This window comes from Streptomyces sp. NPDC001890, assembly GCF_042891445.1.
GTDB lineage: Bacteria > Actinomycetota > Actinomycetes > Streptomycetales > Streptomycetaceae > Streptomyces.
The window spans coordinates 1-57,671 of sequence record NZ_JBIATE010000003.1 but is presented as its reverse complement, the minus strand read 5'-3'; the positions used below and the strand labels follow the sequence as shown (position 1 = coordinate 57,671).

Annotated in this window: 48 protein-coding genes, 1 tRNA gene and 1 CRISPR repeat array (1 of these 50 running past the window's edge); of the genes, 26 read left to right on the top strand and 23 right to left on the bottom strand. The window is 71.0% G+C overall.

Annotated features, from left to right (window positions below):
- From casA to ACFYY1_RS11565, 5 genes are all read right to left on the bottom strand, one after another.
- On the bottom strand, positions 1 to 2,487 hold the 5' portion of the coding sequence (gene casA, locus ACFYY1_RS11585; RefSeq protein ID WP_388583583.1) for a type I-E CRISPR-associated protein Cse1/CasA. The gene continues 2,184 nt to the left of window position 1, outside the view; only the first 2,487 of its 4,671 coding nucleotides appear in the window; its start codon is at positions 2,485 to 2,487; the stop codon falls past the left edge of the window.
- A gap of 99 nt (positions 2,488 to 2,586) precedes the next feature.
- Positions 2,587 to 5,240: a CRISPR direct-repeat array (repeat unit 29 nt; unit sequence GGGACCAACCCCGCATGCGCGGGGACCAC).
- A 1,291-nt stretch (positions 5,241 to 6,531) separates the two neighbouring features.
- A tRNA-Ser gene (locus tag ACFYY1_RS11580) sits at positions 6,532 to 6,619 on the bottom strand.
- Between the two features lie 45 nt (positions 6,620 to 6,664).
- Positions 6,665 to 7,093 (bottom strand): tRNA adenosine(34) deaminase TadA, encoded by a 429-nt coding sequence (gene tadA / locus ACFYY1_RS11575; RefSeq protein ID WP_388584659.1) that lies wholly within the window; start codon positions 7,091 to 7,093, stop codon positions 6,665 to 6,667.
- Between the two features lie 57 nt (positions 7,094 to 7,150).
- Complete coding sequence (locus ACFYY1_RS11570) at positions 7,151 to 7,735, bottom strand: hypothetical protein (protein WP_388583581.1); 585 nt, start codon at positions 7,733 to 7,735, stop codon at positions 7,151 to 7,153.
- Between the two features lie 255 nt (positions 7,736 to 7,990).
- Complete coding sequence (locus ACFYY1_RS11565) at positions 7,991 to 8,227, bottom strand: hypothetical protein (RefSeq protein ID WP_388583579.1); 237 nt, start codon at positions 8,225 to 8,227, stop codon at positions 7,991 to 7,993.
- 103 nt (positions 8,228 to 8,330) lie between these two features.
- On the opposite strand from ACFYY1_RS11565, the gene upp reads away from it, so the two are divergent.
- The gene (upp, locus tag ACFYY1_RS11560) at positions 8,331 to 8,966 is read left to right on the top strand and encodes a uracil phosphoribosyltransferase (protein ID WP_266731152.1); all 636 of its coding nucleotides are present in this window, start codon (positions 8,331 to 8,333) and stop codon (positions 8,964 to 8,966) included.
- Between the two features lie 39 nt (positions 8,967 to 9,005).
- On the opposite strand, the gene ACFYY1_RS11555 is transcribed toward upp, so the two are convergent.
- The gene (locus ACFYY1_RS11555; protein ID WP_388584657.1) at positions 9,006 to 9,602 is read right to left on the bottom strand and encodes a LytR C-terminal domain-containing protein; all 597 of its coding nucleotides are present in this window, start codon (positions 9,600 to 9,602) and stop codon (positions 9,006 to 9,008) included.
- Between the two features lie 224 nt (positions 9,603 to 9,826).
- A complete protein-coding gene (locus ACFYY1_RS11550; RefSeq protein ID WP_072488263.1) occupies positions 9,827 to 10,123 on the bottom strand; it encodes a type II toxin-antitoxin system VapB family antitoxin in 297 nt (98 codons plus the stop codon).
- Positions 10,124 to 10,225: 102 nt separating this feature from the next.
- Between ACFYY1_RS11550 and ACFYY1_RS11545 the strand changes: the two genes are divergently transcribed.
- Complete coding sequence (locus ACFYY1_RS11545; protein ID WP_388583577.1) at positions 10,226 to 11,866, top strand: helicase HerA-like domain-containing protein; 1,641 nt, start codon at positions 10,226 to 10,228, stop codon at positions 11,864 to 11,866.
- A 16-nt stretch (positions 11,867 to 11,882) separates the two neighbouring features.
- Here ACFYY1_RS11545 and ACFYY1_RS11540 read toward each other — a convergent pair whose 3' ends face one another.
- Entirely contained in the window at positions 11,883 to 12,530 is a 648-nt protein-coding gene (locus ACFYY1_RS11540; RefSeq protein ID WP_388583575.1) for an HhH-GPD-type base excision DNA repair protein, read from the bottom strand.
- A gap of 216 nt (positions 12,531 to 12,746) precedes the next feature.
- Here ACFYY1_RS11540 and ACFYY1_RS11535 point away from each other — a divergent pair, with 216 nt between their 5' ends.
- Positions 12,747 to 13,565, top strand: coding sequence for a DUF4157 domain-containing protein (locus tag ACFYY1_RS11535; protein WP_388583573.1), 819 nt, complete (start codon positions 12,747 to 12,749; stop codon positions 13,563 to 13,565).
- Between the two features lie 75 nt (positions 13,566 to 13,640).
- Here ACFYY1_RS11535 and ACFYY1_RS11530 read toward each other — a convergent pair whose 3' ends face one another.
- On the bottom strand, positions 13,641 to 14,963 hold the full coding sequence (locus ACFYY1_RS11530) for a hypothetical protein (RefSeq protein WP_388583571.1): 1,323 nt from the start codon (positions 14,961 to 14,963) through the stop codon (positions 13,641 to 13,643).
- A gap of 210 nt (positions 14,964 to 15,173) precedes the next feature.
- On the opposite strand from ACFYY1_RS11530, the gene ACFYY1_RS11525 reads away from it, so the two are divergent.
- The 4 genes from ACFYY1_RS11525 to ACFYY1_RS11510 all read left to right on the top strand — a co-directional run bounded on the left by ACFYY1_RS11525 (position 15,174) and on the right by ACFYY1_RS11510 (position 21,177).
- Positions 15,174 to 15,800 (top strand): response regulator transcription factor, encoded by a 627-nt coding sequence (locus ACFYY1_RS11525; RefSeq protein WP_388583569.1) that lies wholly within the window; start codon positions 15,174 to 15,176, stop codon positions 15,798 to 15,800.
- Positions 15,801 to 15,978: 178 nt separating this feature from the next.
- On the top strand, positions 15,979 to 18,072 hold the full coding sequence (locus ACFYY1_RS11520; protein ID WP_388583568.1) for a VWA domain-containing protein: 2,094 nt from the start codon (positions 15,979 to 15,981) through the stop codon (positions 18,070 to 18,072).
- A gap of 163 nt (positions 18,073 to 18,235) precedes the next feature.
- A complete protein-coding gene (locus ACFYY1_RS11515; protein WP_388583566.1) occupies positions 18,236 to 19,147 on the top strand; it encodes a DUF4255 domain-containing protein in 912 nt (303 codons plus the stop codon).
- Positions 19,144 to 21,177 carry an ATP-binding protein gene (locus ACFYY1_RS11510; RefSeq protein WP_388583564.1) on the top strand — a complete coding sequence of 678 codons (2,034 nt, stop codon included), beginning with the start codon at positions 19,144 to 19,146 and terminating at the stop codon, positions 21,175 to 21,177. Before ACFYY1_RS11515 ends, ACFYY1_RS11510 begins: the two co-directional genes overlap by 4 nt.
- Positions 21,178 to 21,246: 69 nt before the next feature.
- Here the strand turns inward: ACFYY1_RS11510 and ACFYY1_RS11505 are convergent, their stop codons facing one another.
- Together ACFYY1_RS11505 and ACFYY1_RS11500 are read right to left on the bottom strand one after the other, a co-directional pair.
- On the bottom strand, positions 21,247 to 21,564 hold the full coding sequence (locus ACFYY1_RS11505) for a helix-turn-helix domain-containing protein (RefSeq protein WP_388583563.1): 318 nt from the start codon (positions 21,562 to 21,564) through the stop codon (positions 21,247 to 21,249).
- Entirely contained in the window at positions 21,561 to 21,926 is a 366-nt protein-coding gene (locus ACFYY1_RS11500; RefSeq protein ID WP_388583561.1) for a type II toxin-antitoxin system RelE/ParE family toxin, read from the bottom strand. Before ACFYY1_RS11500 ends, ACFYY1_RS11505 begins: the two co-directional genes overlap by 4 nt.
- 276 nt (positions 21,927 to 22,202) lie before the next feature.
- On the opposite strand from ACFYY1_RS11500, the gene ACFYY1_RS11495 reads away from it, so the two are divergent.
- From ACFYY1_RS11495 to ACFYY1_RS11485, 3 genes are all read left to right on the top strand, one after another.
- A complete protein-coding gene (locus ACFYY1_RS11495) occupies positions 22,203 to 23,015 on the top strand; it encodes an alpha/beta fold hydrolase (RefSeq protein WP_388583559.1) in 813 nt (270 codons plus the stop codon).
- Complete coding sequence (locus ACFYY1_RS11490; protein WP_388583557.1) at positions 23,012 to 24,283, top strand: cytochrome P450; 1,272 nt, start codon at positions 23,012 to 23,014, stop codon at positions 24,281 to 24,283. Before ACFYY1_RS11495 ends, ACFYY1_RS11490 begins: the two co-directional genes overlap by 4 nt.
- Positions 24,284 to 25,275: 992 nt before the next feature.
- Positions 25,276 to 25,854, top strand: a complete 579-nt coding sequence (locus ACFYY1_RS11485) for a hypothetical protein (RefSeq protein ID WP_388583555.1) — start codon at positions 25,276 to 25,278, stop codon at positions 25,852 to 25,854.
- Positions 25,855 to 25,860: 6 nt separating this feature from the next.
- On the opposite strand, the gene ACFYY1_RS11480 is transcribed toward ACFYY1_RS11485, so the two are convergent.
- Positions 25,861 to 29,229 carry a hypothetical protein gene (locus tag ACFYY1_RS11480; RefSeq protein ID WP_388583553.1) on the bottom strand — a complete coding sequence of 1,123 codons (3,369 nt, stop codon included), beginning with the start codon at positions 29,227 to 29,229 and terminating at the stop codon, positions 25,861 to 25,863.
- Positions 29,230 to 29,621: 392 nt separating this feature from the next.
- Between ACFYY1_RS11480 and ACFYY1_RS11475 the strand changes: the two genes are divergently transcribed.
- The 13 genes from ACFYY1_RS11475 (at position 29,622) to ACFYY1_RS11415 (ending at position 41,693) form a co-directional block, all read left to right on the top strand.
- Positions 29,622 to 31,172 (top strand): phage tail sheath family protein, encoded by a 1,551-nt coding sequence (locus ACFYY1_RS11475; RefSeq protein WP_388583552.1) that lies wholly within the window; start codon positions 29,622 to 29,624, stop codon positions 31,170 to 31,172.
- 61 nt (positions 31,173 to 31,233) lie between these two features.
- A complete protein-coding gene (locus tag ACFYY1_RS11470) occupies positions 31,234 to 31,677 on the top strand; it encodes a phage tail protein (RefSeq protein ID WP_072488539.1) in 444 nt (147 codons plus the stop codon).
- On the top strand, positions 31,677 to 32,120 hold the full coding sequence (locus tag ACFYY1_RS11465) for a hypothetical protein (RefSeq protein WP_388583550.1): 444 nt from the start codon (positions 31,677 to 31,679) through the stop codon (positions 32,118 to 32,120). The genes ACFYY1_RS11470 and ACFYY1_RS11465 overlap by 1 nt, the downstream gene beginning before the upstream one ends.
- Positions 32,117 to 32,260 carry a DUF6760 family protein gene (locus tag ACFYY1_RS11460; protein WP_093549683.1) on the top strand — a complete coding sequence of 48 codons (144 nt, stop codon included), beginning with the start codon at positions 32,117 to 32,119 and terminating at the stop codon, positions 32,258 to 32,260. The genes ACFYY1_RS11465 and ACFYY1_RS11460 overlap by 4 nt, the downstream gene beginning before the upstream one ends.
- Before the next feature lie 29 nt (positions 32,261 to 32,289).
- Positions 32,290 to 34,053, top strand: coding sequence for a hypothetical protein (locus tag ACFYY1_RS11455; protein WP_388583548.1), 1,764 nt, complete (start codon positions 32,290 to 32,292; stop codon positions 34,051 to 34,053).
- A gap of 61 nt (positions 34,054 to 34,114) precedes the next feature.
- Positions 34,115 to 34,552 carry a phage tail protein gene (locus tag ACFYY1_RS11450; protein WP_266731122.1) on the top strand — a complete coding sequence of 146 codons (438 nt, stop codon included), beginning with the start codon at positions 34,115 to 34,117 and terminating at the stop codon, positions 34,550 to 34,552.
- Between the two features lie 5 nt (positions 34,553 to 34,557).
- Positions 34,558 to 35,364, top strand: a complete 807-nt coding sequence (locus tag ACFYY1_RS11445; protein WP_388583546.1) for a peptidase M23 — start codon at positions 34,558 to 34,560, stop codon at positions 35,362 to 35,364.
- Positions 35,364 to 37,349 (top strand): VgrG-related protein, encoded by a 1,986-nt coding sequence (locus ACFYY1_RS11440; protein ID WP_388583544.1) that lies wholly within the window; start codon positions 35,364 to 35,366, stop codon positions 37,347 to 37,349. The genes ACFYY1_RS11445 and ACFYY1_RS11440 overlap by 1 nt, the downstream gene beginning before the upstream one ends.
- Positions 37,350 to 37,385: 36 nt before the next feature.
- Positions 37,386 to 37,679 carry a PAAR domain-containing protein gene (locus ACFYY1_RS11435; protein ID WP_388583542.1) on the top strand — a complete coding sequence of 98 codons (294 nt, stop codon included), beginning with the start codon at positions 37,386 to 37,388 and terminating at the stop codon, positions 37,677 to 37,679.
- Positions 37,680 to 37,685: 6 nt separating this feature from the next.
- On the top strand, positions 37,686 to 38,099 hold the full coding sequence (locus ACFYY1_RS11430; RefSeq protein WP_124720016.1) for a GPW/gp25 family protein: 414 nt from the start codon (positions 37,686 to 37,688) through the stop codon (positions 38,097 to 38,099).
- A complete protein-coding gene (locus ACFYY1_RS11425; protein WP_388583540.1) occupies positions 38,096 to 40,057 on the top strand; it encodes a putative baseplate assembly protein in 1,962 nt (653 codons plus the stop codon). Before ACFYY1_RS11430 ends, ACFYY1_RS11425 begins: the two co-directional genes overlap by 4 nt.
- A 5-nt stretch (positions 40,058 to 40,062) precedes the next feature.
- On the top strand, positions 40,063 to 40,596 hold the full coding sequence (locus ACFYY1_RS11420; protein WP_266731116.1) for a phage tail protein: 534 nt from the start codon (positions 40,063 to 40,065) through the stop codon (positions 40,594 to 40,596).
- 281 nt (positions 40,597 to 40,877) lie between these two features.
- Positions 40,878 to 41,693, top strand: coding sequence for a discoidin domain-containing protein (locus tag ACFYY1_RS11415; RefSeq protein WP_388583538.1), 816 nt, complete (start codon positions 40,878 to 40,880; stop codon positions 41,691 to 41,693).
- Between the two features lie 130 nt (positions 41,694 to 41,823).
- On the opposite strand, the gene ACFYY1_RS11410 is transcribed toward ACFYY1_RS11415, so the two are convergent.
- From ACFYY1_RS11410 to ACFYY1_RS11380, 7 genes are all read right to left on the bottom strand, one after another.
- Positions 41,824 to 43,182 (bottom strand): diaminopimelate decarboxylase, encoded by a 1,359-nt coding sequence (locus ACFYY1_RS11410; protein WP_388583536.1) that lies wholly within the window; start codon positions 43,180 to 43,182, stop codon positions 41,824 to 41,826.
- A 137-nt stretch (positions 43,183 to 43,319) separates the two neighbouring features.
- Complete coding sequence (locus tag ACFYY1_RS11405) at positions 43,320 to 45,065, bottom strand: PucR family transcriptional regulator (protein ID WP_388583535.1); 1,746 nt, start codon at positions 45,063 to 45,065, stop codon at positions 43,320 to 43,322.
- A 108-nt stretch (positions 45,066 to 45,173) separates the two neighbouring features.
- Positions 45,174 to 46,409 (bottom strand): cytochrome P450, encoded by a 1,236-nt coding sequence (locus ACFYY1_RS11400; RefSeq protein ID WP_388583533.1) that lies wholly within the window; start codon positions 46,407 to 46,409, stop codon positions 45,174 to 45,176.
- 36 nt (positions 46,410 to 46,445) lie between these two features.
- Positions 46,446 to 47,840: an NAD(P)/FAD-dependent oxidoreductase gene (locus tag ACFYY1_RS11395; RefSeq protein WP_388583532.1), complete on the bottom strand. Its 1,395-nt coding sequence runs from the start codon at positions 47,838 to 47,840 to the stop codon at positions 46,446 to 46,448.
- Positions 47,830 to 48,066: a ferredoxin gene (locus ACFYY1_RS11390; protein WP_388583530.1), complete on the bottom strand. Its 237-nt coding sequence runs from the start codon at positions 48,064 to 48,066 to the stop codon at positions 47,830 to 47,832. The genes ACFYY1_RS11395 and ACFYY1_RS11390 overlap by 11 nt, the downstream gene beginning before the upstream one ends.
- A 92-nt stretch (positions 48,067 to 48,158) precedes the next feature.
- Positions 48,159 to 48,854 carry a hypothetical protein gene (locus ACFYY1_RS11385; RefSeq protein ID WP_388583528.1) on the bottom strand — a complete coding sequence of 232 codons (696 nt, stop codon included), beginning with the start codon at positions 48,852 to 48,854 and terminating at the stop codon, positions 48,159 to 48,161.
- Between the two features lie 146 nt (positions 48,855 to 49,000).
- A complete protein-coding gene (locus ACFYY1_RS11380) occupies positions 49,001 to 49,573 on the bottom strand; it encodes a TetR/AcrR family transcriptional regulator (protein WP_388583526.1) in 573 nt (190 codons plus the stop codon).
- A 148-nt stretch (positions 49,574 to 49,721) separates the two neighbouring features.
- On the opposite strand from ACFYY1_RS11380, the gene ACFYY1_RS11375 reads away from it, so the two are divergent.
- Positions 49,722 to 51,287, top strand: a complete 1,566-nt coding sequence (locus ACFYY1_RS11375; RefSeq protein ID WP_388583524.1) for a carboxylesterase/lipase family protein — start codon at positions 49,722 to 49,724, stop codon at positions 51,285 to 51,287.
- 37 nt (positions 51,288 to 51,324) lie between these two features.
- On the opposite strand, the gene ACFYY1_RS11370 is transcribed toward ACFYY1_RS11375, so the two are convergent.
- Positions 51,325 to 52,551, bottom strand: a complete 1,227-nt coding sequence (locus ACFYY1_RS11370) for a mannosyltransferase family protein (protein WP_388583523.1) — start codon at positions 52,549 to 52,551, stop codon at positions 51,325 to 51,327.
- 159 nt (positions 52,552 to 52,710) lie between these two features.
- Here ACFYY1_RS11370 and ACFYY1_RS11365 point away from each other — a divergent pair, with 159 nt between their 5' ends.
- Entirely contained in the window at positions 52,711 to 53,061 is a 351-nt protein-coding gene (locus tag ACFYY1_RS11365; protein WP_388583521.1) for a hypothetical protein, read from the top strand.
- A 48-nt stretch (positions 53,062 to 53,109) separates the two neighbouring features.
- Here ACFYY1_RS11365 and ACFYY1_RS11360 read toward each other — a convergent pair whose 3' ends face one another.
- The 3 genes from ACFYY1_RS11360 to ACFYY1_RS11350 form a co-directional block, all read right to left on the bottom strand.
- Entirely contained in the window at positions 53,110 to 53,607 is a 498-nt protein-coding gene (locus ACFYY1_RS11360) for a SigE family RNA polymerase sigma factor (RefSeq protein ID WP_388583519.1), read from the bottom strand.
- 539 nt (positions 53,608 to 54,146) lie between these two features.
- On the bottom strand, positions 54,147 to 54,839 hold the full coding sequence (locus tag ACFYY1_RS11355) for a response regulator (protein ID WP_388583518.1): 693 nt from the start codon (positions 54,837 to 54,839) through the stop codon (positions 54,147 to 54,149).
- The gene (locus tag ACFYY1_RS11350) at positions 54,836 to 56,083 is read right to left on the bottom strand and encodes a sensor histidine kinase (RefSeq protein WP_388583516.1); all 1,248 of its coding nucleotides are present in this window, start codon (positions 56,081 to 56,083) and stop codon (positions 54,836 to 54,838) included. The genes ACFYY1_RS11355 and ACFYY1_RS11350 overlap by 4 nt, the downstream gene beginning before the upstream one ends.
- 140 nt (positions 56,084 to 56,223) lie before the next feature.
- Between ACFYY1_RS11350 and ACFYY1_RS11345 the strand changes: the two genes are divergently transcribed.
- Positions 56,224 to 57,429, top strand: coding sequence for a serine hydrolase domain-containing protein (locus tag ACFYY1_RS11345; protein WP_388583515.1), 1,206 nt, complete (start codon positions 56,224 to 56,226; stop codon positions 57,427 to 57,429).
- Positions 57,430 to 57,671: the final 242 nt, after the last annotated feature.

Below are 57,671 nucleotides of genomic sequence, written 5' to 3'. Positions count from 1 at the left end.
GTCCAGCCAGCCGATGACAGCCCGCCCGGCCCGCCGTACCGGAGCGAGCCGGAACGCGTCCGCGCGCACCCGTTTCTCCGCGAGCTGTTTCAGGTACTTCCGCCGGGCGTCGGCCAGCACGGGTGTCCAGTGGTCCGGCCCGACCGGTCGATCGTCGTAGGCGGCCTGCACCAGCGGGCTGATGTGGTCGGGCAGCACCAAAGGGGTGCCGTCGAGGTGCGGGCCCAGCACGGCGAGCGACCGGAGGAGGGTATGTGCCCCCTGGTACACGGCAAGGGAGCCGCGTACCGGTACCGGCAGGTCGGCGCCCCAGTCCTCCACTCCCGTCACCAGACAACGGGCCTTGGCCAGGAGCGGCGGACGCGTACGGGGATGGCGGTGCAGTCGCCCCATGCGTTGGAGCATCAGGTCCACGGGCGCCAGGTCCGTTACCAGGAGGTCGAAGTCGATGTCGAGCGACTGCTCGACGACCTGGCTGGCCACGACGATGTGCGGCCCGGCGGGCCGGTCGCCGCCGGGCCCGAACCGTTCGCGTAGATCCGTGTCCTTGCGGGCCCGGTCGGCGGCGAGGAACCGGGAATGGGCAACGGTCACGGCCTCCGAGCCGAAGCGCTCCCGCAGATACGCGGCGGCCTCCAGTACCCGGTCGACGGTGTTGCGTACGACCAGCGCGCAGCCACCGTCCCGCAGCTCGCGCTCCAACCGCGCCGCCAGCGCCGGAAGGCTGTCGTCGAGTCGTTCTACGGTCACTTCGGTGCGGCGCCCCGAGGCCGGCTCGGGCCGAGCGGTGTGGACGACGCCTCCGGGCGCCACGGCGGTGATCAACGGATAGGCGTCATCCGGGAGATGCAGCGCATCGGCCAGCTCGGCCGTCTCCTCCCCGGCATAGGCGGCGGCCAACTCCCGGCGTCTCAACGCCGGAAGGGTCGCGGAGAGCATCACCACCGGAACCCGGTAGGCGGCCAGCCACTCCAGTACCCGGTCGAGATAGGTGTTCATGTATGCGTCGTAGGCGTGTACTTCGTCGATCACGACGACCTTGCCCGCGACGGCCAGATGCCGGAGCGCCAGATGCCGGCTCTTCAGCCCCGCGAAGAGCACCTGGTCGATGGTGCCCACCGCGAAGGAGGCGAGCAGCGCCTTCTTGCGTCCGCGCAGCCACTGGTGGGCGTGCAGCTCGGCCGGGTGGGCGGGATCTGCCGTGCCAGGACTTGAGATCTCCTCGCAACCGTCCAGTTCGACGGCGGCGATCGTGCGGTTTCCCGCCTTCGTCATCCCGGCCCATACCTCGTTGAGCGCGGCCTTCGCATGGGCGAGGACGACGGACAGCGGCCCGTCCGAGGGCAGATGCTCCAGCCAGCTCAGCAGCCGGGGAAACATGGCGTCGCCGGTGGCCCGCGTCGGCAGCGCGACCAGACAGCCTCCCGCACCGGTGCGGGCCGCCAGGATCTCCGCCGCCGCGAACGCCGCCTCGGTCTTGCCCTCGCCCATCGGCGCCTCGATGATCAACAGCCCGGAGCCGGGCATGCTCCGAGCCATCCGTACGGCTTCTTCCTGTACGGGCCTGATGCGGGCGCCGTCCGGCAGGTCGAAACGGTCTCGGAACAGCTCCTCCGCGCTCTGCTCCGGCGCTTCCGGCCGCCACGGTCCGGGGAGATCCAGCCCTGCCCAGGCGGCATCGAGCCGCCGGGCCTCACCGTCCTTCCCTCCCGACGACGACCAGGACGAGGGGTCGTACGGGAACAGCTCGGAGGAGCTGGCGATCCAGTCGGAGACGATCACGATCGCCGTCAGCACGACCTGGACGGTCTGCGGCAGGCGCACGGACTGCCATTCCGCCAGCCGCCCCTCCACCCCGGCTCGCCGCGCGCAAGCGTCCAGCAGCTCGTACTGCACCGAGCGCCAGGCAGCCTCGCTCTCCCCCTGCGTCCGCAACAGCCGGGGGTGCAGCCCGAGATCGTGAATCTGCTGGTGATCCGGCGGCGTCCCGTGATGTCCGCCGGCCACGACGGCGAACTGCCCGGAGGCCCGCCCGCCCCAGCCGAACCGCTCGGCCAGCCACTCCTGCATGAGCAACTGCCCGGCCAGCCCGTGCGGGGCCATGCGACGGTCATCGCCGAACTGCTTCTGGTCCGGCATGTCGAGCCCGGCCCGCCGCATCCGGTGGGCGAGCCCCTCCACCTGACACGCGAAGGCGGGCGTCGCCTTGCCGATGTCGTGCACGCACGCGAGGTATACCGCGAGTCGTCGTGCATCTGCCGCACCTTGGGGGAGTTGCTCGGCGACGAGCGCCTTCACGTTCTCGGGCACCCACGAGTCCCACAACCGGCCGGCGACTGCGGCGCTGTCAGCCATGTGGCGCCACAAGGGGAGCCACTCCTCGGTCGCCCGGTCGTGCTTGCCCCAGGCTGTCCGCGCTGCGGGGGACAACTTGTTGTAAGCCGTGGGGACTTCGGGGTGGTCATGGCGCATGGGTGTATTTGACATGGGTGGGTGGTGTTCATGTGTCGGATTCTGAAAGAGATCTGTAGTGAGCGTTTTCGACTGAATGGAGTTAATAAGTGATCAGCTTTCTGGGTGATGGTTTCGGGCAACCCCGCATGCGCGGGGACCACCGGAGGTGAGTGACGGTGGCGCAGCGGCTGACGGGACCAACCCCGCATGCGCGGGGACCACCGCCTGTCCACGGAGCTGGAGGCGAGCGGGCCGGGACCAACCCCGCATGCGCGGGGACCACCTCGCCCGTGAACAGCGCGAGCATGAAGCCTCGGGACCAACCCCGCATGCGCGGGGACCACTACTCCCAGAACTGCTTGGCGAACACGTTGGCGGGACCAACCCCGCATGCGCGGGGACCACGAGTAGTTCAGGAGCGATTCGACGGCGGCGCGGGGACCAACCCCGCATGCGCGGGGACCACCTGAAGCCGGTCGGGTCCAAGACGCCCCGCAGGGGACCAACCCCGCATGCGCGGGGACCACCGCTACGAAGAGGGGACTGACGGGCGAGGACTGGGACCAACCCCGCATGCGCGGGGACCACCGCGTACGAGGGCGAGACCCGCCGCAGCGGCGGGGACCAACCCCGCATGCGCGGGGACCACCGCAGCTGCTGCAAGCCATGATCTCCCCTTCAGGGACCAACCCCGCATGCGCGGGGACCACAACTCGGTGTCGTTGTACGACACAAGGAAGCGGACCAACCCCGCATGCGCGGGGACCACAACTACCGGCACCTCGACAAGGGGCCCAAGCCGGGACCAACCCCGCATGCGCGGGGACCACACCGCCATGGGTGAGGCGGTCGGCCTGCTGTGGGGACCAACCCCGCATGCGCGGGGACCACACGACCTGTGCGCGGAACGGCCTCAGGAGGCTGGGACCAACCCCGCATGCGCGGGGACCACAAGGACCCGGACGTGGAGGACGGCGAGGTCTGGGGACCAACCCCGCATGCGCGGGGACCACAGCGGGCAGGTTTCGCAGATGCTGGCCGCGTCGGGACCAACCCCGCATGCGCGGGGACCACCCTGGCCTCGGGGGCCGCGGGTACAGGATGGAGGGACCAACCCCGCATGCGCGGGGACCACCGACGTGGCGGAGGTCGTGGGGATCACGCGCGGGGACCAACCCCGCATGCGCGGGGACCACAGCACAGGCTGGTCGGCCGGGGAGTCGATCAGGGGACCAACCCCGCATGCGCGGGGACCACGGCGTACGGCATGGGGTCATCCTCCCGGTTGGGGGACCAACCCCGCATGCGCGGGGACCACATCGCCCACGAGATCCGCATCCGGCAGGAGCTGGGACCAACCCCGCATGCGCGGGGACCACCGTGCCCCCTCGGGCCAACTGTCCGGGTCACCGGGGGACCAACCCCGCATGCGCGGGGACCACATCTACTCGAAAGCGGCAAATTCGTTCGGCGAGGGACCAACCCCGCATGCGCGGGGACCACTGCTCTATCGGGCGAGGTAATCGAGCGCGCGGGGGACCAACCCCGCATGCGCGGGGACCACTGCTCTATCGGGCGAGGTAATCGAGCGCGCGGGGGACCAACCCCGCATGCGCGGGGACCACCACTGGCCTGGTCGATGAGCTGGTCCACGGCGGGGACCAACCCCGCATGCGCGGGGACCACCGGTCGTCGCGGATCGTGAACGCGTCGGGGACGGGACCAACCCCGCATGCGCGGGGACCACTACCTGCCGGTGTCGGCCGGTACCAGCATCCGGGGACCAACCCCGCATGCGCGGGGACCACCACATGGGGCTGGACCCGACCAACTACACCTGGGGACCAACCCCGCATGCGCGGGGACCACCAGCTTGGGCCGCGGCGTTCCCGGCCGCCGAGAGGACCAACCCCGCATGCGCGGGGACCACCCGAAGAAGAACGCCGTGGATGGCAACGCGCGGGGACCAACCCCGCATGCGCGGGGACCACGCGACGTCTTCATGATCTTCGACAAGCCGTTGGGGACCAACCCCGCATGCGCGGGGACCACACGCAGCGCGGGACCGGCGCCGCACCGGGCCGGGGACCAACCCCGCATGCGCGGGGACCACGGCCGTGACGCCGACGGGACGCCGCTCGCCCCGGGACCAACCCCGCATGCGCGGGGACCACCACCTGTCGGCCGAAGTTGCCGCGGCGCCAGTGGGACCAACCCCGCATGCGCGGGGACCACACGGCCGGCCCGGCTGCTGGCCCGCGCGACCGGGGACCAACCCCGCATGCGCGGGGACCACGAGGCGGGGCTCGCCAGGCGTGGTCTGGTCGAGGGACCAACCCCGCATGCGCGGGGACCACTAGAACGCGTTCATCCGGGCCGCCACACCACGGGGACCAACCCCGCATGCGCGGGGACCACACCACCACCGTTACCCCTGCGCAGCTACCGCGGGGACCAACCCCGCATGCGCGGGGACCACCTGGGGGACCAAGACGCAGGAGGCGTACGACGCGGGACCAACCCCGCATGCGCGGGGACCACTCCGGTGGTCTCTGTGTCCAGGGCCACCGGTTCGGGACCAACCCCGCATGCGCGGGGACCACCCCGCGCTGGGCGCCGTCCAGTACATGCGCAAGGGACCAACCCCGCATGCGCGGGGACCACCGCGCCGCGCACACCGACGCCCTCCGCGCCTGGGGACCAACCCCGCATGCGCGGGGACCACTGGCTCTGACCTGCGGTTTTGCTGATCGTCGGGGGACCAACCCCGCATGCGCGGGGACCACAGTTGCTGACCTGCTCGTTTATTCCGGGGTGGCCCTGTTTTCACTCACTTCTTGAGATTCGGGCATATCGCCGCGTATTTGTGTCTTCGATTTTCCGAGCAAGTTCAGGCTGGGGCGCGCGAGACCAACGGCCAAAGCGTCGGCCATCGTGGACAGGGCGTCGCGGTCAAAAAGTGAGGCCCGCCCGCTCGGTGCCTTGCCTTCTCTGGCAGGGACGGTCCGGCTGTCGATGATTCCGCACTCCATGCAGTCGGACCGAGTGCCGGACGCGTTGGACTTCCACCATGTCACAAGCAAGCCCGAAGCATTGCGAACGACAGGGCTCGTGATCATTTCTGATCCCTGATCTCTCTGACCATATGCACGGCTCGTCGACGGACTGTCCCGCAGCACGGAACTGCTGGATTGCGTCCTGGTACACGGCAACGAGGACGGAAAGACGCCCATCCGGCCTACGCATGGCACTGCGGTCGACGGAAGCGCATGGACGGTGTTCGTCGGCCGGTCGGACGGTGCGGGTAGGTGGTTGAGCTGGGCGTACACGAATCGGGTGCGCAGGGCAGCTTCACCAGTGATCGTCCACTCGCGTGCCTTCTCACTGGCGAAGACCCCGTCCGAGCCTGGCCCGCTGGCAGCCCGGATGCGGATTCACCGTCCTGTCAGTGGGCCCGCCGCCAGTGCAGCCCGGCAGGCGTTCCTGGCCAGAGCATCAGGAGGGCACCGGCTGCTAGCCGCGCTCTCCGCGAGGGGTCACCAGTACCAGTACCAGTACCAGGATCACCGTAACTGCCCCTGCTGGGGTAGGTGAGGTGTGCGTTGCCGGAATCGGGAGCCATGTGGTGAGCAGAGAGTGAGCGAGATCGATGAGCGGGAGTGGCGGCATGAGGACTCCTGGGTGCGAGGGTGGTGCATGGCATGGGCCCGAGGCCCGCAAGGGCCTCGCGGGATGCCGTGCAACTGGTCAGCTGTCCGGCTACGCCCAGTAGAACGGGTGGCGCTGCCCAGGGGTTACGGGCCGTTGCAGAATTCTTGTTCTGCTGAGATGGGCTCGGATTCCCATTTCGTGACCGTGCACCGTGTTCTCCCCAGTTTCTTTGGGTCGGACATTCCCACCCCACCCTGCCGTGCTCAAGCCCCGCATGCGCGGGGACCAACGTGCACACTGTTCGCCCCAAGGGGCACCCCCGCACACGCGAGGATCAAGGAGGATCGGCGTCGCTTCGGCACGGTAGTCCTGGTGACGCGCGAACGCCCTCCCGTACTGCGTTTCCGCAGTTCGGGAGGGCGTCGATGGCGGTAGCGGAGGGATTTGAACCCTCGGTGAGTCTCCCCACACTCGCTTTCGAGGCGAGCTCCTTCGGCCGCTCGGACACGCTACCGAGAGAGAGCTTAGACCATGGCGGGCCGTGGAAAGAAATCGGTTCTCAGGGGGCGCGGAAGAAGGACGTCAGGACGCTCGCGCACTCCTGCTCCAGGACGCCGTGGATGACCTCGGGGCGGTGGTTCAGGCGGCGGTCGCGTACGACGTCCCAGAGGGAGCCCGCCGCGCCCGCCTTCTCGTCGCGGGCGCCGTAGACGACCCGGTCCACGCGGGACTGGACCAGGGCGCCGGCGCACATCGTGCAGGGTTCCAGGGTGACGACCAGGGTGCAGCCGGTCAGGCGCCACTGTCCGAGGGCGGCTGCCGCCCTGCGGACGGCGAGGACCTCGGCGTGGGCGGTCGGGTCGCCGGTGGCCTCGCGTTCGTTGTGGCCCGTGGCGAGCGGGGCGCCGTCCGGGCCGAGCACGACGGCGCCGACCGGCACATCGCCGGCCGCCGCCGCCAGCTCGGCCTCGGCCAGGGCACGGCGCATGTGCGCCCGCCACGGGTCTCTCACGGGGTCGTGCGGTGGTTCGCTCACCCGCGGACCCTAACGGACGGTCTCCAGGACCTCGGCCGCGCCCAGCGCGTCCGCGATCTCTGCCATGGCGTCCGTGCGCAGCATCAGGAGTTCGGCCTCGGGGAGTCCGAGGTCGGCCAGGATCCGGGTGTCGCCGAGCGGGCCCGCCGGTACGGCGTCGGCGTCGAAGCCGTCGTCATCGTTGTCGTCGGTGTCGGTGTCGGTGTCGGTGTCGGTGTTGTCGTTGTCGGGGGTGGTGTCCGGGTCGCCGTCCTCCGGGTCGTCGAGGCCGACGAGCTCTTCGAGGGCGGCGATCGTGTCCTCGGCCCCGGGTTCGCGGCCGAGCAGTTCGTCGGTGAGCAGGATCTCCCCGTACGAGGAGCGTGCTGCGGCGGTGGCGTCGGAGACGAAGATCCGGGGATCGTCCTCGCCGTCCACCCGGACGACGCCGAACCAGGCGTCCTCCTGTTCGATGAAGACGAGCACCGTGTCCTCGTCCACCGAGGCCTCACGGGCCAGATCCGTCAGGTCGGACAGGGTCTCCACATCGTCGAGCTCCGTGTCGCTCGCTTCCCACCCGTCTTCGGTGCGCGCGAGCAGTGCGGCGAAGTACACCGTGACTCTCCCACTGGTCTTAGGGGTGTCGGTCCGGCGGGAGGGCAGTCGGTGCTCCGGCTGTCCTGGGTCCCGCCCATCGGAATCGTGGCAGAAACAAGGGCTTCGCGAGAGGAGTTCGGCCGCTGAGTCGGCCATCAGTTCTGCCGGACGCCGCCACCAGGGGGATGCCGGGTGCTGTCTCCGGGAAATGCCGGGGGCTGTTGCCGGGGAATGCCGGGTGCCGTCCCCGGGGGTGTCGGGGGCGGCCGCGGGCTACCAGCGGAAGGTGCGCATGCGCATGGCCTGGCGCATCCGGGCCGCCCTGGCGCGGCGGGGCTGCACCCGGTCGCGGAGGGCCTTCGCCTCGTGGAGCTCGCGCAGGAACTGGGCGCGCCGCCTGCGGCGGGACGCGTCGGTCTCCTCCGGATCCTGCTGGATCCGTGCGTCCTGCTCGTCCCGCAGGCCCGGCGCGTCCCGCTGGTCCTGCTTCCGCTTTTCCCCGTCCGGCATCGGCTCATCACCCCAAGGCTGGGTCCGTATGCCCCCACCTTCCCCCCGAACATGCGGTTGATGCCAGCGCACGGGTGCGGGAGGCACGGTTACTGTTGAGCCCATGCGGATCCACGTCGTCGACCACCCACTGGTCGCGCACAAGCTCACCACCCTGCGCGACAAGCGCACCGACTCCCCGACCTTCCGGCGGCTCGCCGACGAGCTGGTCACCCTGCTCGCCTACGAGGCCACCCGGGACGTGCGCACCGAGCAGGTCGACATCGAGACCCCGGTCACACCGACGACCGGCGTGAAGCTGTCGCACCCGCGGCCGCTGGTCGTGCCGATCCTGCGGGCCGGCCTCGGCATGCTCGACGGCATGGTGCGGCTGCTGCCGACCGCCGAGGTGGGCTTCCTGGGCATGATCCGCAACGAGGAGACGCTCCAGGCGGAGACGTACGCCACCCGGATGCCGGAGGACCTCTCGGGCCGCCAGGTGTACGTCCTGGACCCGATGCTGGCCACCGGCGGCACGCTGGTCGCGGCCATCCAGGAGCTGATCAAGCGCGGCGCGGACGACGTCACCGCGGTCGTGCTGCTCGCGGCGCCCGAGGGCGTCGAGGTGATGGAGCGCGAGCTGGCCGGTACGCCGGTGACCGTGGTCACCGCCTCGGTCGACGAGCGGCTCAACGAGAACGGCTACATCGTCCCCGGCCTCGGCGACGCGGGTGACCGGATGTACGGCACGGCCGACTAGGGCCCTTCGTGCACGGCTGCCGGGGCTCCCCGGCAGCCGTCAGCAGGACGAGGGCGCGGGGGCCGGCTTCGTCAGGGCGGCCAGGGCCGCGGCCGCCGACTGCGGCGTGTTGAACGTCTTGAACTTCGTACCGAGAATCAGATCGACGTCCGCCGTCCTGCGGGCGTCGGTCTTCGGCGTGGCGCCCACCAGTTGCGTGCCGAGGACCGGGAACGGGCCGTTCGTGGCCGAGGGGGCGCCCAGCAGCACTCCGGGGCCCGGGACCTTCTTGTCGTACGCGGCGGGGGCGTTGCCCACCTTGCCGATGGTGAAGCCGCGCTTCTTGAGCTCTTCGGCCGCCTTCTTGGCGAGCCCGCTGCGCGGTGTCGCGTTGTAGACGTTGACGGTGATCTTCGCGGGCTTCGGCAGCGCCTTCGCGGGTGCGGACGGCTTGGCGGTGGGGCAGTCCGTCTTGTGGTCGGCGGCGCTGGCCTTCCGGTCGCCGCCGGTGAAGACGTCGATGAGCTGCATCGTGCCCCATCCGGCCAGCCCGAGGGCGACCACGGAGGCGGTGGCAGCGAGGATCAGTTTGCCGCGACGCCGGGGGCGGCGCATCCGCGGGTACTTGTCGCCCGTGATGCGGTACTTTCCGCCCATGCCGGGGGGAGTGAGCATGCTCATGGGCGCAGCGTAGTGCGGCCCGGTGATGATGCCTACTAAATGATCAATGGATCGCACCCGTCCGAGTGTGAAAGCACCCGAACGAACCCCGTAGCGGCCCGCGGGTCGTACCGGGACGGGACGGTCCGTGGACGGGACGGTCCCTGGGAGGGGTCGTCCCTGGGTGGGGCGGTCAGGTCCGTGGACGGGACCCGCTTCGGTCAGCCGAGTTCGAGCACGCGGGCGTGGAGTACCTGGCGCTGCTGAAGCGCGGCGCGGACCGCGCGGTGCAGTCCGTCCTCCAGGTAGAGGTCGCCCTGCCACTTCACGACGTGCGCGAACAGGTCACCGTAGAACGTCGAATCCTCGGCGAGGAGGGTTTCGAGGTCCAGGTTGCCCTTGGTGGTCACCAGCTGATCGAGGCGGACCGGGCGCGGCGCGACATCCGCCCACTGCCGGGTGCTTTCCCGGCCGTGGTCGGGATAAGGCCGCCCATTTCCGATGCGCTTGAAGATCACACGGAAAGCCTACCGGGCAAGAGCCTCCAGGCGCAGCCATGGGACGGTACTGCGATCCTGGTAAAAACGCCGCAAATCCAGGCATTCCGGAATGGGGTCCTGATGAGTGACAGCGAGAACACGGCCGAAAGTGCCGGTGTGCTGCCGGAGCCGGCCCGGGAGATCGCTGCCGGGTACGCCGTTTCCGGGCCCGCCCTCGGTCTTGGCGCTCTGCTCTGGGACGGAATCTGCCTGCCGGACGCGCAGATCCGGATCCCACTGGCGATGCTCAACCGGCACGGACTGGTCGCGGGCGCCACCGGAACCGGAAAGACCAAGACGCTCCAGCTGATCGCCGAGCAGCTCTCGGCGGGCGGTGTGCCGGTCTTCCTCGCCGACATCAAGGGCGACGTCTCGGGCATCGCCGCCCCCGGCGCCCCCGGTGACCGGGTCGCCGAACGGGCCGGGCAGGTGGGGCAGGTGTGGGAGGCCGAGGGCTTCCCGTGCGAGTTCTACGCGCTCGGCGGCATCGGCCCCGGCATTCCGTTGCGCGCCACGGTCACCAGCTTCGGCCCCGTACTCCTGTCCAAGGTGCTGGAGCTCAACCAGACGCAGGAGCAGTCGCTCGGCCTGATCTTCCATTACGCCGACTCCAAGGGGCTGGAGTTGATCGATCTCAAGGACCTGCGGGCTGTGGTCGCCTTCCTCGTCTCGGACACCGGAAAGGCCGAACTCAAGGGGATCGGGGGGCTGTCCACGGCCACCGCCGGGGTGATCCTGCGGTCGGTCACCGCCTTCGAGCAGCAGGGTGCGGGCGACTTCTTCGGTGAACCGGAGTTCGACACCGCCGAGTTGCTGCGCCGGGCGCCGGACGGGCGCGGGCTGGTCTCCGTACTGGAGCTGGCGGCGGTGCAGGACAAGCCCCGGCTCTTCTCCACCTTCCTGATGTGGCTGCTCGCCGACCTCTTCCACGATCTGCCGGAGGTCGGTGACCTCGAAAAGCCGAAGCTCGTCTTCTTCTTCGACGAGGCGCATCTGCTCTTCGACGGGGCCTCGAAGGCGTTCCTGGAGTCGATCACCCGGACGGTACGGCTGATCCGCTCCAAGGGCGTCGGCATCTTCTTCGTCACGCAGACGCCCCGCGACGTGCCGGCGGAGGTGCTGGCGCAGCTCGGGAACCGGGTGCAGCACGCGCTGCGCGCTTTTACCCCGGACGATGCGAAGGCGCTGCGCTCGACGGCGAGAACATTCCCTCGTTCGCCGTACGACCTGGAGGAGTTGTTGACGCGGCTGGGCATCGGCGAGGCCGTGATCACGGTGCTGAGCGAGAACGGTGCGCCGACGCCGGTCGCGGCGACCCGGCTGCGGGCACCGCGGTCGTTGATGGGGCCGTGGCCGGCGGCGGAGCTCGAAGCGGCGGTGAAGGGGTCGTCGCTGTACGGGAGGTATGCGCAGGCGGTGGACCGGGAGTCGGCGTACGAGAAGCTGAGCGCCGGTCAGGAGGCGGAAGCGGAAGCGGAGGCGGCGAAGGCGGCGGCCAGGGCCGCGGAGGCCGCGGATCGGGCCGCGGTGGAGGAGGCGGTCCGTGGTGAGGGGGCGCGCGGGGCCGGGAAGGCGGGCGGGGCGGCGGCCGAGGAGGATGCCTCGCTGGTCGAGCAGGTGGTGGCGAGCGGGATGTTCCGGTCGCTGGCCAGGTCCGTCGGTACGCAGCTGGGCCGGGAGATCTCGCGGTCGCTCTTCGGTACGGCCCGCCGCAGGCGGTAGGGGGAGGAGGCGGGGGCTACTTTTCGGCGGCGCGTTTGGCGGCCTTGGCCGCCTGCTTCGCATGCTGCTTGTACGCGCGGACCTCGGCGAGCGAATCCGGGCCGGTGATGTCGGCGACCGACCGGTGCGAGCCGGCCTCGCCGTACGGTCCCGCCGCCTCCCGCCAGCCCTTCGGCCGGACCCCGAACTGCTTGCCCAGCAACGCCAGGAAGATCTGGGCCTTCTGGGTACCGAACCCGGGCAGCGCGTTCAGCCGTTTCCGCAGCTCGGCACCGTCGGAGACATCGCTCCACACCGCGCCGGCGTCGCCGTCGTACTCCGCCACCAGGTACTGGCACAGCTGCTGGACCCGCTTGGCCATGGAACCGGGATAGCGGTGCAGGGCGGGCTTCGTGGTGAAGAGTTCGGCGAAGGCCTCCGGGTCGTGAGCGGCGATCTCATGGGCGTCCAGATCGTCGCCGCCCATCCGCTGCGCCAGCGAGTACGGGCCGGAGAAGGCCCACTCCATCGGCACCTGCTGGTCCAGCAGCATGCCCACCAGCGCGGCGAGCGGACTGCGCGCGAGGAGCTCGTCCGCCTTCGGCTCCTGGGCGATCCGGAGGGTGGTGATGCCCTGGTCCTTCTCACTGCCCTTGCCGCTCCTGGCCACGTTGCTCTTGGTCATGCCACCGATCATCCCGACGGCGGTGCGGCCCGGCCACTCCACTGCCCGCCGGTGCAGCCGTTTGCCGTACGGACGCAGCGGCTGCCCGAAGGGGCAGCACCGGCTGCCCCCGGCCGGCGGGGTCCGGGCTGGACGGGGCAGTGGGGCGTCGTGAAGGTGGAGTGGTGAGGCCATCACGACGCGCCATCGACCGGGGCGCGGTCAGGGGAGATGATGATGCACGCACCGGAATGGGACCAGGAACACGACCACGACCACGAGCGGGATCACGGGCACGGGCATGAGCACGACGAGCCGGTGCACGCCTCGCGGGCGTCCGAGGGCCGGGAGCCGGCGGACACCCCGCACCTCTACCGTGCGGCGGCCACCGGGCGGCCCGATGTGGTCGGGGCCGGCGGCATGAGCGTGCTCCAACGGGCGGTCGGCAACAGCGCCGTGGGGTCGATGCTCCAGCGCAAGGAGGAGGAAGAGCGCTCCCCCGTGCACGACGTGGTCTCGTCGGGCGGCGGGCGGCCGCTGGACACCGACACCCGCGCCGACCTGGAGGGGCGGATGGGGGCGGACTTCTCCGACGTACGCATTCACACGGACTCCGCCGCGCACGAGTCCGCGAAGGGCGTGGGCGCCCACGCGTACACCGTCGGGAACAACGTGGTCTTCCAGCGGGACGCCTACGACCCGTCCACGCCGCAGGGCCGCACCACGCTGGCCCATGAGCTGACCCATGTGATCCAGCAGCGCAACGGCCCGGTGGACGGTACGGAGGCGGCGGGCGGGATCCGGGTGAGCGACCCCTCCGACCGGTTCGAGCGGGAGGCCGTCGCGAATGCCGACCGGGTGCTGTCGGACCCGGCTCCGGCGCCGGCCCCCGCTTCGGATTCGGCTCCCGCTTCGGCCGCCGCCCCGGGGCCGGGGGCGTCCGTGCAGCGGGCCGCGACGGAGGACGAGGACGAGCAACCGGCCGATGTGCAGGGCTCGTTCGTGCAGCGTGCGAAGGAAGGGGCCGAGGAGGAGGAAGAGGCTCCGCCGGAGTGAGGGAGGGGCGGGGTGGTGCTCCGGTGGGCGGTGCTCCGGTGGGCGGCGCCGACTGATGTGGGCCGCCCGGCCCCGTCAGTCCGCCGTGTCCGTCTTCATCGTGCCGCCGAGGAACAGCGACTCCGAGCACCGCGCGGGCGTCGGCGCGTTCACCGGCTTGCCGATCTTCCGGCAGTCCACGGTCATCGTGACCTTGCCCCCGGCGGGCACCAGGATCGGCGTGACGAAGTGGTAGTCCGAGTCCCGGAAGTTCTCCAGCGCCAGTCGGAGCACGGGCGCGTCCCGGCCCGAGGAGACCACGAGCGTTCCCGCGTCGCCCTGCGGGTTCTGGACCACGATGTCGGTCAGCTGGAACGTGTGTCCGGCGGGCACCTGGAGGGCCGTCGAGCTGTTCGACCCGCCGCCCACCGAGTCCCTGACCTGCACCTGCGCACTGGTCGGGGCGGCGGCCGACGCGTCGGAGTCCGCACCGGGGCTCGGTGAGGGGCTGGGCTTCGGCGAGCCTCCGTTCGCCCCGGAGGAGTCGCCCCCGCCCGACGACGCACCGGCCGAGGACCCCTTCTCGGGCGCCTTGCTCTTGTCGGCCGCGGCGGCGGACCGTACCGCGTCCGGGGTGATCGCCTCGCGGGCCGCCGACTTCACGGCCGGGCGCAGCAGCGCGTACCAGAGCCCCACCAGCGCGATCAGCAGAACGGCCGCGGTGATCAGCGCCCGGGGGAGCCAGCGCGGCAGGATCGGTTCCTGCTGGTACGTGCCGTCCACGACCACGGGTGCGACCGGGGCCTCGCCCTCGGCCACCTCCGGGGTGGCGACCAGCTGGAAGGGATGCGTGACCGGGATGCCGCGCCACACGCGCTTGGCGGGCCGGATCCGTACCTTCCCGAACTCCGCCCGGCCGGGCGCGATCACCAGGGAGTCCGCCGCGAACGAGACCCGTGCCCGCTCGGTGCCCGACTGGGCGCCCAGCCGCACGGTGAGGGGGGCGTTCCCCCGGTTGTCGACGGCGAGCTGATGCCTGCCGCGCCAGGCGCCGTGCGAACTGCGTGGTACCAGTTCGGCGGTCGTCTCGGTGAAGGGGAGTACGGTCACCCGCCCTTCGGGCACCACCGTGTCGCCCTGCTCGCTGGTGGGCACCACCCGTATCCCGAAGGGCGTCTCGCCCGCCGGTACGGTCGAGTCCCGGGGCGGGCGCAGTACGAGGGAAACCGTCTGCGAGTCGCCCGGATAGAGGGAGAGCGTCGCCGGCTCGACCGTCGACCAGGCGGCACAGGCGCCGACCACCTCGAAGCGGTACTCCTCGACGGTGCTGCCGGAGTTGAGGATCCGCAGGGGGAGGGCCGTCTCCTCGCCCGGTGCGGCAGTGACGGACGAATCGTCGAGGCTTGCCGTGAGACTCATAGGCGGCACCGTAGGTTCGCCGTCGAACGCCGACATCGGCCGTGAAGGAACACTTCCGGGCAGATTCTGTGCCCGGATCGGCCTTTTTGTTTCCCTGTAGGGATACGCGGGCATCTTTTGACCGCCTCAGACGAGTGAGGCATACGAAAACAGCCGTGCTGGTTGTGATCGACGTGACGCCATCGGCTGTTGCCCAGGGGGAGCATTGCCATGGAGCGCATCACTGTTGCATTACGGGCCCAGGATCCGATCTCGCAAGCAGGCGTGGCCAGCCAGTTGCGGACCCGGCCCGAGGTCAGCGTGACGGAGTGGGGGGAGGGCGACGTCTCTCCCCGGATCGTGGTCGTCGTCGTGGACACGGTCGACGAGGCGGTGTTGACGATGCTGCGCCACATCCAGCGCACCAGCACCTCACGCACCGTTCTGGTCACCACGGACATCGACGAGCAGAAGCTGGTGAGCGCCGCGGAGTGCGGTGTCGCCGGTGTGGTCAGGCGCTCCGAGGCGACTCCGGAGCATCTGGTGCAGGTCATCGGGACGGTGGCGCGGGGCGAGGGCCATCTCCCGTCCGACCTGCTGGGACGGCTGCTGGAGGAGGTGGGCCGCCTCCAGGGTCAGGTGCTCGGCCCGCGCGGGCTGCACTTCACCGGTCTCGCGGCGCGCGAGGTGGATGTGCTGAGGCTGGTCGCGGAGGGGTACGACACCGCGGACATCGCGACGAAGCTGGCCTACTCCGAGCGCACCATAAAGAACGTGCTGCACTCGGTGATGACCAGGCTGCAGTTGCGGAACCGGTCGCATGCGGTGGCGTACGCGATGCGGCAGGGGCTGATCTGAGCAGCCGACCCGCCCCGCAGCTCCGGTAGATCTCCTCGGTGCGCCCGCTGCCCCCGCTGCCCTTTCGGGCAGCGGGGGCTTCCCGGGGGTGTGACTCCCGCACCGCTGCGCGTCCGCCGCCGGTACAGGACCCTGACGTCCGGTGTGCCGGATCGGGCGAGGGTGGGGGAGGACTTCCGTGCGCTGGTACCAGCCGCTTCGGCGGGCGCCGCGGTCGCGGCGGGACGGATCGGCCCGGTCCCGGCCGTCCGCCTCGCGCCGCACCCTCACCGCGCTCCGGATCCCGGCCCTCGCCCTGCTTCTCATGGCCGGCGGCATCGCCCCCGGCTCGGCCGTCACATCCGATGAACCGACGGTCGCGGTGCCCGAACCCTGGGTCACGCCCGCCGAGTTCACCGACGCGGTGGACCCGGGCGGCTCCACGGGCGTGGACAAGCAGGTGCGTACGCCGGCGATCCCGCCGAGGCCGGACGTGGTCCTGCTGGTGGACGGCACGGGCAGCATGGGCGACCCGATCGGCGATGTACAGGACGGTCTGAAGGACATCACGGCGAAGGTCCTTGCACAGCAGCCGGATTCCCGCTTCGCGGTGGCCACCTACGGGGACGAGAAGGACGAACCGACGGCGGAGTTCGCCGTCCTCCAAGGGCTGACAACGAACCTGGACGACGTACAGAAGGGTGTCGGCAAGCTGGACACCTCCCGCGGATACAAGAGCAAGGGGCCGTCGGAGGACTGGATCTACGCGCTGTGGAAGGTGGCCAACGGCGCGGACGGCAGCACGGTCTTCCGCGAGGGCGCCAGTCCGGTCGTGGTCCTGGTGGGCGACGCGTCGAGCCACAACCCCAGCAACAAGATCCCCTACGAGGAAGCGGTGTTCGCGCTCCAGGACAAGGGGGTACGGGTCATCGCCGTCGATGTGACGACCGAGAACGGTGACGGGCTCAACGGCAACGGATACAAAAGCCCCAGCTACCAGGACCCGTATCACGAGCCCGACCAGGCCAAGCGGATCGCCGAGGCCACCAACGGCCGCATGCTGACCGGAATTCCCGGCGATGGTGTCACCGACGCCATCATCGAAGGTTTCAACAACCTTCCCACCAACGTGAGCTACCGCCTGGACAACTGCGATCCGCATCTGTCCGTCAGCCTCGACCCGCCCACCCAGCAGCTCACCAGCGGGGAGACCGCGCACTTCGCGGAGAACATCGACGTCTCCGCGGACGCCCCCCAGGGCACCCGGCTGAGCTGCACCGTCCAGTTCCTGATGGGCACCCAGGCCCCGGGCGCGGAAACGATCGGGCCGGCCGCGGCGGCCGACCCGGACTTCCAGGAGCAGATCAACATCGATGTGAACGACATCGACGCGCCGGTCGTCACCGTGGACGATCTGACCGTCCGGGCCAAGGACAAGCAGGGTGCGCGCGTGACGTACGCCGCCACCGCCCAGGACGCCACCGACGGCACGCTACCGGTGACCTGCACCCCTGCCTCCGGTTCGCTCTTCCCGGTCGGCCGCACCACGGTGACCTGCTCGGCGACGGACTCGGCGGGCAACACGGGGACGGACACGGCGGAGATCGAGGTCCTGGAGGCTCCCGTCCCGCCGTCGGCGGATGTGTCGATGAAGGTCGACGTCAGCCCCGACCGTACGTACACCGGCCGCCCGGCCCGTGCCCGCTTCGTGGTCACCAATGCCGGTCCGGACCCGGCGACCGGCGTGGTCATGGGCTCCGCCTGGCCCGAAACGTCCAAGGGTTCCAAGGGGAAGGACCGCAGCCTGTCTGCCCTGACCCGCTGCACGGCGGCGAAACCGTGCACCATTCCGGCCGGTGGCCGCATCGAGGTGACCCAGACCGGTACGTACCGCGCGGCGGTCACCGGGGACGTACGGGCCACCGTGCGCGGCACGCTGCCGGACCGCCGGAAGGCCAACAACCAGGACACCGACCGGCTGCGCGTCCTGAAACCCTCGCTGACCGTCACCCCGCAGGTCGCCAAGCCGGGCCAGCCGGTACTGGCCCGGGGCAAGGACTACCCGCCGGGCGCGACCGTACGTTTCACGTGGAACACCGGGATCACCCCCGGAGGGGCGACGGCCACGGTGGGCCGCGACGGCACCTTCGAGGTCCAGGTCCTGGTCCTGCGCAAGGACAAGCTCGGCCCGCGCGAGCTGCGGGCGGACTCTCGCGACCTCGCCCGGCTGAAGAAACCGGTCCTGGTGGTGCAGCGGAATCTCCAGCCACCGGACTTCGCGGGCCGCGCATGAGCGCCGGTGACCGCCCGGCCGGTGACCGCGTGGCTGGTGGCCGCAGGGCTGATGACCGCAGGGCCGGTGGCCGCATGGCCGGCGACTGCAGGGCTGATGACTGCAGGGCCGGTGACTGCAGGGCCGGTGGCCGTATGGCTGATGACCGCACGGGAGTGATCGGGTGATCCACGAGGTCGACGACGTACTGCGGGCGCTGATCAGGGCGGAGGTACTCGAAGGCGGCCAGATCGCGGTGGTCTTCGACGCCCCGACCCGGGAATGGGCGGCGAAGGTCAACGCGCCCATGGTCAACCTGTATCTCTACGACATCCGCGAGGACATGCGCAGGCGCGAGCGGGGTCTGCACAACGACTACGACGAGCGGGGCACGATCATCGCCCGTCGCCGCCCGCCCCGGTTCTTCAAGCTGTCGTACCTGATCACGGCATGGACGAAGCGCCCGGAGGACGAACACCGGCTGCTCTCCTCGCTGCTCGGCTGCCTGCTGCGTTACGAGGCGCTGCCCCCGGAACGGCTGGCGGGCACCCTGGCCGAGATCGGGGCGCCGGTACCGATGTCGATCGCACTGCCGCCACCGGAGGACCGCTCGTTCGCCGACGTGTGGAGCGCGCTGGGCGGCGAGTTGAAGCCTTCGCTCGACCTGGTGGTCAGCGTGCCGGTGACGGCGTCGCCGAGCTATGTGGTGGGTCCTCCGGTGGGGGACGAGGGGCTCCAGACCCGTTTCGGGGACGTACCCGAGCCGACCGAGCCGGTATCGGAGCCGACGCCGGGCCGCGGGGGTCTCCCGGTCTACGGCGGACGCCCGGGGCGGCCGGGCGGGGGCGCCGCCTCGCGCATCCCCGACGCGGAACGACGACGCGGCCTGTCCCTCCGGATCGTGGAGACCCGGGGAGCCGGCGGGGACCCACGAGAGCCCGGTACCGGTGCGGGGTCCCGTGGGTCCGGTACGGGATCCGGCGAGTCCGGTACGGGATCCCGTGAGTCCGGTACGAAGTCTCGCGGGTCCGGTACGAAGCCCAGCGCGTCAGGTACGAAGTCCCGCGAGGCCGTTACGGAGGACAGCACCGAATGACCACCGCGGGCGATCCGAACCTGCGCCACCTCCTCGCCCGCGCGGTAGCGGTCGAGCAGCGCATCCGACGGGCGGTCGAGGCCCGGCAGCTCACCGACCCGGACCCGGACGACGCCTTCCGCGGCCTCTACCTCACGGACGAGAACATCGCCCGCCTGCTGGACGAGGACGAGGCCCGCGCCTTCCCGTACCCCGTGCCGGACCCCGTCGAGGCGCCGGCCGAGCCGACCGGACTCACGTCCCTGGCCGCCGAGTTCGGCCTCACCGCACTCGACGTCGAGATCCTCCTCATCGCGCTCGTACCGGATCTCGACGACCGCTTCGAGGCGTTCTACGGGTACCTGAACGACGACGTCACCCGCCGCCGCCCGTCCATCGGCCTGGCGCTCGGCCTGTGCGGGCTCTCCCCCGCCGACCAGGTGGCTCGCGGCCGGCTCGCGGCCCGTGCCCCGCTCCGCGAGGGCCGCCTCCTCCTGGTCGAGGACCTGGACCGTCCGTTCCTGAGCCGGGCACTGCGCGTCCCCGACCGGGTCACCGCCCACCTCCTGGGCGACGACACCCCCGATCCCCGGCTGGCCGACCTCCTCGCCCCCTGGCACGCCGTACCCGGCGTCGGAGACCCGGCGCCGCTCGCCGGGGCCCTCGCCCACGGCGCCTCGCTGGCCTACCTCCGCGAGGACCAGGGCGGTGCGGGCACCGCCCTCGCGGCCTCCGCGCTGACCCGTGCGGGCCACCGGGTCCTGGGCCTGGACCTGGCGCGCCTCGCCGAGGACCCGTCACCCGCCGAGGCCGTCCGCTCCCTGGTCCGCGAGGCCAGGCTGACCGGTGCGGGCGTGGTCTGCGCCCCGATCGACGCGGTCTGCCGCGAACACCCCGCACTCCTCCGGCTGCTCACCGGAACCCCGGTCCCCACGGTCCTGGTGGGCCGGGCCCCCTGGGACGCGTCCTGGTCCGCCGCCCCGCCCCTGCTCCTGCACGCCCCACGCGTGGAACCCTCGACCAGAGCGGCCCTGTGGACCGACGCGTACGAGGCCCCCGTACCCGGGACCGTCGACGTGGACCGGCTGCTCGCGCCGTTCCTCCTCACCCCGGAACAGATCACCCGCGCGGCCCGGGGCGCCGCCCAGACCACCCATCTGGACGGCGGCGTCCTCACCCCCGACCACGTCCGTCAGGGCGCCCGCGCCCAGAACGCGGCGGGCCTGGACCGGCTGGCCCGCCGCATCGAACCCACCGTCACCTGGGACGACCTGGTCCTCCCGCCCGACACCCACGCCCAGCTCCGCGAACTCACCGCCCGCGCGCGCCATCGCGACCGGGTCCTGGGGGAGTGGGGCATGCGCCCCGGCGGCGGCCGCGGACGGGGGGTGTCCGCCCTCTTCGCCGGTGATTCCGGCACCGGCAAGACGATGTCGGCGGAGGTCATCGCCGCGGACCTGGGCCTGGACCTCTACACGGTGGATCTGGCGACAGTGATCGACAAGTACGTGGGCGAGACGGAAAAGAACCTGGAGCGCATCTTCTCGGAGGCCGCGGGCGTGAACGGCGTCCTGCTCTTCGACGAGGCGGACGCGATCTTCGGCAAACGCTCCGACGTGAAGGACGCCCACGACCGCTACGCGAACGTCGAGAGCGCGTACCTCCTCCAGCGCATGGAGTCCTTCGACGGCCTGGCCATCCTCGCCACCAACCTCCGGGCCAACCTGGACGACGCGTTCACCCGCCGCCTGGACCTCGTCATCGACTTCCCGGTCCCGGACCCCGAACAGCGCCTGGTCCTCTGGGAGCGCTGCCTGGGCCCCGTACTCCCCCGGGACAAGGACCTGGACCTCGCCTTCTGCGCGGAGAACTTCGAGCTGGCGGGTGGCAACATCCGCTCGATCGCGGTGACGTCCGCGTACCTGGCGGCGGACACGGGCGAGCCGGTGACGATGCCGACGCTGATCCACGCGATCCAGCGCGAGTACCAGAAGCTGGGCCGGCTGACCCTGGCGTCGGAGTTCGGCCCGTATCTGGAACTGCTGACCTGAGCGGCCGATATCCGTCGACCGCCTGGAAGATCCGCTCGCTGTGCCCGGACGAGCCGGTCAGGCACGGCGTCAGACGATCACGACACGGGAGCCGTTGAAGTCGGCCACGATCTCCAACTGCCCGCCGAGCGCGGCAATGTACGCGGCGATGGTTCCGACCTCCGTGGCTGTTGTCCTCCCACGTTCAATGGCCGACACCCGCTCCTGCCGCACGTGCATACGATCAGCGATCTCGCTCTGCGTCAGACCGAGCTGTTTCCGCATCTCGACCAGCCGATGCGCGCGCGCCTCGGCCACCATGCGATGGGCTCCGCGCTCGATCTCCTCAAGATCCTCTGCATCGAAGACCTCGTTCTTCACTTCGTCCCAGGAGTGGAAAGTAGTCATTCCGACGTGCCCTTCTGTCGCTGAGCCAAGTGTGCCAACCAGTCGTCGTAGCGCCCCTCGGCTACGGGGATCGACTGGCTGTACCACTCACGCCATCTTCCCGACTTGTTGCCGGCGACCAAGAGGACCGCGTTGCGGTCGGGGTCGAAGACGAACAGGATGCGAATTTCGCTCGTCCCGCCAGAGCCGGGCCGCAGTTCTTTGAGGTTGTGTATCGACGACCCTTTGATCCTGTCCACCAGAGGGCGTCCAAGGTCGGGCCCTTCCTCGACAAGCGCTTGGAGAGCCTGCCCCACAAGCCGAGCCGTGGCCCGATCAGCCTTTCGTAATCCGAGCAGCCACTCGCGAACCTCGCCCACCATTTCAAGGCTCCAGGACAAATGCCCTCGCCATGCAGTACGTATGCATACTAGTACGCTGGCATGCTGCGGGCGAGGCGAGGTCGAAACGTGTCAGCTGTCCCCCGAACGGGTGGCCTGCCGAGCCCCGCAGGAGCTGGCACGTCCTCTGTTCCCGAACTCTGTTTTTGAATCACGCCTGCCCGTAGAGAGCCTTGCGCGAAGTCGAGCTTGCCGCCACCGTGGTCGGAGCCGGTCGGTGATCGCCCGGTTCCTCTCCGTACGACGACGGGAGTCAGCGTGACCGCATTGCCTGTTCTGCCTCACGAACTGCACGGCGACGGCCCGCACAAGGTGATCGCGGTGCACGGCTGGCTTGCCGACCGCTCCGCGTACGCCCCCGTGCTGCCGGATCTCGACCTCGGCGCCTTCCAGTACGCGGTGGTGGACCTGCGGGGGTACGGCGAGGCCCGGGACACGGGTGGCGCGTACACCACGGCCGAGGGGGCCGAGGACGTGCTCGCGCTGGCCGACCGGCTCGGCTGGGAGCGGTTCTCGCTGATCGGGCACTCGATGGGCGGCTCCGTCATTCAGCGGACGCTGGCTGCCGCGCCGGGCCGGGTACGCAGGATCGTCGGGGTCTCGCCCGTCCCCGCGTCAGGCCTTCCGCTCCCGCCCGAGCAGTGGGAACTGTTCGCCGCGGCGGCGCACACCCCGCAGAACCGCCGGATCATCCTCGACACCACCACCGGAGGCCGGCGCCCGGCGGGCTGGCTGGACCGCATGGTGCGCCGCTCGATCGCGTGCAGCGACGCGAAGGCGTTCCGGGCCTGGCTGGACTCCTGGGCGGGCGAGGACTTCCACGACCAGGTCGAGGGCTCACCTGTGCCCGCCCTCGCCGTCGTGGGCGCGCTGGACCCGGCCCTCTCCGCCGAGTTGCAGCGCGCCACCTGGATGCGCTGGTTCCCCCGGGCCGAACTGGTGGAGCTGCCGTCGTGCGGCCACTACGCGATGGACGAGGCCCCACTCGACCTGATCCGTGTGGTGGAGGACTTCCTGCGGGCGGACGCGGACGCGGACGTGGACGCGGAGGCCGGCGAGGCGAAGGCATGACCGATTCCGGGCCCGGGGCCGTACCGGACGTCTTCGACCCCAGGCAGTACGGGCAGGGCATCCCCCACGACCGCTACCGCCACCTGCGTGACCACCACCCCGTGGCATGGCAGGAGGAGCCGGAGGTACTCGGCTGGCCGGCGGGCCCCGGCTTCTGGGCGGTCACCCGGCACGAGGACGTGGTCCGGGTCCTGAAGGACTCCGCGACGTACTCCTCGTACGTGGGCGCCACCCAGATCCGCGACCCGGACCCCGCCGACCTGCCGTTCATCCGCCGCATGATGCTCAACCAGGACCCACCGCACCACCGACGCCTGCGTGTACTGGTCAGCCGCGCCTTCACCCCGAAGCGCATCGACCGCTTCGAGGCGGTCGTCCGCGAACGCGCCCGCTCCCTGCTCACCCGCGCGGTCACCGAGGCACGGGCCGGCGACGGCATCTGCGACCTGGTCACCCAGGTCACCGACGACTACGCCCTGCTCAACCTCACCGACCTGCTCGGCGTACCGGACACCGACCGCGCGCTCCTCCTCCACTGGACCCGGCGCGTCATCGGCTATCAGGACCCCGACGAGGCCGGAACCCCGGAGGTCGGCCCGGACGGCAAACCGCTCAATCCCCGGTCACCGTCCGCCCTGCGCGACATGTTCGACTACGCCCACGCCCTGGCCGCCCACAAGCGCCGCCACCCCGCCGACGACGTGATGACGTCCCTGGCCACGGACCCCGAACTGACCGCTCCCGAGCTGGAGATGTTCTTCTTCCTGCTGGTGATCGCCGGAAACGACACGGTACGCAGCGCGGCCCCCGGCGGCCTGCACCTCCTGGCGCAGAACCCCGAGGCGTACCGCCGCCTGCGCGAGGGCGAGGTGGGGTTCCCGACGGCCGTGGACGAACTCCTGCGCCGCCACCCCCCGGTCCTCACCTTCCGCCGCACGGCCCGCGAGGACACGGTGCTGGCGGGCACCCGCATCCGCACCGGCGACAAGGTGGTCGTCTTCCACGCCTCCGCCAACCACGACGAACGCGTCTTCCCGGACCCGTACGCCCTGGACCTCACCCGCACACCCAACCCCCACGTCTCCTTCGGCGACGGCCCACACGTCTGCCTCGGCGCCCACTTCGCACGGCTTCAGCTCCGAGCCCTGTACGAGGAGACGTGCCGAGCCCTTCCGGCATCGCTCGAACCCGCGGGTTCACCGAGGCGCCTGGTGTCGAACTTCATCAACGGCCTGAAGTCGCTGCCCGTGCAAGTGACCGGCGCCTGACAGCCGGTCCGCGTCCCGGGTCGGCCTCGTGGAACCAGCTCCGCATCGGGCGATCGCCAGCGCCACCCGGTTCGGAAAGACGGCCTTCCTACCCCAGGGGCAGCGCCCCGCGGCGAGGAACCTTCCGTCGGCCGCCCTGCAGTGCTCACCGAGGTGCACCATTTCTTTCTTCATTCTCATTCCCCCACGAGATTTCTAGTCGAGCGGCCGGCAAACGAGTAGATGTGGTCGCTCTTTTGAATTGGCGGCATCCGGCCCCGGGATGTTCGTGCAGTAGGTGAGTGCAGCGCATCCCCGAGCCTGAGTTCGGGGGTTTGCGATCACACTGCATCTCACTCAAGGAGTCCAGGACCGGCGGTATGCCTGAAACCACAGAACCAGGTGCTTACCGATGCCGGGTAACTGAATCTCCGTCCGGGACAAGTCCGGGACAGAAGGCGGTCGCAGGGCTGTTGAGGTCGGCGTCGGCGGCGCCAGGCTGCCCTCTCCGGCGGGTCGAGAGCGAGGCCTGTGCAGAGACCGGTGGCGACCTCAGCGGCCCTGGGGGAGGAAGACATCGAGCACTCCGGCGAGCAGCAAGGGGTATCGGAGCCCAGTCGGGGAACATCACTCATTTCACGTGGCTGAGTCGTCATCAGAACGTGGCGAACCCGCAACGCACAGCAGATCGAGGGAAGCCGCGGCGGACCTCGCCCGTGTAGCGTCGGTTTGCGCCAGGATGACAGGACGGATAGCCCAAGCGCGGTAGCGGCGGCGCTGAAGAGGCTGAGGACTCGACACGGTCTGTCTCTGGCCGACACGGTACGCACATTAAGATCGTCGATCTTTGGAAAGCGGCCGATCCGCTGAAATTCGACGACGGCGAGTTCGGTCTGTCGCGTAACGAGATCGAATCTATCTTGCGGACCCTGTAGTCCGGCTGATCCCCTTGTTGATTTCTGAGCTACGGGTACAATCGCACTACTCGCGCTACGGAGGGTGAAGGGTTGATTATGAACTCCAATCGACTTGTCTTTACAGGGGAAGTCTCGGTTGACGCATTCAGCTATTTCGCCAGCATTCAGCGGTCTTGGGTGCTAAACGATGTGGGCGATCCCGATGCCGATGTTGACGAGGATCGTCCCAGCGTCGCATGGAGGACTCCAGCAGGGGGCGTCAAATTTGTTGACGACACAGTAATTCGTTGTCAATACGTAGAAATTATCGAATCATTGACAGGTGATGCCGAATCGAAGATTCGTGAAAATTTCCACTGCCACGACAGGGCTGCGGCGATTTCGAAGTTGGATCTAAATCAGAGTGAAGCGAGTGTTCGGCGTGGTTACAGATTCATTGCGTGCTTGATGGGTAAATATGATCGCCAAGTCTTTGACTTGGCAATTGATGGACTTCGTTCCGAGAGGGATGATATTCGCGAGTCCGCACTTATCGTTCCGCAATACACTCACTGGGTTGAATTTCTCCCGGAAGTCACTAGGCTTAGCGAGTCGGACCCTAGTGATGTGGTACGGCGAATTGCGGGTGGGATTGCCGTGTTGTTGGAGTTTGCCGCTGCAGTGGAAGAGAGTTAGTGGGCTCTAGAATTTTTTGAGAGTCACTTTCACGTTCTTGAGCTCATTGAGCTCGTCCCTTAGCTTCGTATTCCACCCGGAAATTGCGTCAGCGACCTTGAGGCGGTCCTTCGGTCCGAGTTTTGCCAACTCTGCTTTGATGGTGGGGTCCGCTATAGTTAACTCCACAACGTCAATTCCCCACGCCTTCAGCCGCTTGAGTCCTTCTACTCCTACACCTGGACCTGACGTCACTTCCTGACCTTTTGCTCCCTTGCCTTTGATTGGCTGCCCCGTGCTGGGGTCGATCACCTTGCCATGATATAGGCCAATCGATTGAACCTCTATTCCGAGATCCCATTTCTTCTCCTTCTTGGCGAAACTTCGTAGTCCTCCAATTTGAGGTGCGCAGCGCCCGCATGGGCTTCGCGTGGTCTTCAAGACGAGTTGGGCCTTGGGGTTGGCCTGCCCTGGTTCGATTTCTTCCGATCGACTACCGACGTAATTATCCCAATTGTCCAGCAGGTCTTGGCAGAGAACTTCTTCCGCGTGAAGTTTATTCCCGCTGCCGGTCTTGTCGAATGCTGTCAACCTCGTCGGGGTGTGGAGGGTGCCAATTGCGAATGTGTCTCCGTATCCAATCTTTTTTCCATCTTCCATCGTGGTTTTTCCGCTCAGCCAGACGTCTTTCGGGACATCAAAGGTTGCCTCTGGGTAGCGTTTTCCGTTTATTACATCTCGTATTGTCGGCTTGCCAGGGTCGATTTTAGCGGACCGAATTAGCGTAACCGGACTGGCGGCCATTGAGATGTCAAATTGGCCGGGGTGAGAGGGTGAAGGTTTGGCCTCAAGCATGTCGAGGCCCTGGTTTCGACGCTTCGAAAATATCGAACGAAGTGTTGCCGTGACTTTCTCGTCAGGCGTCCCGTCGGGGATGGCTGAATTGATATCTGCAGCCACTATTTCTCGAATTTTTGGATCCTTTTTTGTTTTTGATTCTTGACCCTTGTTCCCCGTGCCCTTGAGTTTGTCCCAGAGTGCTTTGCCTTTTTTGGCGATGAAGTTGACGATTTTGTCGATGGCCCTGTTGACGGGGCGGGACACCGCGTGGAAGACGGATTTGACCTTGTTGGCGAGGCTGCCGATCCCGAGGAGCGAGGCGAGAAAGCCGATGAGGAGCGGGACACTGGCGGCGAGGGCGGTTTCGACCATCTTGGGGACGCCAGCCGAGCCGCCGTTGGCGATGGCGATGACCGCGTCCAGGACGGCGTTGACGAATTCCACGATCTGGGCGCCCTGGTTCACGATGAACGTGACGATGTCGATGATTCCCTTGACCGCGCGGACGAAGGCGGAGGCGGGGTTGAGGAGGGAGACGATCCAGGTGATCCCGGCGATGATGACGGTGGGGATCAGGTAGCTGGTGAGTTTTTCGAGGATGGTGGCCTTGAGGTCGCCGGCTTCCTCGGTGATTTCGTTGATGGCGCCGGCGGGGCCCTCGGTGGCGAGTTTCTTCGCGACGGGGACGGAGGACTCGACGGCGGTCATCGCTTCGTCGGGGATGCCCTTGCGGGTGATGCGGGCGCGGATGTTGTCCCAGGTCAGGCCGAGGAGGGAGGCGATGAGCTGGATGATGCCCTTGAGGTCGAACTTCTGGGGGAGTTCGAGGCCCGCTTTGACCGCGGTGCCCAGCAGCCAGGAGACGACGCCGGTCTTGAGGTGCTCGGCGATGTTGGTGATGAAGAGGTTGAGGCCGGCGCCGACCGCCTTGACGAGGTTGCCGAGGAACCCGATGGGGTCCTTGATGATCTTCATGATGGCGGAGGCGGCCTTGGCGAGGATGCCGAGCAGGAGGTTCTTGAGTTCGTTGATCGTCTTGAGGGCGCCGACGATCGCGTCCTTCGCCTTCTGGACCAGGCCCTTGTTGGCTTCCTGGAGCTTCTTGATCTCCTCGTCGATCTTGTTCAGGGCGGCGGTGTATTTGTTGGCGAGGTCCTGGACCAGTTGTTCGGACTTCTCGTTGACCGTGGCTTCCAGGTCGTCGAACTTGCCCGCGAAGTCGGTGGCGGCCTCCTGGCCGAACTCGCGCAGGTCTGCGGGGAGCTTGTCGACCTCGGCCTTCAGCTCCGTTCGGCCCTTGGCTATGCGGGCCTTGGCCTTGCCCAGTTCGGTGCCGATGATGTCGGCGACGGACGAGATGACGGTCTGCATCTGCGCCACGTAGAGCTTGCGGGCCTCCTGGAAGAGGTTGTTGGCCTCCTTCGGCATGCCCATCAGCTTGTCCTTGGCCCACTTCGCGCCGCCGAACATGCCTGAGTAGCGCTTGTCCTTGTACTTCTTCATGCGGCGCTTGTGGTCGGCGGTGAACGCGTCCCGTGCTGCCTTCTCGCCCGAGGTGAACTTGTCGTCGACCTTCTTGTCGAGGCCGGAGAGGGTCTCCTCGACGTCCTTCTTCGTGCCGTCGTAGACCTTCTGGAGCTTGGCGGTGACCTCGGCGCGCTTCTTCTCGTCCTTGGACTTCGTTTCGCCCTTGCCGCCGTCCACCTGTTTGCCTGCCGAGGCCCTGGTCGCGGTGAGGGCGTTCAGGGCCTGGGCGCCGGAGGCCGCTGCCCCGGCCTTGGCGGTGGAGAGCTGCTGGGCCTCGGCCGCCCTGCCCTTGGCGGGGGCCTTCGCGGAGTCCGCCTCGGCGGTCTTCTTCGTGGACAGGGCCTGGTCGAACTCGGGCTCGTTGCCCTTGGCCAGTTGGTCCTCGGTGACCTCCGCGTCCGCCATCGCCTGGTCGTTGGCGGCCGGGCCCTCGGAGAAGTCGGTTACGGCGGCGGGCTGCTTGTCCGGGACCGCGTCCGTGGCGGATGGGGCGCCGGGGTTGGCGGGGGGCTGGTCGGGGGTCAGCGGGGTGACGGGTTTGTCCTTGGCCGCCGCCGTGTCCGGTGGGGCCTTGGTGGCCGTGTCGATGTCCTTGGCGGAGGAGTCCTTGCCGTCCTTGACCTTGCCGTCGACCTCGTCCTTGATCTGGTCGGCCTTGCCGGACTTGGAGAACTTGTCGGCCTGGTCGAGGTTCTTCGGGGCCTGGGCGTCGATCGCCTTGTTCACCGCGTCGATGAACGCCTGCTTGTTGAACTCCCCGGGCTTCGCCGCGTTCATCTTCTCGGCGTTCGCCGCCTTGCCCTGCGCCTCCTTGTCGTCGGGAGGTGCGACAGCCGCGTCCTGCGCGGACTTGGACTCGGTGGCGGCGGGGGTGTGTGCGGCCAGGCGGACCTTCTTGGCCGCCACGTCCGCCTTGACCTTGCGGAAGCCGGGAGCCTGGGCGGGGGACGGTTTCACCGGGGCCGTGTAGCGCTGGGCGACCAGCCGGGAGACGGCCCTGTTGCCCGCCGCGCGTTGCAGGCGTTGCACGCTGCGGGGGTCGGGAGCAGGAAGGTCGGCCGGTGGACGGTGGGGTGGGGGTGTTTGGGAACGTGACACTTCGGGCTTGAGTGTCACGTTCTCGCGATGAGGGGTACCCCTGCCGTCGGACGCGGAAGCGGCGGGATCCTTCTCCGGAACCGCCTTCATCCGCCCTCCCGGCCGCGCATGTGCCCTGTCGGTGTCCCAGGGTGTGCGCGGTGCCCGCGCGGTACGCAGGGCAGGCGCACCGCGGTCGGGGGCAGCGCCCGGCGGCACGTACAGCACGACGGCGTTGCCTGATCGGGCAGGGGCCGGTGCACGGGTGGGCGGCCGTGTGTCCGTTCCCGGTGATCGCCGGTGTCGCGAGAATTGCGGGCGTTCCCGGCCAAGGAGAGACTCACATGCCGTCGTACCTGTCCCCGGGCGTCTACGTCGAAGAGATCGAGTCCGGATCCCGGCCGATCGAAGGGGTGGGCACCTCGGTCGCCGCCTTCGTCGGCTTCGCCCACAAGGGCCCGTTCGACGAGCCGACGCTGATCACCAACTGGAGCCAGTTCGCCGGCACGTTCGGTGACTTCGTCGACGGTACGTATCTGGCCTCCGCCGTCTACGGGTTCTTCGCCAACGGTGGCGGCGTCTGTTACGTGGTGCGCATCGATGACGGCACCGAGCCGCCAGCAGAAGGGGACGGCGAACTGAGCCCCGGGCAGCTGCCCGCGGGGTCGGAGACGCAGCTCGGACCGTACGCGGTGAGGCCCCGGCCCGGCGTGGCCGGAGAGATCACCGTGGAGGTGGCCGAGGTGGAGGGGGACGATCCGCCCTCCGACGTCTTCCAGCTGGTCGTGAAGCGGGACGGGCAGGTCGCGGAGACGTACGCGAGCGTCACGACCAAGCGCAGCAAGGAGAACGTCGCCACCCGGGTCAACGCCAAGTCGGAGCTCATCGAGATCCGCGAGACCGCGCGCGGTGCCGCCCCGGCCAGGCCCACGGCGCAGAGCGTGACCCTGGCCCCGGCCGCCCCCGCATCACCCGCCGCCGGGGCGCTGACCCCCGAGCTGTACGTCGGCGATCCCGACCGCCGGACCGGGCTCGGCGGGCTCGAAGCGGTCGAAGAGGTCACGACCATCGCCGTGCCGGACCTGATGAGCGCGTACGAACGCGGGCTGCTGGACCTGGAGTCGGTCATCGCCGTTCAGCAGGGACTCATCAGCCACTGCGAGTTGATGGGCGACCGGGTCGCCATCCTCGACCCGCCACCGGGACTGACCCCGCAGCAGATCCGCGCCTGGCGCACCGACCGCGCCAACTTCGACTCCAAGTACGCCACGCTCTACTACCCCTGGATCCGGGTCGCCGACCCCTCGTCCGGGCGCGCCCGGCTCGTACCGCCGAGCGGTCACATCGCCGGGGTCTGGGCCCGCAACGACGAGTCGCGCGGCGTGCACAAGGCCCCCGCCAACGAGGTCGTACGCGGTGCGGTCGCCCTGCAGACCCAGCTGACCAAGGGCGAACACGATCTGCTCAACCCGATCGGACTGAACTGCATCCGGTCCTTCCCCGGGCGCGGCATCCGGGTCTGGGGCGCGCGCACGCTGGCCTCCGACCCGGCCTGGCGCTATCTGAACGTCCGGCGCCTCTTCAACTACCTGGAGGAATCGATCCTCGCCGGCACGCAGTGGGTCGTCTTCGAGCCGAACGACGACGCCCTGTGGGCCCGTATCCGGCGCACGGTGTCGGCGTTCCTGGTCAACGAGTGGCGCAAGGGGGCGCTGTTCGGGCTCACCCCGGAAGAGGCGTTCTACGTCAAGTGCGACCGCGAGACCAACCCGCCGGAGAGCATCGACGCAGGTCAGGTCATCTGCGAGATCGGGGTGGCACCGGTCAGGCCGGCCGAGTTCGTGGTCTTCCGCCTCTCCCAGCTGACCGGGGGCACCGGCGGCGTCGACGAGTAGCGGGGCCCGGTCCCCCTAGGTCCACCAAGCGGTAAGAGCCGTAGCCGTAAAGGAGCCTGTTGTGCCACTTCCCGATCTCGACAGCACCGTCGGGGCCTCCTTCGGCCTCGAATTCGACAGCGTCGTCATCAAGCAGATCACCGAGGTCAGCGGTCTGAAGATGGAGCAGGACGTCATCGAGCTGAAGCAGAACACCGCCGACGGCCGCTACGCCATCAAGAAGCTTCCCGGCAGGCCGAAGGCCGGTGAGGTGACCGTGACCCGCGGTCTCACCGAGGACAACAGCTTCGAACGGTGGATCAAGGACTCCCGGTTCGGCCGGATGACCGCGGCCCGCCGCAACGGCGCGGTCATCGTGTACGACCACGAGGGCATCGCCATCAAGCGCTACAAGCTCATCAACGCCTGGCCGAAGTCCCTGGAGATCGGGACCCTCAAGGCCGGTGACACCTCGGTCCTGACCGAGAAGCTCGCGATCACGTACGAAAGCATGGAACTCGACTGATGCGACGCACGACAGAGACGCCCGCTCCGGACCCGGCCGGGGGGACGGAACGGCGGTCCGGTCAACGGGAGCCGCTGCGCACCGAGTTCACCTTCGAGCTGCCGCGCGGGTACGTCGACGAGACGGGCGCCGTGCACCACACGGGCGTCATGCGGCTCGCGACCGCGCGCGACGAACTCGTGCCGTTGCGGGACGACCGGGTGCGGGAGAACTCCGCGTACCTCTCGGTCGTGCTCATCGCCAGGGTCGTCACCCGGATCGGCACGATCGACGACATCCACCCCGGAATCATCGAGGACCTCTTCGCCTCCGACCTGGCCTTCCTCCAGGACTTCTACCGGCGGATCAACGCCGAGGGACACACCCGTGCCGCCGTCTCCTGCCCGGCCTGCAAGGAGGAGTTCGCGGTGAATCTCGCCGGTGGCCGCCTGGGGGAATCGTGACGTACGCGGCCGACCTGCTCTACGAGGAGGTCGCGTACCTCGCCTATCACTTCCACTGGCCGCTCGATGAGCTGCTGGACCTGGAACACCCGGAACGACTGAGGTTCGTCGCACAGGTCGCTCGCCTCAACGGGCAGTAGCGAACAGCGCAGGGAGGGCGGGAAAATCCATGGGCCTGATGTCCTGGCTGCGCGGCGGCGGGCGTACGGAGACGGGTGCGGAGGCGGGCAGTGCGGGCGCCGTTCCAGCGGCCGTGCGGCGCGAGCGGGTCGATCCGGCCGAACTGCCGCCCATCCAGCGGACCTTGGGCGCCCAGGATCTGGTCATCGATCCATCCGGGTTCCAGGGGTCGCTCTCCACCCGGCAGGACACCTCGCTCGGTACGCCCCTCGGGCATCTGGTCAGCCCGGACGCTCCCACCGGGCTGGTGCACGGGATCACCGCCCCGGCCGCCCCGGTCACCGCGGAGCTGCCGTCGCCGGTGCAGCGGTCCGTGGAGCGCCCGGCGGATCTGCCGGTCCGGACCGGGTACGTGCCCCTGTCCGTGACCAGGTCCGTTCCCCTGCCTGTGCAGCGTGCTGCCGCGGGGGGTGCGCCCGCGATGACGTCGGCCGGGGAGTCGGCCGTGGCGGAGTTGCCGGTACGCCGGTTGGTGGGCGAGCAGCCGCTCGTACCGGCCGTGGCTCCTGAGCCGGTGCCGGAGTCCGCTGCCCCGGCGCCGTCGCCGGCCCCGCCCGTTCAGCGTTCGGTGCCGCCTCCGGCCCCGGACCGGCCCCGGCGGGCGCCAGGTCTCGGTGCACCCATGTCCGCACTGCCGCCCACGGCGCAGCGGCAGGCCGCCCACGACGGTCCGGAGACGGCGGGGGCGGACGGGGGAGCCGGTGAGGTGTCCGGGGGCGCCGAGGCCGCTGAGTCCGTCGAGACCGTCGTGTTCTCCGGGGCGTCCGGTCCACCGGAGCCGGCCGCCGGCCCCGGCGGGCCCACCGCGCCGTTGCTCGGGGACTCCCCGCTGCTCCCTGCCGCGTCGGAGCCCGTACCGGCGGCTCCGGCACCGGCGGTGCAGCGGACGCCCGCCGTGCCCGCGTGGGCACCCCTCGCGCCGCCCCCGCCCACCGGCCCGGTCGCGCCCCTGCTCGCCGACCGGCCCGTGACGCTCCAGGCCGGGCCGGGTGGCGGTGCGGGCGCCGTGCAGCGTTCGGCCGTGGACGGGGCGGCCGCGGTTCCCCCGGCCGGTTCGGGGGCGATGCCCGGGACGTCGCCGTACTCGCCACCGTCCGTTCCGCAGTACTCCGTGCCGGACTCCGTTCCGGTGCGCTGGACGTCCGACGGGGAGGGCGTGCCCTCGGTGACACCGTCCGCTTCCCTTCCGGCGGCGTTGCAACGTACGGCCATGGCTCCGGGGGAGGCGGTGCGTACGCCGTCCCCGCCCCGTCCCGCCCTGCAACGTCAGGCAGTGGGCGGGCCGCCGGTGCCGCGTTCCTTGCCGGGTTCCGGTAGCCGGGGCGCGCCGTCCACCGGCCCCGCGAGCTCCGAGACCTCCTTCACCACGGCCGGTTCGGCCGCCGTGGCCGCCGGAGTCGCCCAGCGGATGGCGGACGGCAGCGTCGTCTTCGGGTCGCCGCCGCCGTCGTACTCGGCACCTGTCGTGCAGCGCGAGACGGAGAGCGCGGAACCACCGCCTCCGGATCCGCCCCAGGAGGCCGCGGCGGAAACCGAGTCCCAGCCCGAACCGGAACCCGGTCCCACGGCCGATGCCCACGGTGCGCCGGGCGCTGCCGCGGGCACCCCCGCCGCCGGTCACGCCCCCGGTGGTGCGCCCGTCGTCACCGACGAGCTGGTGCGCGCCCTGTACGCGCCGCTCAGCAGGCTCTTCAAGGCCGATCTGCGGCTGGAACGCGAACGAGCGGGATTCCTCATCAACACCAGGCACTGAAACACCAGGCACTGAAACACCAGGCACTGACTTCAGGTACTGAGATCGAGAGGTACGGACCATGGCCACCGCCCAGGAGAACGACCCCGCCGTCAGTGTCTGCTTCGTCGTCACGATCGACGACATCGAGCTCGGATCGTTCAACACCTGCGACGGGCTGGGCTGTGAAGTGGTGCTCGAAACACGGGAGGAGGGCGGCAACAACGGGCATCTGTGGCAGCTGCCGACCCGCCTGAAGTACTCCAACGTCAAGCTGTCCAGGCCGCTCACCAAGGAGACCGAGAAGGTCGCGCGCTGGTTCGCCACCATGACCACCGGGTTCAGCCGCAAGACGGCGCACATCGAGGCGCGGACCGGGGACGGACAGAAGGTGGCCCAGTGGGGGCTGCTGGAGGTCGTGCCGGTCCGCTGGACCGGGCCCTCCTTCTCCCCCGAATCGCCCAAGGTCGCGATGGAGACGATCGAGATCGCCCATCACGGCTATGTGATGGAGGGCTGAGCGTCGTGAGCGGTGCCGGTCCCATCGCCTTCAGCGCCGCCGGTACGTCGGGGGCATCGGCCGCGAAGGCGGGCAGGGGAGGTTCGGCCCGGCCCAAGCTGGAGCACGCCTATCTGGAGCTGCGGACCCCGCCGACCGGCGGCGGCCTCACCCCCGGCGGCCCGTGCGGGCGGATCGACTTCCAGTTCAACCCCAAGGAACTCAGCCTCACCAAGGCCGCTTCCTGGAAACGGAGTCCGGCCAAGGGGGCGAAGAGCTCCGGCCCGCCGGAGTACCAGGGCTCGCAGCCCAGCAAGCTCACCGTGGAGATGTTCTTCGACGCCAGCGACACCCAGGACACCCGGGTGGTGACCTCCGTGGAGCAGCTCTTCGCCTGCTGCGTGCCGACCAACGAGACCCGGCAGCAGCAGCGGTCCTCGCCGCCGTGGGTGGTCTTCCACTGGGGCGGGCTGACCGGGTTCCCCGGCTACGTGAGCCAAGTGCAGGCGAAATACACCCTGTTCACCACGTCGGGTGTGCCGATCAGGGCCGTCTGCCAGGTGACCATGGAGGAGATCAGCGGCGACACCCCGGGCCAGAACCCGACCTCGGGCGCGCTCGCGGCCCGGCGGGTGCACCGGCTGGGCGCCGGGGACTCGCTGCCCTCGCTCGCCCAGCGCGAGTACGGCGACCCGGCGGCCTGGCGGGTGATCGCGGAGGCGAACGGGATCGACGACCCGCTGCGGCTGGCCCCCGGCCGGCAGCTGCTGCTCCCCGCGCTCGACGAGCTGAAGCGGCTCGAAGAGGCTGCCAGGGACGGAGGGCGGTCCTGATGGCGCAGCCGGGCGTCGCGACGGCGCTGGTGGTGGAGTTCGGCGGCAGCCCGCTGCCGGCGAAGTTCGTGAACGCGCTGGTCGAGGGGTACGTCGACGACAGCCGGACACTGCCCGACCTGTTCCTCCTGCGCTTCCGCGACCCGGACCGGGTGCTGCTGGAGCAGACCGGGCTGAAGATCGGCAGCGAGGCCCGGCTGCTGGCCCGCGCGGGCGGCGACTCGGCACCGAAACCGCTGCTCAAGGGCGTCGTCACCGCGCTGGAGGTGGAGCTCGACGAGACCGGCACGTTCACCGTCGTACGCGGGCTCGACGAGTCGCACCGGCTGTTCCGCGGACGCCGGGTGGCCAGCTACCAGAACATGACGCTCGCCGACATCTGCGCCCAGGTCGCCCAGCGCGCCGGACTCAAGCCGGGCACGGTCGACGTGGCCGGTCCGGTGCTCGAACACATCGCCCAGCCCAACGTCACGGACTGGGAGTTCATCCGGGACCTGGCCGAGGAGGCGGGCGCCCAGGCGTATGTGCTCGACGGCCGGCTGCACATCACCCGGCCCGCGGAGGCGAGCGGCGCCCCCGACGGTTCGGCGCGCGCCGACCGCGATCCGCTGGTCCTGGAGATGGGCAGCAACCTGCTGCGCTGCCGGGCCGGGGTGTCCAGTGCCGAGCAGGTCTCCGAGGTCGAGGTGCGCGGCTGGGACGTCAAGGCCAAGCAGCCGCTGGTCGGGCGGGCGCCCGCCGGGAAGTCGGCGACGCTGGAGCTGGGGGTGAGCGCGGCCGAGGTGACCGCCCCGTTCGGCGAGGCGCGCTTCGTGGTCACGGACGCGGCGTACGGGGCGCAGGCACAGGTGGACCAGGCGGCGAAGGCGCTGGCGGAACGGATCGCCGGGTCGTTCGCGGAGCTGGAGGCGGTGATCCGGGGGAACCCGGAGGTGCGGGCCGGCAGCGCGGTGGCGCTCAACGCGGTGGGGGCGCCGTTCGAGGGGCGGTACACGGTCACGTCGTCCCGGCACGTCTTCGACCCGGTGCGCGGGTACGAGACCTGGCTCACCGTCTCCGGTCAGCAGGAGCGTTCGCTGTTCGGGCTGACCGGCGGCGGACCGGGCTCCGGCGGAGGCGGGGCCGGGGGCGGGGGCGGGTCGCGGTGCGCGGGGCTGGTCAGCGGGACGGTCACGGACACCCATGACCCGGAGGGCTCGGGCCGGGTCAAGGTGCGGTTCCCCTGGCTGTCGGACGAGTACGCGAGCGACTGGGCGCGCACGGCGCAGTCCGGCGGGACGAGCGGCGGCGAGGCGTTCATCCCCGAGGTGGGCGACGAGGTGCTGGTGGGGTTCGAGCACGGGCACCTGGACCGCCCGTACGTCCTGGCCGGTCTGTACAACGGGAAGGACCGGCCCTCCCAGGGAAGCGGAGGCGGAGGCGGTGGCGGCGGGGCGGCCGGGGCCGTGGCCGGAGCCGTGACCGGCGAGTCGTCCGCCTCGGGACCCGCCTCGGGACCCGCGTCGGAACCAGCCCCCGGAGCCCCGCTCGTCGACCCGACCAGCGGGGCCGTCAACCGCCGCTCGATCGCCTCCAAGAGCGGCAACCAGCTGGAGATCCTGGACGACGCCAACGGCCCGCAGGGCGTACGCCTGCTCACCGGCGACGGAAAGCTGAAGATCGATCTGGACCGCAAGGGCACCGTGATCGTGATCAACAGCGACGGCAGCGTGAACATCGAGGCCAAGCAGCAGGTGTCCATCAAGGCGGACCGCGGGGTCGCGCTGGACGGCGGGCAGGGAGCCCTCGAACTGAGCGGCGACAGCGTCACGTTGAAGTCCCGCAGCGGAGTGAGCGTCGACGGCGGGAACGGCGAGGTCGAGCTCGCCACCGGCGGCACGGTGGCCGTCCGGGGCGCCCAGGTCGCCGTCGACGGAACGCAGCGCACCGACATCAAGGGCGGATCCTCCCTGTCCATCAACGCACCCATGGTGAAGATCAATTGACCGCGCGGACGCACCGATCGAGAGGAACGGACTGTCATGTCAGCAGCCGCGGCGGCAGCCGCACGGGTCGGTGACCCCACCGGACACCCCGGCACGGTCGGGCCCCCCGGTGTCCCGTCCGTGCTGATCGGCGGGCTCCCCGCCGCCACGGTCGGCACCCCGCACCTGTGCGCGTCGCCGCCGCCCGCGGTGCACGCTCCGTCCGCGATCGCCCCGCCCGGCAGCGCCACCGTCCTGATCGGCGGGCAGCCCGCCGCCCGGGTCGGGGACCGGGCCGCCTGCGGCGCACCGATCGTGTCCGGGTGCCCGACGGTGCTGATCGGAGGCTGAGCGGCCATGGGACAGGAGTTCATCGGCGCGGGCTGGGCCTTCCCGCCGCGCACCGACGCCACCGGGTCCATCGCCCTGGTGCGCGGTGAGCACGAGCTGGAGGAGTCGATCCGGCTGATCCTGGCGACGTCACCGGGCGAGCGGCCGATGCGGCCCGAGTTCGGCTGTGCCGTCAACGACTACGTGTTCGCCCCGGCGGACGCGGGCACGGCCGGGCAGCTCGCGTACGAGGTGCGGCTCGCGCTGGACCGGTGGGAGCCCCGGATAGAGGTCACCGAGGTCGTCGTCCGGTTCGACGAGGCGGACAACGGCGTCCTGTACATCGACATCGGCTACACCGTGCGGGGCGCCAACGACCCCCGGAACCTGGTCTTCCCGTTCTATGTGATCCCGCAGCACGAGGAGGTGGACGGCGCGTGACGCTGCCCAGCCCGTATTTGGACGACCGTCGTTTCCAGGGCCTGGTCGACGAGGCGAAACGGCTTGTCCAGCAGCGCTGTCCCGAGTGGAGCGACCACAACGTGTCGGACCCCGGGGTGACCCTCATCGAGGCCTTCGCGACCATGGTCGACCAGCTCGTCTACCGGGTGAACCGCGTCCCGGAGAAGAGCTATCTGACCTTCCTCGACCTGATCGGGGTCCGCCTCCACCCGCCCACGGCCGCCCACACCGATGTGACGTTCCGGCTCTCGGCGCCACAGCCGGAGCCGGTACGGGTGCGGGCCGGCACGGAGGTCGCGACCGTACGCACCGAGACCGAGGAAGCGGTCGTCTTCACGACCGTCGGCGAACTGTCCATCGTGCCCTGCGAGTTCGCCCACCTCGCCACCTGGCCGACGTCCGGCGACGCCGTGGACCGTACCGAGGAACTCGCGCTCGGCCGGTCCGTCCCCTGCTTCGGCACCACGCCCGCGCCCGGCGACGCGCTGTACGTGGGACTGTCCGCGGCCGTCCCCTCGGGGGTCGTCGTGCTCCGGCTGGACTGCGCCGTCGAGGGCGTCGGCGTGGACCCGCTGCGGCCGCCGCTGGTCTGGGAGGCATGGGACGGCAGCACCTGGGCGGCCTGCGAGGTCGAGAAGGACGACACCGGCGGCTTCAACCGGTCCGGCGAACTGATCCTGCACCTCCCGCAGGGCCACACGCCCGCCGTCGTCGTGCGCCGGACCGGCGGCTGGCTGCGCTGCCGGCTGGTGGAGGCGGAGCCGGGGCAGCCCACCTACATGGCGCCCCCGGTGGTCCGCCGGATCACCGCGTTCACGATCGGCGCGACCGTCGGCGCGGTGCACGCCGAGACCGTGACCGACGAGGTGCTCGGCCCGGCCGAGGGCGTACCCGGCCAGACCTTCACGATCAGCCGCCCGCCCGTCGTGCCCGGCGACTTCGTCGTCGAGGTGGCGGACCCGGCGGGAGGGGGCCCGCAGGACACGGAATGGACCCGGGTCGACGACTTCGCGCACTCCGGCCCTGAGGACCGGCACATCACGCTCGACCCCAACTCGGGGCGGGTCGAGTTCGGTCCGGCGGTACGGGAGCGGGACGGCTCGATCCGTTACTACGGGAAGGTGCCGCCGAAGGGCGCCACCGTACGCGTGCGCTCGTACCGCACCGGCGGGGGCGTGCGCGGCAACGTCGCCCGCTCCACCCTCCGGGTGCTGCGCAGCGCCATCCCGTACGTGGCCCGGGTGGAGAACCGCGGCCCGGCGCTGGGCGGGGTCGACGGCGAGACGGTGGAGAGCGCCCGGGTGCGCGGACCGATGACGCTGCGGACCCTGCACCGGGCCGTCGTACCGCACGACTACGAACTGCTGGCCCGCGAGGTCGCACCCGACGCGGCCCGGGTGCAGTGCATCCCGGCCGGCGAGGACTCGGCCGTCGAGGCGGGCGGGGTGCGGCTGCTCGTCGTGCCGGCCGGGCGCAGCGACGAGCAGGGCCGGATCCGGTTCGACGAGCTCGTCCCGCCGCAGCACACCCTCGCCCTGATCGCCGGCCATCTGGACGAACGGCGGCCGATCGGGGCCCGGTTGGTGGTCGAGCGGCCCTTCTACCAGGGCGTCACGGTGGTCGCCACGGTCCAGGCCCGCAGGGGTGTCGTGCTGGAGCGGGTGCGCGAGGAGGCGCTGACCGCGCTCTACAGCTACTTCAACCCGCTGAGCGGCGGACCGGGCCGCGACGGCTGGCCGTTCGGGCGGCCGATCCAGTCGGGCGAGGCGTTCGCCGTCCTGCAGCAGGTGGCGGGCGTGGACCTGGTGGAGGACGTACGCCTCTTCCCCGCCGACCCGGTGAACGGGCAGCGCGGCGAGCCCACCACCAAGATCGCGCTGGACCGGCACGCGCTGGTCTTCAGCTACGAGCACCAGCTCCGGGTACGGGAGGCCTGACCACCATGCGCACAGCCGTGACCGGCCTGCCGACCCCGCACCCGCTGATCGAACAGCTCCCGGCGGTCTACCTGGAGCAGGACTTCCTCCAGCGGTTCCTCGCGGCGCTCGACGACGTACTCGCCCCGGTCCTGCTCTCCATCGACAACCTGCCCGCCCACCTCGACCCCCGCAGCGCGCCCGAGGACTTCCTCGCCTGGCTGGCCCAGTGGGTGGCCGTCGACACCCGCTCGGACCATCCGGTCGAGCAGCGGCGGGCGACGGTGCGCGGCGCGGTCGAGCGGCACAGCCGGCGGGGCACCCGGCGCGGTCTCGCGGAGGCGGTGTTCCTGGAGACCGGGATCGAGCCGGAGATCGTGGAGAGCGGCGGCACGGCATGGTCGACGACGCCGCACACCCGGTTCCCGGGCGGCCCGCGGCCGTGGGTGACGGTCCGGGTCCGGGCCGCGCAGCCGTACCAGGTCGACCGGGTGCGGCTGGAGGAGCTGATCCGTACGGAGATCCCGGCCCATGTGGGCTTCGACCTGGAGGTCCTGTGATCTGCGAGTCGTGCGGGCAGAACAACGCGCCGGGGACGCAGTTCTGTACGTCGTGCCAGGCGTTCCTGGAGTGGGAGGAGCCGGATGCCGGGACCCCGGCGCCTTCCACCACCCGGCCGCCCCGGGCCCATTGGGCTCCCCACGTCCCTCCGGTCGCCCCGGCGCCACAGCCTCAGCCGTCCCCTCAGCCGCAGACGCAACCCTCTCCGCAAGCCTCCTCCCAGCCCACCGCTGCCCCGACCGCCGCCCCGCGTCGTCCCGGTGACGAGACGAGCGAGCCGGTGCCGGGGCCCGAGGCGCTGCCCGACGTACCGCCCGGGACCACGAACACACCCCCGGGCCCGTCCCCCGTCGTGCCCGTCCGCTGCCCCAACTGCCGTACGGAGAACGCCCCGGACCGCACCCTGTGCATCCGCTGCGCGCTGCTCCTCGACCCGGGCCCGCCGCCCGATGTGCGGCCGCCCTGGTGGCGTCGGATCCTCCGGCGGCGACCGCGTCAGGCGCCCACCGCGGGCACCCGGCCGCGACGCCGGTTGTGGCGCCGACCCGGTCTGGCCCTGCCGATCGTGCTCGTCGTGCTGGCGTGCGGCGTCTGGTTCGCCCTTCCGCACCTGTCCGCCTGGTTCGGCTTCGCCAAGGACGAGACCGGGACGCCGGAGGCGGTGCCGCCGACCCGGTTCCGGGCCTCCAGCACGGCTCCGGGGCACCCGGCGGGTGCGGCGTTCGACGGCTTCAACAACCGTTACTGGGCGCCCTCGGCCACCGGCCCGGACACCGGGTCGGGCCAGTACGTGGAGTGCGACTTCGAGCAGCCGGTACGGGTACTGAAGCTGGTGGTCTTCTCGGGCACGTCGGCCAAGATGGACGAGTTCCTCACCCAGGCCCGCCCGGCCAAGGTCACTGTCCTGCTCACCTCCGCCGACGGAACCAGCGTCAGCAGGAAGCTGCGGGTCAAGGACCAGCCGGGCCAGCAGACCTTCGACCTGCGCGGTTCGGAGATCGTCAGGGCCCGGCTCACGACCGACACCACGTACGGAGCGGGCCCCGGCCGACGGCTCGCCGTCGCCGAGATCGAGTTCTTCGGACGGAGGAGCTGAGGCCGCGGGTCCTGAGGGTTGCGGGTACTGAGGGTTGCGGGCTCGAGGGTGGCGATCCGAGGGGTGCGGGTCCGGAGGGCTGCGGGTCCGAGAACTGCGGGCCCCGAGGACTGCCGACCCCGGGATGGATTCACTCCGTACGCAGGGTCACCAGGTTGTCCGCCTGCGCGAGACCGCTCTCCTCGACGACCTCGCGCACGCTCTGCGCCTCGCGCACCAGCGCGAACCGCACCCGCCCCCCGGCGTCGGCGCGGTAGCCGTACACCGCGGGCCGGGGCAGCGAGTTGTACGAGAAGTGCGAGGAGAAGTAGTACGCCCCGGTGTCGTACAGCGCCACCACGTCGCCCGGTTCGACGGCGGGGAGTTCCCGCCCGCTCGCGGTGAGGTCCCCCGCGAAGCAGCAGGGCCCCGCGATGTCGACGACCTCGGCCGGACCCTGCTTGGGGCGGCCCGCGGCGTCGAACACCCCGACGCGCAGCGGCCAGGAGCCGGGCATGAACACGGTACGGGTGGCGACCTGGGCCCCCGCGTGCGTGACCGCGATCCGCCGCCCGCCCGCGGACTTGGTGTACTCGACGACCGTGCCGATCGTTCCGCTCTTGGCGAGCAGCGAGCGGCCGAACTCGGTGACGAGGGTGTAGCGGCCGTCGAAGAGCCCCGGTACGGCCTCGCGGAGTCCGGCGACGTAATCGGCGTACGTGGGCCGGTCCTCCTCGTCGGCGAAGTTGACGGGCAGGCCGCCGCCGATGTCGATCCCGGTGATCCGGGAATGGCCCAGCCGGGCGTTGATCCGCTCGGCCAGCTCGTACGCCGTGCGGAGGCCCTCGGCGACGAGCGGCAGCGGACAGCCCTGCGAACCGACGTGCGCGTGCAGCCGGTTGAGCCAGGGACGGCGCTCGAACGCCTCGATCACCGCGTCCTCGGCCCCGGCGTCACGCAGCGCGACGCCGAACTTCGAGGTCGCGGTCGCGGTGCTCATCGCCCCGATGGCCCCGGCCCCGACCTGCGGGTTCACCCGGAGCCCGATGGGTCCGGCGGCTTCCCGGCCGGCCAGCAGGCGGTCCACCCGGGCCAGCTCCTGGAAGTTGTCCAGGTTGACCGCGATGCCATGGGTGAGCGCGAACTCCAGCTCCTCGACCGTCTTCGCGGGGCTGTCGAAGACCAGCCGCTCGTACGGGAACCCGGCAGCGAGGGCCTGCTCCAGCTCACCGGGCGAGGCCACCTCGCACCCCATCCCCGCGTCCGCGAGCAGCCGCAGCACCGGCACCAGGCCGCACGCCTTGGCCGCGAAGGTGTGCTGCACCGGGGCGGGCCCCTCGTACGGCCCCTGGAACGCCTCGTTCAGCGCGGCCACCGCGGCGAGCACACCGTCCACGTCGAGCAGACCGACCACGGGCGAGTGCGGACCGAGCAGCCCGTCCTCGACGGCACCCGCCAGCGCCGCCGTGCGGCGGTCACCGCGCTGCCCGGCCGCCGAGCCTGAAGTCATGCCAACCACCACGACACCCTCCGTCCGTTCCGTCCGTCCGTCACCTACGGACAGCTTCGGCGCGCGGGGCCCGGCACGTCTTCGACCGACACGACGACGCCTGCCCGGATCCTTTGCCCCGCCGGACAACGGAACGATCAACCGCGGCGCGCACCGTCCGCACCGGGAGGCCGGCGGGCCGCGAGCCGCAGCCCGATGTCCGCCAGCAGCCGCACGGCGGGGTCGGCCGGATCGACGCCGAACAGCTCCCGGGCCCGGCGCAGCCGGTACCGCAGGGTGTTGGGGTGCACATTGAGGCGCCGCGCCGCCGCGCCCGTGTCGCAGGACGCGTCGAGGTACGCGGTGACCGAGTCGCCGTACGCCGAACCGTGCGCCCGGTCGTGCTCCACCATCGCGTGCACCGGCCCCGACAGCGCCTCCCACAACGGCTCCACCCGGTCGAGCAGCCGGAGCACCGTCGCCTCGGGGACCACCTCGTCGTACGCCGCCACCGCCGACACCACCTCCCCGGCCGGCCGCCTCGCGACCCGCTCCCGCAGCACCCGCACCACCAGCTCCGCGGCCTCCCGCGAGGCGGGCAGCCCCGACAGCCCGGCCGCCACCGGCCCGGCGCCCGCGAGGACCACGTCGCGCGGCACCGAACGCGCCGTCGCCAGCAGGGAACGCGACGGGTCGGCCTCCCCGTCCCCGGCCGGGACCAGCACGTACAGCTGCCGCCCGGACCGCGCGGTCACACACCCCGGCCGGTACGCGGCGGCCTGGAGCGCGAGCACGTCCAGCACCCGCTGCCCGGCGGTGACGGCGGATGAGGCCGGTTCTCCGTGTACGGCGTACGCCTCCGCGACCACCACCGCGTACGGCCGGTCCGCCGTGATCCCGGCCTCGTGCGCGGCCCGGACGTTCCCCTTCAGCAGCGCGTGCACCGCGCCCTCCCGGGCCCTGGCCGCCGCCCGTCCCCAGGTCTGGTGGTGGGACAGATGGGGCACGGCGGCCCGCGCCGCGGTGCGCAGCGCCGCCGCCGCGTCCCCGGCGAGCGGCCGCCCGTCGGCGGCGGCCCAGAGGGAACCGAGCACTTCGGGCCCGTGGCGGACCGCGATGGCCAGCCGTTCGGCGTACTGCTCGTCGGCGGGCAGCCGCACCACGTCCTCGGTGCTCCACAGGGTCTGGAAGAACCCGCTCTCGCGGAGCTCGACGACCCGCCAGCGCGGGACCTCCTGCCCGAGGATCGTCAGCCGGCGCATCGGATCGGGTTCGTGGTCCATCCGCGAATAGGCCAGCACCCGCGACTGCGGGTCCTCGATGGTGATGGCCCCGCCGACCAGGTCCGCCACCGTATTGGCCAGCCCGGACAGGTCGCCGAGCCGCAGCGCCCCCACCCCGGCACTTCCGGCGGCCCCGGCCGGGGCGCTGTGCGCCAGGGCGGTCCGCAGCCGGCCGAGCACCTCCGTCCACCCCTGCCCCGGCCGCCGGGTCAGCAACGCCGTACGCCCCCGCCCCGCCGCCTCCAGCAGCGTGGCCCGCGGCCCCCGGGCGCCCCGCCGCAGCACCACGGCCGCCGCCCCGGCCCGGTCGGCGGCGCGCAGCACGTCGAGCGCCTCGGGCGAGGCGACCTCCACACCGACCGCGAGCAGGACCGGTCCGGGCGCCGCCCGCGTGCCGCCTTCGAGCCGTTCCGCGTCACCGTCCTCGCACCCCGCGCCGTGGCCCGTCCCCGTGCCTTCGTCCTCCCGCTCCTCGCCCGGGTCGAGCAGCACCACATCGGTCACCGGCACACCGGTACCGCGCGGCGCCACGACGACATCGAGCATGCCGGGGTCGATCAGCCCGAGGATCTGCTCCAGCGAGGGCCCGGTCTCGCGCCGGTCCGGTTCGTGCGTCGGCATCCGCCCATCATCGTCCGGGCGGCCGGCTCGGGGAACGGCCGGCTCGGGGAACGGGCGCGTTCAGGAACAGCCGACTTCAGGAACAGCCGGCTTCAGGAACGGCCGGCTTCAGGAACGGAGCCCGTCGAACGAGACGTTCAGATGACGGGGCCCGCGCAGCACGGCGTTCTGCCGGTACGGGGGCGGGTCCTCCACCAGCCGCGGGGCGTCGAGCCGTTGGGCGAGCGCGGTCAGGGCGAGCTGGGCCTCCAGCCGGGCGAGGGGCGCGCCGAAGCAGTTGTGGATGCCGCTGCCGAAGCCGAGGTGCTGGATGTCCGGCCGGTCGGGGTCGAAGCGGTCGGGGTCGGGGAACCGTTTCGGGTCCCGGTTCCCCGCGGCCAGGACGAGCCAGACGGAGGCGCCCTTGGGGATCGTGGTGTCGCCGATGTCGATGTCCGCGAGGGTGGTGCGCTGCGGGAGCAACTGCACGGGCGGCTCGAAGCGCAGCAGCTCCTCCACGAGCGGGACGGCCAACCGCGGGTCGTCGCGCAGCCGTTCGAGGACGTCGGGGTTGCGCAGCAGCGTGAGCGTCCCGTTGGTGATGAGGTTGACCGTGGTCTCGTGACCGGCGATCAGGAGCAGCGCGGCGGTGCTGAGCACTTCCATCCGGGTCATCTGCCCGTCCGGGCCGTGCTGGGTGACCAGCGCGGAGAGCATGTCGTCGCCGGGGGCGCCGCTGCGTTCGTCGATGAGCCCGGAGAGGTACATCCCCAGCTCGGTACGGGCCTCGTGGGTGGCGCGGCGCTGCTCACCGGGGTCCCCGCCGGGGTCCGGGTCGAGCCCGGCGGCGATGGTGTCGGCCCAGGAATGGAAGCGTGCCTCGTCCTCGCGCGGAACGCCCAGCAGCCGGCAGATCACGGTGACGGGGAAGGGGTACGAGAAGTCGTCGACGATGTCGACCTGCTTCCGGTCCCCGAACCCGTCGACGAGGCCGTCGACGATCCGGGCCAGCTCGCCGCGCATGCCGTCCACGCGCCGGGGCGTCTCCGGCGGCCCGAACGGGCGCATCGTCATCCGGCGCAGCCGGTCGTGCTCGGGCGGGTCCAGCCGCAGGAAGGAGGGCGGCAGCGGTGAGGCATCCTCCTCCTGGAGCAGGGTGCCCGCGGCACCGGGGGAGAGGTTGCGGGCGTCCGAGCTGATCCGGGGGTCGTGCAGCAGGCTCTTGATCTCCCAGTACGTGCTGACGACGAACAGCTCGTCCCCCTCCTGCCGTACCGGCTTCTTGCGCAGCTCGGCGTAGAGCGGGTACGGGTCGGCACGGTTGGCGTAGTCGATGATCTGCCGCAGGAGCGTGTCTTGCGTCATGGTGGCGGGGTCCTTGCTGGGGTCAGCCCCGGGCGGTCAGGCCCGGGCGGGGGTGAAGGTGATCCGCTGGTCGGTCGGTGAGTAGCCGCTGACGGTGACGGACGGTCCGTGGGTGGGCAGGGAGGGGTCCGGGAAGTCGGCCGGGACCGGCCGCAGGCCCTCGGGGCGGCGGTCCACCGAGGGGTAGTCCGGCGGGAACGGAGCGGCCGTTTCGATCTGCCGCTGGTAGAACTCCAGCCACTTCGTCTGGTCGAAGGAGACCGCGGCGATGACCCGGCCCTGGTACCCGTACACGCCGGTGAAGCGGTGGTCGGCGAGCGAGCCCTGGGCGACGATGACCTCCTCGCCCAGCGAGGGGACGCCGACCGACTTGATGTTGACCCCGAACTGGGAGGACCAGAAGGCCGGTACCCACAGATGGGGGCGGCGTTCGGAACTGCTGCTGATCATGTTGTGCGCGGCGGTCTCGGCCTGCGCGACGGCGTTGCCCCAGTGCTCCAGCGAGAGGAACTGGTACCCGAAGATCGCGTGCGGGGACCGGGCGACATCACCGGCGACGAAGATGTCGTCGGTCACGATGCCCCGGATGTCGAAGGCCCGGCACCCCGCGTCGCAGGCGATTCCGCGCGGCCCGGCGCCGACCCCGGATCCGGCCAGCCACTCGGTGTTGCGGGTCGCGCCGAGCGAGACGACGGCGACATCCGTGTCGAGGGTGGTGCCGTCGGACAGATGGGCGCGCCGCAGCCGGCCCGCCGAGTCGCCCTCAAGACCGGTGACCATGATTCCGCAGCGCAGGTCCACCCCGTGTGCGCGCTGGAGTTCCGCGGCCACCTGGCCGACCACCCCGCCGAGGGCACCCACCAGGGGCGCCGCCCCGCGTTCGGCGACGGTCACCGGCAGCCCGCGCTCGCGGCAGGCGGAAGCGATCTCCGAGCCGGTGAAGCCCGCGCCGATGACGAGCACCCGGCGCGGCGACGCGGCCAGCCGCCGTTGGAGCCGGGCCGCGTCGTCGCGGGTGCGCAGCACGAAGACCCCGTCCAGCTCGGCCTCCGCCGGATGCGGCCAGGGCCGGGCCCGTACCCCGGTGGTGATCAGCAGCCGGTCGTACTCCACCTCGTCGCCGTCGGCCAGCCGCACCCGCCTGGCCGCCATGTCCAGCCCGGTGGCGGCGACCCCGAGGCGCCACCGGGCGTCGAGCCCGCGCCGCCGGGGCAGCTCGGTGTGATCGGCGGACGCGTGGCCCAGCAGCACCTGTTTGGACAGCGGCGGACGGTCGTACGGTTCGTGGGGCTCGTCGCCGATCAGCGTGAGCGAACCGGCGAAGCCCTCCTTCCGCAACGTCTCCGCGGCCCGCAGACCGGCCAGGGAGGCGCCGACGATCACGATCCGCCCCTCGCGCCTCAGCCACTCCAGGGCGTGGTCACCGGACACCGGACAGCCCTTCTCCCGCCGCGGCCGGGGCCTCGTCCGGGTACTCCACCTGGATGGCCTGCACCGGACACGCGGTGGCGGCACGCCGTACCTGCTCGCGCTGCGCCTCGTCGGCGTGGGGGTTGTACAGGAGTGATTCCTCGCCGTGCATCGCGAAGACATCGGGTGCGAGGAAGGCGCACTGCGCATACCCCTGGCACCGGTTGAGATCGACGACAAGCCTCATCAAGGGGCCGCCCTTCCAGTAGGACTCCGAGCACTCCCGCCTCAGCGTGCGAGGGCCGTTCCGGATCCGCGAGCACAGACGGACCGATGGAGTTATCGCCGGACCGGCGGATGCGAGGCCCCCACCACGAGGATGTGGATACCGACGGCCAGCGCCCACAGCGGGAACACCAGCTCGGACCAGGCGATGCTGTTCGTCACGAAGAGCAGGGCCAGGCCGGTGAGGGCGCCGAGGACCGTGAGCGGGCGCGGCAGGACGCCGAGCCGGTGCCCGATGGCGGAGGTCGAGAAGATGAAGACCGCGGCCATGCGCATCGAGTAGGTGGTCAGCAGGCCGTACGTGAAGTTCCCGCCGAACACCCACAGTTGGCCCCCGGGTTCGGCCCCGGACGAGCCGGCGGCCGCCAGCAGGCTGCCGGCCGCCGCCGCGGCCCCGAAGAGGGTCGCCACGAAGACCAGGCCGCTGCCCAGGAAGACGGTGGCGAGGAACTTGTCCTCGGCCTCCCCGATGCGTGCGCGCACGGCCCCCATGAACCACAGGAAGGAGATGCCCGCGAACGGGACGAGTTCGAGCGCCGCCCGTACCGTGCGCCGGCGCGAGGGATCGGTGAGCCACTCGCCGGAGCCCTCGCCCGGCTCGAACGGAATCGCCAGCCGGATCATGACGATGGCGGCGGCGAGCAGCAGGGCGAAGATGACCCCGGCCGTTCCCGCGGCCCGCGGAGTGCGCAGAGCCCGGCCCCGCCCGTCCGCTCGTGTACCCGATTGCGTCTCCGGTCGCGGTTCCATCGGCGTCCGCTCGCCTCCTCCGGCTCCGGGGCCGTCACCGGCCCGACACCCCCGGGACCAGCAAGCCCCCGAGCGGGCTCCGGTGCCACCCGGACCGGGCGGGAGGGTGAGCGGACGGGCCGTTCGGGGCCGAGGCGCCCCTCGTGTCAGCGCGCGAGTTCGGCCAGCGCGCGCAGCCCCTGGAGCACCTCGGCGGCGGAGGGAGCGGCGGCCGGGTCGCTGAGCCACTGGATCATCAGGCCCGACATCAGCGCGAGCTGGACGCTGCCGATCGTCCGGACGGAAGTCTCCGCCACCTCGTCCTCGGGGACGCCCGCCAGGATCGCCGCCAGTCCGCGGCGGCCCTGCGCCGTGCCCTCGGCGAGTGCGGCGCGCAGCTCCGGCTGGCGCTGGGCCTGCATGAACAGCTCCATCGAGGCCAGCCAGAGATCGGGATGGGCGGTGAAGTCCGCGATCAGGCTGTCCCACATCTGCTCGAAGTGCCGCTTCGAGGACCCGTCGGCGTCGGGCACGAGCGCCCGGCCCATGGCGTCCCCCCATTCGTCGAGGGTCTCGAAAAGGGCCTGGTTGAGCAGCGTCTCCCGGGAGCCGTAGTGGTAGCCGATGGCGGCCATGCTGACGCCGGCCGCGGTGGCGATGTCGCGGACGGTGGTGCGGTCGTACCCCTTTTCCCGCAGGCACGCCTTCGCGCCGGTGAGAAGTGCTTCGCGGTTGCCCATGCGCGGCACCGTACCACCATCTTGCTCATCCGCATCAGACGATCGTCTGACTCAAAAGCATCGCGCGACTGTCTGACGCAAAAGCATCGCGCGATCGAATGAGGCAAACGCCTTGCGCGATCGCCCAAATCTGCCTAGCGTCCTCCTCATGAGACACACCAGGAGCGTTTCCAAGTGGTTCGTCGCCGCTCTGGCGCTCGGGGGGCTGGCTTTCGGTCTGGCCGCACCCCCGACCGCTCGGGCGGAAGTCCCCGCCGGTGCCCCGAAGACACGGCCCGTCGTCGGCACGGTCGTCACCACGACAGCCGGAAAGGTGCGCGGCACCGACGGCAACGGTCTGCGCAGCTTCCGGGGAATCCCCTACGCCGCACCGCCCGTCGGCGACCTGCGCTGGGCCTCGCCCAGGCCGGCCGCCGCCTGGACCGGGGTCCGCGAGGCGACCACCCCGGGCGCGCCCTGCGCGCAGCCGGCCGGGCTCCCGGTCGGGATCCCCAGCGAGAGCGAGGACTGCCTCTATCTGAACGTCACCGCGCCCGCCCGGTCCGACGGCAAGCGGCCGGTGATCGTCTGGATCCACGGCGGCAGCCTGATGTACGGCACCGGGGACATGTACGGCCCCGACCGGATGGCCGCCCGGGGCGCGGTCGTCGTGTCGATGAACTACCGGCTGGGGGTGATGGGCTTCCTGAGCGACCCCGCCGTCGAGGGTGCGGACGGCCTCGGCCTGGAGGACCAGCAGGCGGCCCTGCGCTGGGTCCGCGCGAACGCCGCCGCCTTCGGCGGTGACGCGGGGAACGTCACGGTCATGGGCCAGTCCGGCGGCGGCTACAGCGTCTGCGGTCACCTCGCCTCGCCCATGTCGGCCGGCCTGTTCGACCGGGCCGTCGTGCAGAGCGCGCCCTGTGCCACGGGCGGCTCCCGGACCCGGGCCGAGGCCGAGGCGGAGGCCCGGCGGGTCGTCGAGGCGGTGGGCTGCGAGCAGAACACGGCGTCCTGCCTGCGCGGGACCCCGGTGGCCGAGCTGCTCAAGGCGTACGGCCCGTTCAACGAGCCCCGTCCGGTGTCCGGCACGAAGCTGATGCCGCTGCCGCCCGCCGAGGCGCTGCGCACCGGGAAGTTCAACCGGGTGCCGGTGCTGGTCGGGGCCGACCACGACGAGGAACGCGGCGCGATCCTCGGTCAGGAGCTGGCGCCGGGTGGTGCGCCCATGCAGCCCGAGGAGTACGAGCCCGCCGTCCGCGAGCAGTACGGGGACCGGGCCGACGCCGTGCTCGCGCGCTACCCGCTGGCCGCGTTCGGCTCGGCCGGCGAGGCCCTGGCGGCGGTCCGTACCGACTCGGCGTGGTCGGTGCCGACGCTGGACACCGCGCGGCTGCTGGCGAAGTGGACACCGACCCGGATGTACGAGTTCAGCGAGCGCGACACACCCTGGTTCAGGGGCTATCCGGCACCGAGCTTCGACCAGCGTGCCCAGCACATGTCAGAGCTGGCCTACCTGTTCGACCTGGACCTGTTCCAGGACGTGAAAGCCGGCCAGGCCGGGTTCCGCGACCGGATGATCAGCACCTGGGTGGGGTTCGCCGAGTCGGGCCGCACGGACTGGCCGGCCTTCCGGGGCGCGGACGGACATGTGCAGACCCTGGCCTCGGACACCTGGCAGCGCGCGGACTTCGCACGGGACCACCACGACCGTTTCTGGAAGAGCCTCGGCTGACCCCCGGGGGCGGTGGGCCGGACGGTGGGCCGGGTGGTCAGCCGGCCCACCGCCCCGAGAGGAAGGTGACGGCGACGATCGTCGTCAGGGGCGCCACGACGGTGAGGTAGACGGTCCTGACGCGCGGGCTCCGCACGCTCCAGGCGGCGAGTCCGGTCCACAGGGGCCACCACAGCAGGGTCGCCCGGGGCATGGAGGTGTACCAGTAGGACGTGCCGAGCGCCCACAGGCTGAGCGCGATGTACGCCGCCTCCGCCCAGCGCCGCCGCCGGAGCAGCAGGCCGCACAGCACCAGGCCGACGACCATGGTGAGGAGTTCGGCCTGGCACATCAGGGCGTACCCGGTGGCCTGGGAGTGCCCGAAGGCGGCGTGCCAGGTGTTCCGCCACGCTTCCCAGGGGGCGTGGAAGTCGCGGTACCAGCCGCGTTCCTCGGCGTGCTTCCAGGCCATCCAGTCGCCGGTGTGCGCGTGGAGGTACCAGCTGTGGAGCAGCGGTGGCAGGGCGGGCAGCGCCAGCCAGGGGAGGCGGCGCCAGTGGGCGGGGGTGCGGGCGGTCACCAGGAAGTGGACCGCGAGGGCCGCCGCGAGGAAGAGCCCGCTGACCCGGACGGTGGTGGCCAGACAGGTGAGTACGGCCGCCGACGGCCAGTCGAGACGCTGGGCGGCCAGCCAGGCGGGGAGGGCGAAGGCGAGGAAGAGCGCCTCGGTGTAGCCGGCGGCGAGGAAGACCGCGCACGGGGACAGCAGGAAGAACAACGCCGCGCGCGGCCCCGCACCGCCCTGCGGCAGGTGCAGCCGGGCGATCCGGCCCAGGGCCAGTACGGCGACCCCTCCGGCGACGAACGAGATCAGCGCCCCGGCGGCCGCCCAGCTCGGCACGACGGTGTGCACGGCCCGCAGCAGGAACGGGAAGCCGGGGAAGAACGCCTCCCTGTTGTCCCAGTCGGCCGTCCAGGGGCCGGTCCCGTCCGGGAAGTAACCGGACTGGGCTATGTGCAGGTAGTGCCACCAGTCCCACCGCTGCCACGACGAGAGGAAGGAGCCGGCGTGACGCGTCCCTTCCCGGTCGGGAAACAGCCAGCGGGTGCAGTAGGCGGTGGTCCAGATGCCCACCCGGGTCAGCAGGTAGAGCCAGAGCACCTCACGGTCGGCGGGCCCGAGCCGCAGCACCGGCCGGGCCGAGGGCTTCCCGCCCGGTGCCGGGGCGTCGCGGGGCGGATGCTCGCGCGGCGGCCGTGGCCGTCGGGCGGTGGAAAGGCTCACAGCACGGTCTCCAGCGTCGGTTCGGCGTACACCGAATGGCCCGGTCGGCAACAGGTGGCAGGTCGGGGCGGTCGGGCGGGTTCAGGTGGCAGGTCGGGGCGGTCGGGCGGGTTCAGGTGGCAGGTCGGGGCGGTCGGGCGGGTTCAGGAGGGCGGCAACGTGACGCTCTTGCTGGGCGCCGCCGGCGAGGTCGACGCGCTCTCGGACGGGCTTCTCGTCGTCGGCGGACTGGTCCGCGGCGAGGAGGGCGTGGAACCCGGCGAGGAGGGCGTGGAACTCGGCGAGGCCGGCGAGCTCGGCGAGGGCGAGAGCCGGGGCGAGGGAACGGGTGAGGGCGTGGTGGCGGGGACGGTCGTGCCCGTGCCGTCCGGCACCAGCGAGGCCACGGCCGCGCCCGTACCCGAGAAGACCAGACAGGCGCCCACGGCCAGTGCCACGATCCGGCGCCTGCGCGCCCGCTCCCCCCGCTCGGTGATGTACGACGGCGGCGCCGAAAGCGCCCGCGACTGACCGGCGGCGGCGGCTTCCTTGAACAGGGACCTCAACGGGTCATGGGCTTCAGACACAGGGCCCCTCCTCGGTACGCGGATCCTGCAGACGATGAGAGAGCGTGGCCCGGCCCCGGGCCAGGTGCGTCTTGACGGTGCTGGCCGCCAGACCGGTTTCCGTGGCGATCTGTTCGACGGTCAGATCGCAGACGTAGTGCAGCGCCAGCGTGCGCCGCTGCTTGGACGGCAGCTCCCGCAATGCCTCCACCAGGGCCACCGTCTCCGGCCCGGGCGGCTCCGCATGGGGAGGCACACCACTGCGCCGCCAGGCATCCGCCGCCCGCCGCCGCCCCCGCCACCGGCTCACCGCCAGCCGCCAGGCGACCGTGCGGATCCATGCCTCGGGCTGCCCGTCACGATCGAGCTGACGCCGCCGGCCCCACCCCTTGATGAAAGCTTCCTGCACCACGTCCTGCGCTTCGTGCTGGTCGCCGAGCATCACAAACAACTGCCCCGTCAGCCGGGCGGCCGTCTGCGCGTAGAACTCTTCGAACTCCTCGACGGTCAACAAACAACTCCTGGATCTCCTCGGTCTCACCCGGCATACGCCCGGCACCCCTCATCCGGACGACACGGAACCCGAAGAGATCGGGTGACGGTGATCACACGACCCCGGACCGTGGTGCGCCCGCACGCCCCGACCACCGGCGTCCGGGCGTGCGAGAGAAATAGGTACCAAACCCTTGACCGGTGGGAAATTAGGAGGAAAATCATCAATACACCAGAAAACCAGAGCGAGCCGCACCGCCGGTGGAGACGTCCACCGACCCGAGTGACCCACTCGTTGGCTCTGGCCAGGCCCCCGGCAGATCCTCCGGATACCGGAGCTTCCAACGACGGTTGAAAGTCCCGGCACCGAGAAGGACTACCGGGGACTGCTTGTGTCCACCCACGAACGCGCCGTGCGCGCCCCGCCTTCCGGGGCCGCGTCCCCGCTGCGCACGACCGGGCGACCACGCCACAGAGGCACACCGCAGAGGAAGCCCCAGCGGCACGCCACGGGGGCAGGGCGCGGAAGCCGCTCAGCGGTCGGACCGGTCGGACCGCTTAGCCGGTGACCCCCGGGACCATCAGGCCGGATTCGTACGCGATCACCACCGCATGGGTCCGGTTCTGCGCGCCGAGCTTGGTCAGTACGTTCCCGACGTGGGTCTTGACCGTTTCCAGGCTCACCGTGAGGGACTCCGCGATCTCCGGATTGGAGCGGCCGGTGGCCATCAGGCGCAGCACTTCCTCCTCCCGGCCGGTCAGCTCGGCCCGCGGCAGGGCCTCGGCGGAGCCCAGCGGGCGGGCGGCGACCATGCGGCCCAGTGCGGCCGGGAAGAGGACCGCCTCGCCCGCCGCCACCACCCGGACCGCCTCGGCGATCCGCGGGACCGGGAGACGCTTGAGGACGAAGCCGCTGGCGCCCGCGCTGAGGGCGGCGGTGACGTAGCCGTCGTTCTCGAAGGTGGTGATCACCACGACCTTCGGCGGGCAAGCCTCCTCGGCCAGCAGTTGGCGGGTGGCCTCGATCCCGTTGCGGCGCGGCATCCGGACGTCCATCAGGACCACGTCCGGCCGCAGGCTCCGCGCCCGGTCGACCGCCTCGAAGCCGTCGGCGGCCTCGCCGATCACCGTGATCCCCGGCTGTGCGGCGAGCAGCATGCCCAGGCCGCTGCGGGTCACCTCGTCATCGTCGGCGATCAGAAGGCTGGCGGTGGGAAGGAGGGTGCCTTCGCCCGCGTCGGATCCACTCACGCCGACACCCGTACCGGCAGCCGGACGGTCAGCCGCCAGTGCTGCGTACCGTCCGGGCCGGCCCGGAACTCACCGTGCAGCAGCCGGACACGTTCGGCCAGTCCGGACAGGCCGTGGCCGGAGGTCGGGAAGGCCCCCGGACCCGCGCCCGGGTCCGTACGCTCTCCCATCCGGTTGACCACCGTGAGGTGCAGCGCGTCCGGCCCGGCCGCCACCTCGATGCCGATCGGCCCGCCCGCCCCATGACGCAGCGCGTTCGTCAGCCCCTCCTGGAGGATCCGGTACGCCGCCCGGGAGAGCGTCCCCCGCACCTGCGCCAACTCGCCCGACAGCTCCGGCTCCACCACCGCCCCCGCGTGCCGCAGACGGTCCAGCAGCCCGGGAAGGTCGGCCAGGGTCCGCGTCGGCGCCGTCCCCGACTGTTCCTCGCGCAGCACTCCGAGTACGTAGTCCAGGTCCTCCAGCGCCGCCCGCGTCGACTCCTCGATGCTGCGCATCGCGGCCCGCGCCGCCGCCGGGTCGGCGGAGAGCATCTCGCCCGCCACCGCCGCCTGGATGGTGGCCGCCGTCAGTGTGTGGCCGATCGAGTCGTGCAACTCGTGGGCGATCCGGTTGCGTTCGGCCAGCAGCAGTTCCCGCTCGGCGGCCAGCGCGAGCCGTTCGGCCGCCGACGGCCCCAGCAGCTGTGGCGCCGACCACCGCAGGGCCTTCGTCACCAGTACGCAGATGGCCACCGCCAGCACGATGAACACGGCCGCCGCCACCCAGCTCCACCCGCCCGATGCCCGCAGCGACCTACCGAACAGGCTCAGCCGCGCCTCGCCGCCGATCCAGTTCCCCGGCAGCGCGATGCCCATGATGAACAGCACCCCGCTCGCCAGCGCCCCCGTCCACCCGACGGCCGCGTGCAGCACCAGCCAGAGCGGGGTCCGCCAGCGGTCGAGGCCGAGTGAACCGGAGGCCCGGCGACCGGCCACCGGATTCGGCAGCGGCACCCGCAGCAGCCGGCGGGCGGCCACGACCAGCGCCCGCCGTACGGGGCGCGCCAGTCCGGCCGAGCCGACCAGCGCCGCCCAGACGAGCAGGACCAGGACGATCTGCACGCTCTCGGGTGCGGACGGCCACAACAGCGCGGGCAGCAGGGCGAAGGGCAGCAGCGGAAGGCTCACCAGCGCGCCGCAGAAGGCGAACAGCACACCCGTGTACGTGGAGCCGCGCAGCAGCGGCCGAATTCCCCTGATCATGAGCGTCAGTATCACCAGGCAGCCCACCGGCAGCCTCCCCCGATCGGGGGAGCGTTTTCTCCCGCCTTGCCGCGATGCGGCCGAGGGCCCCCGGAAACCAGGATCGTGCCCCGACCCAGCAATTTCCCGGGAGTTGACCCATGCGTACTCGGACCCAGCAGGGCCTTCGCACCTCGACCAGGCAGCGGGGCGGCGGCGGGCGGCGGCGAACCGTGCGGGCCGCGGCCGCGATGGCCATCGGCGTCATGGCACTGGCCGCCTTCGCCCCACCCGCCTCCTCCACCTCTGCCGCTGTCGCCCCCGCCATCACCACAGTCACCGCCGGGCCGGACACCGTCCAGCAGGCCCTGAACACGCTGGTGCGCGGCGGGACGCCCGCCGCGCTGGCGAGCGTCATGGACCGGAAGGGCCACACCCGCACGTACACCGCAGGAGTCGCCGATCTGGCCACCGGCTCGAAGGTCCCCAGGGACGGGCAGGTACGCATCGGCAGCAACACCAAGACCTTCGTCGCGGTCGTCGTCCTGCAGCTCGTCGCCGAAGGGAGGATCGGCCTCGACGCCTCCGTCGACACCTACCTGCCCGGCCTCGTCCGCGGGGAGGGGATCGACGGGCGCCGCATCACCGTCCGCCAGCTCCTCCAGCACACCAGCGGACTCCCCGACTACAGCAACTACCTCGGGGACGACGTCCGGTACTACGCCCCCCGCGAACTGCTCGCCACAGCCCTCCGGCACCCGGCCGACTTCGCCCCCGGGACGAGTTGGAAGTACAGCAACACCAACTACGTGCTCGCCGGCCTGATCGTCCAGAAGGTCACCGGCCGCCCCCTGGCCGAGGAGATCGACCGGCGCGTCATCAAACGCCTCGGACTGCGCCACACCTACTTCCCCGCCCCCGGCGACGCGACCATCCGAGAGCCGCACCCGCACGGCTACTACCGGGAATCGGCGGACGCGCCACTGCGCGACATCACGGAGATCGACCCTTCCTGGGGCTGGGCCGCAGGCCAGATGATCTCCACCGACTCCGACCTCGACCGCTTCTTCACCGCGCTCCTGGCCGGCCGCCTCCTCCCGCCGCCCCAGCTCGCCCGGATGCGCTCCACCGTCCCCGCCGAAGCGACCTTCGGCCCCGGCGCCCGCTACGGACTCGGTCTGGTCAGCAAGCCGCTGCCGTGCGGCGGTCTGTCCTGGGGCCACGGCGGCAGCTTCCCGGGCTACGAGACCCGGGGTGGCGCCACCGACGACGGCCGCGCCGCCAACATCACGGTCACCACGCAGCTCACCGACGAGCCGGGCCGACGAACCCTCGAACGCGCCGTGGACACCGCCCTGTGCCGCTGAACCCGCCGCGCGGAGCATGAACGTCGAAGGGCCCCGCAGCAAGCTGAGGGGCCCTTCGACGTATTGCCCGGTGAGAGCAATGGCGGAGGATACGAGATCCGGACTCGTGAGGGGCTGCCCGCCAACACGCCTTCCAACTGTTCGTCTGGGGGGGTGCCCCTATGTCTTTGGTCAAGCTGGTCGGGTGTGAGTTCGGGGCGTCTGGAACGATGTGTCCGTGCATGCTGATGATCAGGTTGGTG

Coding starts and splice junctions, on each gene's coding strand:
- tadA (WP_388584659.1), bottom strand. CDS start 7,093: ATGCGCCGTGCCCTGGCCGAGGCCGAGCTGGCGGCGGCGGCCGGCGAT.
- ACFYY1_RS11565 (WP_388583579.1), bottom strand. CDS start 8,227: ATGCCGGACGGGGAAAAGCGGAAGCAGGACCAGCGGGACGCGCCGGGC.
- upp (WP_266731152.1), top strand. CDS start 8,331: ATGCGGATCCACGTCGTCGACCACCCACTGGTCGCGCACAAGCTCACC.
- ACFYY1_RS11555 (WP_388584657.1), bottom strand. CDS start 9,602: ATGGGCGGAAAGTACCGCATCACGGGCGACAAGTACCCGCGGATGCGC.
- ACFYY1_RS11545 (WP_388583577.1), top strand. CDS start 10,226: ATGAGTGACAGCGAGAACACGGCCGAAAGTGCCGGTGTGCTGCCGGAG.
- ACFYY1_RS11540 (WP_388583575.1), bottom strand. CDS start 12,530: ATGACCAAGAGCAACGTGGCCAGGAGCGGCAAGGGCAGTGAGAAGGAC.
- ACFYY1_RS11535 (WP_388583573.1), top strand. CDS start 12,747: ATGCACGCACCGGAATGGGACCAGGAACACGACCACGACCACGAGCGG.
- ACFYY1_RS11530 (WP_388583571.1), bottom strand. CDS start 14,963: ATGAGTCTCACGGCAAGCCTCGACGATTCGTCCGTCACTGCCGCACCG.
- ACFYY1_RS11525 (WP_388583569.1), top strand. CDS start 15,174: ATGGAGCGCATCACTGTTGCATTACGGGCCCAGGATCCGATCTCGCAA.
- ACFYY1_RS11510 (WP_388583564.1), top strand. CDS start 19,144: ATGACCACCGCGGGCGATCCGAACCTGCGCCACCTCCTCGCCCGCGCG.
- ACFYY1_RS11505 (WP_388583563.1), bottom strand. CDS start 21,564: ATGACTACTTTCCACTCCTGGGACGAAGTGAAGAACGAGGTCTTCGAT.
- ACFYY1_RS11500 (WP_388583561.1), bottom strand. CDS start 21,926: ATGGTGGGCGAGGTTCGCGAGTGGCTGCTCGGATTACGAAAGGCTGAT.
- ACFYY1_RS11490 (WP_388583557.1), top strand. CDS start 23,012: ATGACCGATTCCGGGCCCGGGGCCGTACCGGACGTCTTCGACCCCAGG.
- ACFYY1_RS11485 (WP_388583555.1), top strand. CDS start 25,276: ATGAACTCCAATCGACTTGTCTTTACAGGGGAAGTCTCGGTTGACGCA.
- ACFYY1_RS11475 (WP_388583552.1), top strand. CDS start 29,622: ATGCCGTCGTACCTGTCCCCGGGCGTCTACGTCGAAGAGATCGAGTCC.
- ACFYY1_RS11465 (WP_388583550.1), top strand. CDS start 31,677: ATGCGACGCACGACAGAGACGCCCGCTCCGGACCCGGCCGGGGGGACG.
- ACFYY1_RS11455 (WP_388583548.1), top strand. CDS start 32,290: ATGGGCCTGATGTCCTGGCTGCGCGGCGGCGGGCGTACGGAGACGGGT.
- ACFYY1_RS11450 (WP_266731122.1), top strand. CDS start 34,115: ATGGCCACCGCCCAGGAGAACGACCCCGCCGTCAGTGTCTGCTTCGTC.
- ACFYY1_RS11440 (WP_388583544.1), top strand. CDS start 35,364: ATGGCGCAGCCGGGCGTCGCGACGGCGCTGGTGGTGGAGTTCGGCGGC.
- ACFYY1_RS11435 (WP_388583542.1), top strand. CDS start 37,386: ATGTCAGCAGCCGCGGCGGCAGCCGCACGGGTCGGTGACCCCACCGGA.
- ACFYY1_RS11430 (WP_124720016.1), top strand. CDS start 37,686: ATGGGACAGGAGTTCATCGGCGCGGGCTGGGCCTTCCCGCCGCGCACC.
- ACFYY1_RS11420 (WP_266731116.1), top strand. CDS start 40,063: ATGCGCACAGCCGTGACCGGCCTGCCGACCCCGCACCCGCTGATCGAA.
- ACFYY1_RS11410 (WP_388583536.1), bottom strand. CDS start 43,182: ATGACTTCAGGCTCGGCGGCCGGGCAGCGCGGTGACCGCCGCACGGCG.
- ACFYY1_RS11405 (WP_388583535.1), bottom strand. CDS start 45,065: ATGCCGACGCACGAACCGGACCGGCGCGAGACCGGGCCCTCGCTGGAG.
- ACFYY1_RS11400 (WP_388583533.1), bottom strand. CDS start 46,409: ATGACGCAAGACACGCTCCTGCGGCAGATCATCGACTACGCCAACCGT.
- ACFYY1_RS11390 (WP_388583530.1), bottom strand. CDS start 48,066: ATGAGGCTTGTCGTCGATCTCAACCGGTGCCAGGGGTATGCGCAGTGC.
- ACFYY1_RS11385 (WP_388583528.1), bottom strand. CDS start 48,854: ATGGAACCGCGACCGGAGACGCAATCGGGTACACGAGCGGACGGGCGG.
- ACFYY1_RS11380 (WP_388583526.1), bottom strand. CDS start 49,573: ATGGGCAACCGCGAAGCACTTCTCACCGGCGCGAAGGCGTGCCTGCGG.
- ACFYY1_RS11375 (WP_388583524.1), top strand. CDS start 49,722: ATGAGACACACCAGGAGCGTTTCCAAGTGGTTCGTCGCCGCTCTGGCG.
- ACFYY1_RS11350 (WP_388583516.1), bottom strand. CDS start 56,083: ATGATCAGGGGAATTCGGCCGCTGCTGCGCGGCTCCACGTACACGGGT.
- ACFYY1_RS11345 (WP_388583515.1), top strand. CDS start 56,224: ATGCGTACTCGGACCCAGCAGGGCCTTCGCACCTCGACCAGGCAGCGG.